General features: G+C 66.0%; 46 protein-coding genes and 11 tRNA genes (2 of these 57 running past the window's edge). 20 read left to right on the forward strand and 37 right to left on the reverse strand.

The annotated features are described in order from the left end of the window. Both gloB and VG543_RS03610 read left to right on the forward strand, forming a co-directional pair. Window positions 1–273: the final stretch of a hydroxyacylglutathione hydrolase gene (gene gloB / locus VG543_RS03605; protein WP_021204521.1), read on the forward strand. Its footprint begins 492 nt before the window's first position; 273 of the gene's 765 nt are visible here — the last part of the coding sequence; its start codon lies beyond the left edge, outside the window; its stop codon occupies window positions 271–273. After that, on the forward strand, window positions 270–1469 hold the full coding sequence (locus VG543_RS03610) for a lytic transglycosylase domain-containing protein (RefSeq protein ID WP_019659524.1): 1200 nt from the start codon (window positions 270–272) through the stop codon (window positions 1467–1469). Before gloB ends, VG543_RS03610 begins: the two co-directional genes overlap by 4 nt. A gap of 207 nt (window positions 1470–1676) precedes the next feature. Here the strand turns inward: VG543_RS03610 and VG543_RS03615 are convergent, their stop codons facing one another. The 18 genes from VG543_RS03615 to VG543_RS03700 form a co-directional block, all read right to left on the reverse strand. Continuing rightward, a complete protein-coding gene (locus VG543_RS03615; protein ID WP_423177746.1) occupies window positions 1677–3632 on the reverse strand; it encodes a peptidyl-prolyl cis-trans isomerase in 1956 nt (651 codons plus the stop codon). A 147-nt stretch (window positions 3633–3779) separates the two neighbouring features. Beyond that, window positions 3780–3856, reverse strand: a tRNA-Asp gene (locus VG543_RS03620). A gap of 105 nt (window positions 3857–3961) precedes the next feature. Then, window positions 3962–4038: transfer RNA gene (locus VG543_RS03625), tRNA-Asp, on the reverse strand. An 87-nt stretch (window positions 4039–4125) separates the two neighbouring features. Further along, window positions 4126–4202: transfer RNA gene (locus VG543_RS03630), tRNA-Asp, on the reverse strand. Window positions 4203–4285: 83 nt separating this feature from the next. After that, window positions 4286–4362: transfer RNA gene (locus VG543_RS03635), tRNA-Asp, on the reverse strand. A 25-nt stretch (window positions 4363–4387) separates the two neighbouring features. Continuing rightward, a tRNA-Val gene (locus VG543_RS03640) sits at window positions 4388–4462 on the reverse strand. Between the two features lie 11 nt (window positions 4463–4473). Continuing rightward, complete coding sequence (locus VG543_RS03645) at window positions 4474–4746, reverse strand: HU family DNA-binding protein (RefSeq protein WP_005408270.1); 273 nt, start codon at window positions 4744–4746, stop codon at window positions 4474–4476. A 217-nt stretch (window positions 4747–4963) separates the two neighbouring features. Continuing rightward, window positions 4964–7414 (reverse strand): endopeptidase La, encoded by a 2451-nt coding sequence (gene lon / locus VG543_RS03650; RefSeq protein WP_021202276.1) that lies wholly within the window; start codon window positions 7412–7414, stop codon window positions 4964–4966. Window positions 7415–7557: 143 nt separating this feature from the next. Beyond that, on the reverse strand, window positions 7558–8847 hold the full coding sequence (gene clpX, locus VG543_RS03655; protein WP_049466059.1) for an ATP-dependent Clp protease ATP-binding subunit ClpX: 1290 nt from the start codon (window positions 8845–8847) through the stop codon (window positions 7558–7560). A gap of 126 nt (window positions 8848–8973) precedes the next feature. Further along, on the reverse strand, window positions 8974–9600 hold the full coding sequence (clpP, locus tag VG543_RS03660) for an ATP-dependent Clp endopeptidase proteolytic subunit ClpP (RefSeq protein ID WP_019659528.1): 627 nt from the start codon (window positions 9598–9600) through the stop codon (window positions 8974–8976). A gap of 74 nt (window positions 9601–9674) precedes the next feature. Further along, window positions 9675–10970 (reverse strand): trigger factor, encoded by a 1296-nt coding sequence (gene tig, locus VG543_RS03665; RefSeq protein WP_019659529.1) that lies wholly within the window; start codon window positions 10968–10970, stop codon window positions 9675–9677. 188 nt (window positions 10971–11158) lie between these two features. Next, window positions 11159–11243 (reverse strand) — tRNA-Leu (locus VG543_RS03670). 134 nt (window positions 11244–11377) lie between these two features. Then, the gene (locus VG543_RS03675) at window positions 11378–11746 is read right to left on the reverse strand and encodes a hypothetical protein (protein WP_019659530.1); all 369 of its coding nucleotides are present in this window, start codon (window positions 11744–11746) and stop codon (window positions 11378–11380) included. Between the two features lie 248 nt (window positions 11747–11994). Beyond that, a tRNA-Lys gene (locus tag VG543_RS03680) sits at window positions 11995–12070 on the reverse strand. A 196-nt stretch (window positions 12071–12266) separates the two neighbouring features. Continuing rightward, window positions 12267–12342: transfer RNA gene (locus VG543_RS03685), tRNA-Lys, on the reverse strand. 79 nt (window positions 12343–12421) lie between these two features. Beyond that, window positions 12422–12498: transfer RNA gene (locus VG543_RS03690), tRNA-His, on the reverse strand. A gap of 171 nt (window positions 12499–12669) precedes the next feature. After that, window positions 12670–12746 (reverse strand) — tRNA-Arg (locus tag VG543_RS03695). Window positions 12747–12785: 39 nt separating this feature from the next. Next, window positions 12786–12862, reverse strand: a tRNA-Pro gene (locus VG543_RS03700). Between the two features lie 181 nt (window positions 12863–13043). Here VG543_RS03700 and VG543_RS03705 point away from each other — a divergent pair. Continuing rightward, entirely contained in the window at window positions 13044–13802 is a 759-nt protein-coding gene (locus VG543_RS03705; protein WP_021202979.1) for a Bax inhibitor-1/YccA family protein, read from the forward strand. A 78-nt stretch (window positions 13803–13880) separates the two neighbouring features. Here VG543_RS03705 and VG543_RS03710 read toward each other — a convergent pair whose 3' ends face one another. From VG543_RS03710 to grxC, 6 genes are all read right to left on the reverse strand, one after another. Beyond that, entirely contained in the window at window positions 13881–14789 is a 909-nt protein-coding gene (locus tag VG543_RS03710; protein ID WP_019659532.1) for a LysR family transcriptional regulator, read from the reverse strand. Between the two features lie 53 nt (window positions 14790–14842). Continuing rightward, window positions 14843–15586: a cysteine hydrolase family protein gene (locus VG543_RS03715; protein ID WP_171952406.1), complete on the reverse strand. Its 744-nt coding sequence runs from the start codon at window positions 15584–15586 to the stop codon at window positions 14843–14845. Between the two features lie 122 nt (window positions 15587–15708). After that, window positions 15709–16119 carry a hypothetical protein gene (locus VG543_RS03720; protein ID WP_251103209.1) on the reverse strand — a complete coding sequence of 137 codons (411 nt, stop codon included), beginning with the start codon at window positions 16117–16119 and terminating at the stop codon, window positions 15709–15711. Window positions 16120–16252: 133 nt separating this feature from the next. Then, window positions 16253–17257: an isocitrate dehydrogenase gene (locus tag VG543_RS03725; protein ID WP_058980324.1), complete on the reverse strand. Its 1005-nt coding sequence runs from the start codon at window positions 17255–17257 to the stop codon at window positions 16253–16255. 324 nt (window positions 17258–17581) lie between these two features. Continuing rightward, a complete protein-coding gene (locus VG543_RS03730; RefSeq protein ID WP_005408260.1) occupies window positions 17582–17974 on the reverse strand; it encodes a carboxymuconolactone decarboxylase family protein in 393 nt (130 codons plus the stop codon). Continuing rightward, the gene (grxC, locus tag VG543_RS03735) at window positions 17971–18261 is read right to left on the reverse strand and encodes a glutaredoxin 3 (protein WP_019659535.1); all 291 of its coding nucleotides are present in this window, start codon (window positions 18259–18261) and stop codon (window positions 17971–17973) included. The genes VG543_RS03730 and grxC overlap by 4 nt, the downstream gene beginning before the upstream one ends. An 88-nt stretch (window positions 18262–18349) precedes the next feature. On the opposite strand from grxC, the gene VG543_RS03740 reads away from it, so the two are divergent. The 10 genes from VG543_RS03740 (at window position 18350) to lpxH (ending at window position 35247) form a co-directional block, all read left to right on the forward strand. Continuing rightward, window positions 18350–20056, forward strand: coding sequence for a M48 family metalloprotease (locus VG543_RS03740; protein ID WP_193743837.1), 1707 nt, complete (start codon window positions 18350–18352; stop codon window positions 20054–20056). 117 nt (window positions 20057–20173) lie between these two features. Continuing rightward, window positions 20174–20863: a phosphate regulon transcriptional regulator PhoB gene (gene phoB, locus VG543_RS03745; protein ID WP_005408258.1), complete on the forward strand. Its 690-nt coding sequence runs from the start codon at window positions 20174–20176 to the stop codon at window positions 20861–20863. Window positions 20864–20969: 106 nt separating this feature from the next. Further along, window positions 20970–22301, forward strand: coding sequence for a phosphate regulon sensor histidine kinase PhoR (phoR, locus tag VG543_RS03750; RefSeq protein WP_019659537.1), 1332 nt, complete (start codon window positions 20970–20972; stop codon window positions 22299–22301). 4 nt (window positions 22302–22305) lie between these two features. Beyond that, window positions 22306–24393: a polyphosphate kinase 1 gene (ppk1, locus tag VG543_RS03755; protein ID WP_019659538.1), complete on the forward strand. Its 2088-nt coding sequence runs from the start codon at window positions 22306–22308 to the stop codon at window positions 24391–24393. Window positions 24394–24563: 170 nt separating this feature from the next. Further along, window positions 24564–26090, forward strand: a complete 1527-nt coding sequence (gene ppx / locus VG543_RS03760; protein ID WP_019659539.1) for an exopolyphosphatase — start codon at window positions 24564–24566, stop codon at window positions 26088–26090. Window positions 26091–26394: 304 nt separating this feature from the next. Next, a complete protein-coding gene (locus VG543_RS03765) occupies window positions 26395–29364 on the forward strand; it encodes a TonB-dependent receptor domain-containing protein (RefSeq protein ID WP_423177748.1) in 2970 nt (989 codons plus the stop codon). A 337-nt stretch (window positions 29365–29701) separates the two neighbouring features. After that, window positions 29702–32626 (forward strand): TonB-dependent receptor domain-containing protein, encoded by a 2925-nt coding sequence (locus VG543_RS03770; RefSeq protein ID WP_423177749.1) that lies wholly within the window; start codon window positions 29702–29704, stop codon window positions 32624–32626. 143 nt (window positions 32627–32769) lie between these two features. After that, window positions 32770–33915, forward strand: a complete 1146-nt coding sequence (locus tag VG543_RS03775; protein WP_010483926.1) for a glycosyltransferase family 4 protein — start codon at window positions 32770–32772, stop codon at window positions 33913–33915. Next, a complete protein-coding gene (locus tag VG543_RS03780; protein ID WP_010483928.1) occupies window positions 33896–34435 on the forward strand; it encodes a phosphatase PAP2 family protein in 540 nt (179 codons plus the stop codon). Before VG543_RS03775 ends, VG543_RS03780 begins: the two co-directional genes overlap by 20 nt. Window positions 34436–34500: 65 nt before the next feature. Further along, window positions 34501–35247 carry a UDP-2,3-diacylglucosamine diphosphatase gene (lpxH, locus tag VG543_RS03785; RefSeq protein ID WP_019659544.1) on the forward strand — a complete coding sequence of 249 codons (747 nt, stop codon included), beginning with the start codon at window positions 34501–34503 and terminating at the stop codon, window positions 35245–35247. Between the two features lie 87 nt (window positions 35248–35334). On the opposite strand, the gene VG543_RS03790 is transcribed toward lpxH, so the two are convergent. Further along, on the reverse strand, window positions 35335–36588 hold the full coding sequence (locus tag VG543_RS03790) for a M12 family metallo-peptidase (protein ID WP_423177750.1): 1254 nt from the start codon (window positions 36586–36588) through the stop codon (window positions 35335–35337). Between the two features lie 225 nt (window positions 36589–36813). On the opposite strand from VG543_RS03790, the gene VG543_RS03795 reads away from it, so the two are divergent. Then, complete coding sequence (locus tag VG543_RS03795; protein ID WP_423177751.1) at window positions 36814–38271, forward strand: DUF2235 domain-containing protein; 1458 nt, start codon at window positions 36814–36816, stop codon at window positions 38269–38271. Window positions 38272–38293: 22 nt separating this feature from the next. Here VG543_RS03795 and VG543_RS03800 read toward each other — a convergent pair whose 3' ends face one another. The 6 genes from VG543_RS03800 to VG543_RS03825 all read right to left on the reverse strand — a co-directional run bounded on the left by VG543_RS03800 (window position 38294) and on the right by VG543_RS03825 (window position 44526). After that, window positions 38294–39118, reverse strand: coding sequence for a ferritin-like domain-containing protein (locus tag VG543_RS03800; RefSeq protein WP_111104135.1), 825 nt, complete (start codon window positions 39116–39118; stop codon window positions 38294–38296). Between the two features lie 9 nt (window positions 39119–39127). Further along, entirely contained in the window at window positions 39128–40594 is a 1467-nt protein-coding gene (purF, locus tag VG543_RS03805) for an amidophosphoribosyltransferase (protein WP_019659548.1), read from the reverse strand. Between the two features lie 30 nt (window positions 40595–40624). Further along, window positions 40625–41404 carry a CvpA family protein gene (locus tag VG543_RS03810; RefSeq protein ID WP_019659549.1) on the reverse strand — a complete coding sequence of 260 codons (780 nt, stop codon included), beginning with the start codon at window positions 41402–41404 and terminating at the stop codon, window positions 40625–40627. 46 nt (window positions 41405–41450) lie between these two features. Further along, window positions 41451–42494: an SPOR domain-containing protein gene (locus tag VG543_RS03815; RefSeq protein ID WP_021202992.1), complete on the reverse strand. Its 1044-nt coding sequence runs from the start codon at window positions 42492–42494 to the stop codon at window positions 41451–41453. 80 nt (window positions 42495–42574) lie between these two features. Continuing rightward, window positions 42575–43846, reverse strand: coding sequence for a bifunctional tetrahydrofolate synthase/dihydrofolate synthase (folC, locus tag VG543_RS03820; protein ID WP_423177753.1), 1272 nt, complete (start codon window positions 43844–43846; stop codon window positions 42575–42577). A 35-nt stretch (window positions 43847–43881) separates the two neighbouring features. After that, window positions 43882–44526, reverse strand: coding sequence for a histidine phosphatase family protein (locus VG543_RS03825; RefSeq protein WP_010483945.1), 645 nt, complete (start codon window positions 44524–44526; stop codon window positions 43882–43884). Window positions 44527–44751: 225 nt separating this feature from the next. Between VG543_RS03825 and VG543_RS03830 the strand changes: the two genes are divergently transcribed. Beyond that, window positions 44752–45375, forward strand: a complete 624-nt coding sequence (locus tag VG543_RS03830; protein ID WP_111104139.1) for a hypothetical protein — start codon at window positions 44752–44754, stop codon at window positions 45373–45375. Window positions 45376–45471: 96 nt separating this feature from the next. On the opposite strand, the gene VG543_RS03835 is transcribed toward VG543_RS03830, so the two are convergent. After that, a complete protein-coding gene (locus VG543_RS03835; RefSeq protein WP_423177755.1) occupies window positions 45472–47634 on the reverse strand; it encodes a S46 family peptidase in 2163 nt (720 codons plus the stop codon). Between the two features lie 478 nt (window positions 47635–48112). Between VG543_RS03835 and tdh the strand changes: the two genes are divergently transcribed. Then, complete coding sequence (tdh, locus tag VG543_RS03840; protein WP_026346966.1) at window positions 48113–49135, forward strand: L-threonine 3-dehydrogenase; 1023 nt, start codon at window positions 48113–48115, stop codon at window positions 49133–49135. Between the two features lie 120 nt (window positions 49136–49255). On the opposite strand, the gene VG543_RS03845 is transcribed toward tdh, so the two are convergent. After that, window positions 49256–49951, reverse strand: a complete 696-nt coding sequence (locus VG543_RS03845; RefSeq protein WP_262213480.1) for a TorF family putative porin — start codon at window positions 49949–49951, stop codon at window positions 49256–49258. 200 nt (window positions 49952–50151) lie between these two features. Here VG543_RS03845 and kbl point away from each other — a divergent pair, with 200 nt between their 5' ends. Next, window positions 50152–51360, forward strand: coding sequence for a glycine C-acetyltransferase (gene kbl, locus VG543_RS03850; RefSeq protein WP_005415440.1), 1209 nt, complete (start codon window positions 50152–50154; stop codon window positions 51358–51360). Between the two features lie 118 nt (window positions 51361–51478). On the opposite strand, the gene VG543_RS03855 is transcribed toward kbl, so the two are convergent. The 4 genes from VG543_RS03855 to VG543_RS03870 all read right to left on the reverse strand — a co-directional run bounded on the left by VG543_RS03855 (window position 51479) and on the right by VG543_RS03870 (window position 54547). Beyond that, window positions 51479–51814: a hypothetical protein gene (locus VG543_RS03855; protein ID WP_019659556.1), complete on the reverse strand. Its 336-nt coding sequence runs from the start codon at window positions 51812–51814 to the stop codon at window positions 51479–51481. 84 nt (window positions 51815–51898) lie between these two features. Beyond that, window positions 51899–52708, reverse strand: a complete 810-nt coding sequence (locus tag VG543_RS03860) for a pseudouridine synthase (RefSeq protein WP_019659557.1) — start codon at window positions 52706–52708, stop codon at window positions 51899–51901. Window positions 52709–52728: 20 nt separating this feature from the next. Beyond that, the gene (locus VG543_RS03865) at window positions 52729–53235 is read right to left on the reverse strand and encodes a hypothetical protein (protein WP_423177757.1); all 507 of its coding nucleotides are present in this window, start codon (window positions 53233–53235) and stop codon (window positions 52729–52731) included. Between the two features lie 220 nt (window positions 53236–53455). Then, window positions 53456–54547, reverse strand: a complete 1092-nt coding sequence (locus VG543_RS03870; RefSeq protein ID WP_019659558.1) for an OmpA family protein — start codon at window positions 54545–54547, stop codon at window positions 53456–53458. 357 nt (window positions 54548–54904) lie between these two features. Between VG543_RS03870 and VG543_RS03875 the strand changes: the two genes are divergently transcribed. The 3 genes from VG543_RS03875 to VG543_RS03885 all read left to right on the forward strand — a co-directional run. Next, complete coding sequence (locus VG543_RS03875; RefSeq protein WP_423177759.1) at window positions 54905–55924, forward strand: zinc-binding alcohol dehydrogenase family protein; 1020 nt, start codon at window positions 54905–54907, stop codon at window positions 55922–55924. A 173-nt stretch (window positions 55925–56097) separates the two neighbouring features. Then, complete coding sequence (locus tag VG543_RS03880) at window positions 56098–56727, forward strand: YczE/YyaS/YitT family protein (protein WP_021202254.1); 630 nt, start codon at window positions 56098–56100, stop codon at window positions 56725–56727. 139 nt (window positions 56728–56866) lie between these two features. Next, a protein-coding gene (locus tag VG543_RS03885) for an FAD-dependent oxidoreductase (protein WP_423177760.1) crosses the window boundary here: on the forward strand, window positions 56867–57535 show its 5' end (the start). It continues 1362 nt past the right edge of the window; the window shows 669 of its 2031 coding nt (coding positions 1–669); it begins with the start codon at window positions 56867–56869; its stop codon lies beyond the right edge, outside the window.

Consider the following 57535-nt stretch of genomic DNA (forward strand, 5'->3'; position numbering starts at 1 on the left):
GAGTACACCGTGTCAAATGCCGTCTTCGCGCGGCATGTCGACCCCGCCAACGCTGCCCTGTGGCAGCGCCAAGAGGAGGCTTTGGCCATGCGCCGCGATGACCGTTCCACCCTGCCGGTAACCCTGGCCAGCGAATTCGACTGCAATCCCTTCCTGCGTGTGCACGCGGCGCCGATCCGTGCGTCGGTGGCGGCGCACCTGGGCCGTGACGTCGTGGACGACGTCGACGTGATGGCCGGTCTCCGGCACTGGAAAGACGGCTTCCGCGCATGATGCGCCGAAGTCTGCCGCTGGCCCTGGGCCTTGCGCTGGGGCTGGCAGGAACCGCAGGCGCACAGTCGCTGGGCGCAGGCATCAGCCAGAACCTGACCGCTGCCGCTGCGCTGCCGCTGGATCCATCGGCGCTGCCGGCCGCTTCGGTACGCAACGGCCAGGAGATCTTCACAAGCTTCCGCGACGGCCTGGCCGAGCCCAGCTGCGATGCCGAGGCCACCAGCCCGCGCTGGCAGAAGCAGTTCGCCCATGCTCCCTCACGCCTGGCCAACCAGGATGACGATGCGCTGGTGCTGTTCGGCTACGTGGTCGAAGAGCTGCGCAAGGCCAACCTGCCCACCGAATTCGCACTGATTCCGTTCGTGGAAAGTGGCTATCGGCCCAATGCACGCAATGGCAGCGGTCCGACGGGCCTGTGGCAGTTCATCGCCACCACCGCGCGCAACCATCGGGTGCCCATGTCCAACGGCTACGACGGCCGCCTGTCGGCGGTCGATTCCACCCAGGCCGCGGTACGTTACCTGAAGACCCTGCACGGCATGTTCGGCGGCGACTGGCGCCTGGCCACCATGGCCTACAACGCCGGCGAGTACCGGGTCCTGCAGTCCATGCGCAAGGCCGGCATGAACGCGCAGAACGCCAAGCCATCGGCGCTGCCCGGCCTGTCACCGGTCACCCATGCCTATGTCGAGAAGCTGCATGCCCTGGCCTGCGTGCTGGAGGACGTGGAAGACCAGCCCGGCGTGATGGCCTCGCTGGACCGCACCGTGCCAGTGCTGAAGGACCACACCCTGCCGGCCGGCACCAGCATCCAGCAGTGGGCCGCACAACGCGCCCTGGACCCTGCCAGGATCGCCCGCCTCAACCCGGCCCTGGCCGCCGGCAACCGTGCCTCGGGAACCACCCGGGTGCTGGCCCCGGTCTCGGCCGCCAATGCGACGGTGACGGAAACCGCGACCACGCTGGTGGCCAGCACCGCACCGGCTGCCACGACCACACCGACGCCGCAGGCGGCCAAGACCGTCGCCGCGATTGCCGATCGCCCGCGCAGCCGCCGCCACACCGTGCGCGATGGCGAGTCGGCATGGACCATCGCCCGTCGCTATGGCATGCCGGTGAAGGCGCTGCTGTCACTGAACGGCCTGAGTGGCAGCAGCGTGCTGAAGCCGGGCGCGGTGCTGCGCGTCGAGGACTGACGCGCCAGCCAGGCCCTCCTGTAGAGCCGAGCCCATGCTCGGCTTTTTCATGCCTGCGCGCAGCAGATGCAGTCGAGCACGGCTCGACTCTACAAAAGGCGGTCGAGCAAGCTCGACCACTGCCAAAGCGCAAGCGCGACACAAACGACGCGAAGACAAAAAAGGCCCGGCAATGCCGGGCCTTCTTCGATCTGCTCGCCGCGAGGCTTACAGGTTCGCTTCGGTGGTCTGGATCATGAACTTCTTGCGCATCGCATCCACGTAGGCCTTGGCTGCGGCCATGCCATCGATCTGGCTCAGCTGTTCCTTCAGCTGCTTCTGCTGCTCGGCGGTCACTTCCTTGATGTCGCCCGGGTTGACCTTGTTCACTGCAAACAGCAGCGCGTGACCGTTGACGTCGACCTTGCCGTAGCTCGGCTTGCCTTCGGCCGGCACAGGCGCGCTGAAGATGGCGCGGTTGATTTCCGGGGTCGGCACCGGCTGGCTGCGCGGCAGGCCCGGCATCGGGCTCAGCTGCAGCTTCTCGCTTGCGGCCAGCGACTGCAGGGTGGCGCCCGCCTTCAGCTTGGCCAGCACGGCGTCGGCGGCCTTGTCGCTGGCCTGGCGCTGGCGGTCAGCGCGGATCGCGGCGATCACCTGCTCGCGGGCCTTGTCCAGCGGCAGGGCCTGTTCCGGGGTATGGGCGGCCACTCGGATGACCACACTGTGGTTGGTCGCGCCGCCCAGCGCAATCGGGTCGCTGGCAGTGCCGTCCTGCACCAGCACTTCAGAGAAGGCGGCACGCAGCACGGCCGGGTCAGCGGCGATGCCACTGGCGGTTGCGCGGGTGATCGGCCCGAGGGTCTGCAGCGGCAGGTTGACTTCCTTGGCCGCAGCGGCCAGATCGCTCGGGCTCTTGTTGATGGCATCCACCAGACGACCGGCCAGCTCGTTGAAGCCGCGTTCGCCGTCGGCCTTCAGCTGCTCGGCGGCCAGTGTGTCACGTACTTCCTCGAACGACTTGCCTTCGCCGCCACGCACCGCGGCGACCTTGATGATGTGGTAGCCGAAGTCGGTCTTGACCGGGCCGATCACGTCACCGGCCTTGGCAGCGAACAGTGCGTCTTCGAACGGCTTGACCATCGCACCGCGCTCGACCCAGCCCAGGTCACCGCCCTGGTCCTTGGAGCCCGGATCTTCCGAATTGGCCTTGGCCAGCGCAGCGAAGTCGGCACCGGCCGCCTTGGCTTCGGCAGCGATCTTGTTCGCCTTGGCTTCGGCGCCGTCACCGGTGATCAGGATGTGCGAGGCCTGGCGCTGCTCCGGCGAGGTGAACTTCGCCTTCTCGTCTTCATAGCGCTTGCGCAGGGTCGCTTCATCGGCCGGAGTCGGTGCCGGCAGGTTCGCACCGTTGATCTCGACGTATTCCAGCGAGACGCTCTCGGCCTGGCGGAAATCCTTGCCGTGGCTGTCGTACCACTGCTTGATCTGCGCGTCAGTCACCGGCGCGGTGTCAGCCGGTACTTCCGGCAGCGCGGCCAGTTCGACGTCGCGGGTTTCACCCAGCAGCTTCAGCAGGCGCTCGGTTTCGGCCTGGGTGACAAAGCCCGAATTCTGCAGGCCCGACGGGATCACCGACTGCTGCAGGCTCTCGCGCACCAGTTCCTGGAACTGGGTCGGGGTACGCGGCGGATTGCCACCGGCCAGGGCCAGGCGATAGTTGTTTTCGTTGAACTTGCCGTTCGAATCGAGGAAGGCCGGGATGGTGGCGATGTACTCGCGCACCGCACCATCGCCAATGACAACGCCGGCTTGTTCACCGACCAGGCGCACGACCTGCTCATCGATCAGCTGGTCGAGCACGGCCAGCTTGTTTTCGGTGCTCTCGAAAGCGCGCGGGTCGAAGTTCTCGCCCTGCTGCTGGCGCTCACGCATGCGCTCCTGCTCGAAACGGGTGCGGAAATCCTGCGCGCTGATCTCATGGTGCTGCCACAGCATGCGCACCGGCCACCACGACGGTGCCGAACGCCACCAGGTCGGCGGGGCGGAAACCTTGGCCACGTTCTGAGCGCCAACGCCACCGAGGTAGCTGTTGTCGATCACGAACAGGAACGGAATCATCAGCAGCCCCAGGATCACGGTGACGATCCAGCCTGAGGTCTTGTCGCGGAGTTTCTGCAGCATGGTGAGGAATCACAAGGCCTGATTGGCGAGCCGGGCAGTGTAACCCGCTTCGCCGCAGGGACCAAAAGCAGCGGCGGCGCGGCCTGCGCATCACTTTGCGACGGGCTAAAGAAAAAGCCCCCGGCTTGCGCCGAGGGCTTTTAGAGTTGGCGGAGCGGACGGGACTCGAACCCGCGACCTCCGGCGTGACAGGCCAGCATTCTAACCAGCTGAACTACCGCTCCGCGCTGAAACTTTGCAGGCGCCCAGTATATCCGAAGACTCCCTGGAAACCCAGCCCGATGAACACTTTTTTCAAAGTTTTTTCACAGGGATTTAAGACTTTGCAATGGCGGAGCGGACGGGACTCGAACCCGCGACCTCCGGCGTGACAGGCCAGCATTCTAACCAGCTGAACTACCGCTCCGTTCTTGCAAGAACCTATTCGCCTTCTTCCCGAACCTTCCGGGGAGAAGACAAGGCCCCCAGCTTTAGGCCGGGGGCCTTGATGTAGTGGCGGAGCGGACGGGACTCGAACCCGCGACCTCCGGCGTGACAGGCCAGCATTCTAACCAGCTGAACTACCGCTCCGCATTGTTGCTTTTTTGTTTTCCCATCGGCCTGGACCTGGGAGAAAACAAAGCCTCCAGCTTTTGGCCGGAGGCCTCGTTGAATGGCGGAGCGGACGGGACTCGAACCCGCGACCTCCGGCGTGACAGGCCAGCATTCTAACCAGCTGAACTACCGCTCCACACTCAAACGTTACCGCGGTGCTGTGGTGGGTGCTGAGGGTTTCGAACCCCCGACCCTCTCCGTGTAAAGGAGACGCTCTACCGCTGAGCTAAGCACCCCAGCGAGCCGCTTAGTTTACAGCATCCTTCAGAGCCTTGCCAGCCTTGAACGACGGATTCTTCGAAGCAGCGATCTTGATGGTGTCGCCGGTCTTCGGGTTGCGGCCGGTGCGGGCAGCACGGTCGCGGACCTGGAAGGTACCGAAGCCAACCAGGGTGACCGCATCGCCGTCCTTCAGCGCCTTGGTGATGGCAGCAACGACGGCATCGACAGCGCGGCTGGACTCGGCCTTGGTCAGGTCCGCAGCTTCAGCAACGGCATCGATCAATTCGGTCTTGTTCATTCTCTACAACTCCTTTGGCGGTGGGTTCCGCTTATTCGACAGGGAAGCAACCGCACGCCTTCTGCATGCGGCCGCCATGTGGAAACGGTTCGCCGATTCAGTCATCGCTGACAGCGATCACTCATTCGCGAGTGCTGCTTTTATACCAGTGGCCCTACCCCCACGCAAGCTGGAAAGCCAGCAACGACGCGGGTTTCGGGCCATTGGACGGTGCGCGTCAATGCTTGACGCGCGCACTTCCACTCGGTTTGGCCTTGCTGCGCACCGTGACACGCTGCGCACTCTTGCGTGCCTTCTTCGGTGCCAACGGGCGCTCCAACGCCAGGTCCAGCACTTCCTCGATGTACTTCACCGGCACGATCTGCAGATCGCGGGTAACGTTTGCCGGAATGTCTGCAAGGTCCTTGCGGTTCTCTTCCGGAATGATGACCGTGCGGATGCCGCCCCGCAATGCGGCCAGCAGCTTTTCCTTCAAGCCGCCGATGGCGGTGACACGGCCACGCAGGGTGATCTCACCGGTCATCGCCACGTCGGCACGCACCGGCACCTTGGTCAGCATCGATACCAGCGAGGTGACCATCGCCGCGCCGGCACTCGGGCCGTCCTTCGGCGTAGCGCCATCGGGCACGTGCAGGTGCACGTCGTGCTTCTGCAGGAAGTCGCTGTCGATGCCGAAGCCCACGGCGCGCGAACGCACCACCGACAGCGCGGCCGACGCCGATTCCTTCATCACGTTGCCGAGCTGGCCGGTCAGGATCAGCTGGCCCTTGCCCGGCACCAGTGTCGATTCGATCTGCAGCAGATCGCCACCGACCTCGGTCCAGGCCAGGCCGGTGACCAGGCCGATCTCATTCTCTTCCTCGGCACGGCCGAAGTCGAAGCGACGCACGCCCAGGTACTTGTCCAGGTTCTTGCTGGACACATTGACCAGCGCCTTGGGCTTCTTCGCGCCCTTCTTCGCCTTCACCGGCTGCGGGCCGGCCAGCGCGATCTCCTTCACCACCTTGCGGCAGATCTTGGCGATCTCGCGTTCCAGGTTGCGCACGCCCGATTCGCGCGTGTAGTAGCGCACGATGTCCTGGATGGCGTCACTGCCGATCTCCAGTTCTTCCGGCTGCAGGCCGTTGGCCTTGACCTGCTTGGGCACCAGGTAACGGGTGGCGATGTTGAGCTTCTCGTCCTCGGTGTAGCCGGGGATGCGGATCACTTCCATGCGGTCCAGCAGCGGGCCGGGAATGTTGAGCGAGTTCGAGGTGGCCACGAACATCACTTCGGACAGGTCCAGGTCCACTTCCAGGTAGTGGTCGTTGAACGCGTTGTTCTGCTCCGGGTCGAGCACCTCCAGCAGCGCCGACGACGGATCGCCACGGAAGTCCATCGACATCTTGTCGATCTCGTCCAGCACGAACAGCGGGTTCTTGCTGCCAACCTTGTTGAGGTTCTGCACGATGCGGCCGGGCATCGAACCGACGTAGGTACGGCGGTGGCCACGGATCTCGGCCTCGTCACGCACGCCGCCCAGCGACATGCGCACGAACTTGCGGTTGGTGGCCTTGGCGATGGACTGGCCCAGCGAGGTCTTGCCCACGCCTGGCGGCCCGACCAGGCACAGGATGGGGCCCTTCATCTGCTTCACGCGCGACTGCACCGCCAGGTATTCAAGGATGCGCTCCTTGACCTTCTCCAGGCCGTAGTGATCGGCATCGAGGGTGTCCTGCGCCACCTTCAGGTCCTTGCGCACCTTGCTGCGCTTCTTCCACGGCACGCCCAGCAGCCACTCCAGGTAGTTGCGCACGACGGCGGCTTCAGCCGACATCGGCGACATCTGCTTGAGCTTGTTCAGTTCATTGCGCGCCTTGGCTTCAACCGCCTTAGGCATGCCGGCCTCGGCAATCTTGCGGGCCAGTTCTTCCAGCTCGCCCGGCGCGTCGTCCAGGTCACCCAGTTCCTTCTGGATGGCCTTCATCTGTTCGTTGAGGTAGTACTCGCGCTGGCTCTTCTCCATCTGCGACTTCACGCGGCCGCGGATGCGCTTCTCCATCTGCTGCACGTCGATCTCGCCGTCGACCAGGCCGACCAGCATCTCCAGGCGGTCACCGACGGCCAGCGTTTCCAGCAGGCGCTGCTTGTCGGCCAGGCGCACGCTGATGTGCGCAGCGATGGTGTCGGCCAGGCGCGCCGGCTCATCAATGCCCGACAGCGTCTGCAGCAGCTCCGGCGGCAGCTTGCGGTTGGTCTTCACGTACTGCTCGAACAGCGACATCAGCGAGCGGGCGATGGCCTCGACCTCGCGCGCTTCGCGCTCGTCAGTGGCCTCGATCTCCACCGCCTGGCCGTGCAGCGAGCCGTTGCGCTCGTCGACGTGGGTGACCTGCACGCGCGACAGGCCTTCGACCAGCACCTTGATGGTGCCGTCGGGCAGCTTCAGCAGTTGCAGCACCTGCGCCAGCGTGCCGACCTGGTAGAGGTCGGCCGCATGCGGGTCGTCGGTTTCGGCCGACTTCTGCGCCAGCAGCAGGATGCGCTTGTCCGCCTCCATTGCCTGTTCGAGCGCGTGCATGGACTTGTCACGGCCGACGAACAGCGGGATGACCATGTGCGGGAACACCACTACGTCGCGCAGCGGCAGGACCGGCAGGTCGAGGGTTTCACTTGGGGAACGGGCCATGGGGGCTCCAGGGAAGGGGGAAAACCGCCTCCGGGAGGGCATCTTCCGGAGACAAAAAAAGCCGATGGCCCCGTTATGGGGCCATCGGCTTTCAGATGCAAGGCATTCCTTTAAAATCCTTTCCAATCAACAACCTGGAAGGATCACTCGGCGCCTGCGGCCTTCTGTTCAGGGGCCGCCGGGGTCTGGTAGATCAGGTACGGCTCGGACTTGTGCTCGATCACCGATTCGTCCACCACCACCTTGCTGACGTTCTCCTGCGACGGCAGGTCATACATGGTGTCCAGCAGGACCGATTCGACGATGGTGCGCAGGCCACGGGCGCCGGTCTTGCGCTTGAGCGCCTTCCTGGCGATGGCCGACAACGCGTCCGGACGGAACTCCAGCTCGACATTCTCCATCTCGAACAGCTTCTTGAACTGCTTGGTGATGGCGTTCTTCGGCTCGGTCAGGATCTTGATCAGGGCCGGCTCGTCCAGCTCCTCCAGGGTCGCGACCACCGGCAGGCGGCCGACGAACTCGGGAATCAGGCCGAACTTGATCAGGTCTTCCGGCTCGACCTCAGCCAGCACCTTGCCCACTTCCTGCTTGCGCTCGCTGCTCTTCACCTTGGCACCGAAGCCGATGCTGCCGATGTCGGTGGAACGGGCCTGGATGACCTTGTCCAGCCCGGCGAACGCGCCGCCGCAGATGAACAGGATGTTCTTGGTGTCCACCTGCAGGAATTCCTGCTGCGGATGCTTGCGGCCGCCCTGCGGCGGGACGCTGGCCACGGTGCCTTCGATCAGCTTCAGCAGGGCCTGCTGCACGCCTTCGCCGGATACATCGCGGGTGATCGACGGGTTCTCGCTCTTGCGCGAGATCTTGTCGATTTCATCGATGTAGACGATGCCCTGCTGCGCCTTCTCGACATCGTAGTCGCACTTCTGCAGCAGCTTCTGGATGATGTTCTCCACATCCTCGCCCACGTAACCGGCTTCGGTCAGCGTGGTGGCGTCGGCCATGGTGAACGGCACGTTGAGCAGGCGGGCCAGGGTTTCGGCCAGCAGCGTCTTGCCCGAACCGGTCGGGCCGACCAGCAGGATGTTCGACTTCGCCAGTTCGACGTCGTCGTTCTTCTGCCGGCTCTCGATGCGCTTGTAGTGGTTGTAGACGGCCACGGCCAGGGTGCGCTTGGCGCGGTTCTGGCCGATCACGTACTGGTCGAGGACCTCGAGGATCTCGCGCGGCTTGGGCAGCGAACTGCGTGCCGACTGCGCCTTCTCCTCAAGCTCCTCACGGATGATGTCGTTGCACAGCTCCACGCACTCATCGCAGATGAATACGCTCGGACCCGCAATCAGCTTGCGCACTTCATGCTGGCTCTTGCCGCAGAAAGAGCAGTAGAGGATCTTGCCGGTGTCCGTGGAACGACCTTGGCGGTCTTCGCTCATGCTTCGCTTACCCAGTTACCCCACCCGCTGAACGGGGGTTCGATTCGAGAATAGCACAGGGCCGAGGGGACACCAGTCCCGCCCGACCCTGCAGGAACGGGGCCTCCATGGCCCCGTGAAGGCCGGTCAACCGGCCTGGATCGACTCATCCGGACGACGCTCCAGGACCTGGTCGACCAGACCGTAGGCCTGCGCCTCGAAGGCGCTCTTGAAGTTGTCGCGCTCGGTGTCGCGGGCGATCGTCTCCAGCGACTGGCCGGTGTGCTTGGCCAGGATCTCGTTCAGGCGCGAACGCAGGGTCAGGATCTCTCGCGCATGGATGTCGATGTCGGTGGCCTGCCCCTGGTAGCCACCCAGCGGCTGGTGGATCATCACGCGCGAGTTCGGCAGCGCGTAGCGCTTGCCGGCTTCGCCCGCGGCCAGCAGCAGGGCGCCCATGGAGGCGGCCTGGCCGATGCAGGTGGTGCTCACATTCGGCTTGATGTACTGCATGGTGTCGTAGATCGCCATGCCGGCGGTGACCACGCCACCCGGCGAGTTGATGTAGATGTTGATGTCCTTTTCCGGGTTTTCCGATTCCAGGAACAGCAACTGCGCCACCACCACGTTGGCCATGTGATCGTCGATCGGGCCCACGAGGAAGATCAGACGCTCCTTCAACAGGCGCGAATAGATGTCGTAGGCACGCTCGCCGCGGCTGGTCTGCTCGACCACCATCGGAACCAGGTTCAGGGCTTTGGTTCGGTTGTCCATTACGTGAGGTACCTATCTTGGGGGGCAACAACCCCGCGCCGGCAAAGGCGCGGGGCATCCGGTGATCCGCCGGCTTACTGGCGGATCGCGTCCTGGAACGAGAGCTTCTCTTCGGTGTGCTGGGCACGCTCGGCGATCCAGTCGATCACCTGCTCTTCCATCACACGGTTCTGCAGGCCAGACATCAGCTGGGGGTCGTTGCGGTACATCTCAATGACCTGCTCCGGCTCTTCGTAGGTCGAAGCGATCAGACGCATCGTTTCGTTCAGGCGCTTGGCTTCCAGGCGCAGGTCGTTGATGCGGGCCACTTCACCGACCAGCAGGCCGACCAGCACGCGCTTGGCGGCAGCGTCCTTGAAGCCTTCGTGGGCATCGGCCGGGATCTCGCCGACGTTCTGGCCGTTGCGGCGCAGCTGCTCGACCTGCTGGGCCAGCATGGCGCGGGCTTCGTTCTCGACCAGGCGCGGCGGCATTTCGACCGACGAGTAGGCCGCGATCAGCTGCTCGCCGACTTCACGGCGCAGGCGGTTCATCAGCGCGCCCTTCAGCTCACGCTCCAGGTTGGCGCGGATGTCGCTGCGGAACTGCGCGACGTCGCCACCCTTCACGCCGAAGCTCTTGATGAAGGCTTCGTCGACCGCCGGCACGACCGGCTCGGACACTTCGGCAACCTTGACGGTGACCTGCACGGTCTTGCCGGCCAGCACCGGCACGCGCCAATCAGCCGGGAACTCGACGTCCAGGGTCTTCTCTTCGCCCTTGGCCAGGCCGACCAGGCCCTTTTCGATGGTGTCGAACATCATGCCCTGGCCGAGAACGATCGAGCCCTTCTCGGTGCCCTCGGCCGGCAGGCGCTCTTCGCCGGCCTGCGACCAGGTTTCCACCGCGACCAGGTCGCCTTCCTGTGCACCACGGCTGACCGGGGCCCAGGTACGACGCTGGTTCTGCAGGTTCTCGATCATCTGGTCGATGTCGGCTTCGGTGATCTCGGCGGTGTGACGCACGACGGTCAGCTTGCTGACGTCGATGTCGCCGAAGTCCGGCACCACTTCCACGGTGGCCACGAAGGAGAATTCACCCTCGTCGCCCTTGTCGATGCGCGGGCTGCCGACGACGCGCAGGTCGTGCTCGCGCACGGCCGCGTCGAAGGTTTCGCGCAGCAGGCCGTCCAGCGCCTCGCCACGGACCTGCGCGCCGAAGCGCTGCTCGATCACCTTGGCCGGCACCTTGCCCGGACGGAACCCCTTGATGCGGGTGGTACGGGCGATTTCGCCCAAGCGGCCGGCGATGTGGCTCTGCAGACGCTCTTCCGGCAGCGAGAAGCTCAGGCGGCGTTCCAGGTTGCCGGTGGATTCGATCGAAGCTTGCATGTTGACTCCTGCCACCGGTGGCCCACGCCCCCGGCTCGATGATTGGGATGAAACGGTTGTAAGGACGCGACGTCTGGGACGCGCCTGCTTGCCGCAGCCCTTTAGTTTCGCCCAATTCGGCCTGCACTGCCAGCGCGTGCCGGTCAAGGGGCGCAGATGGCCCGATCAGGGCGGGGACAGGCCGGCACTGGTGCGAAAGGGGGGACTCGAACCCCCACGCCTTGCGGCACTGGAACCTAAATCCAGGGCGTCTACCAATTCCGCCACTTTCGCGTGGCCGGCTCAGGCGTTCATTGTCGCAGGCGATGGCAGGAATCGGAAGGCCTGCACAAAACTGAACATGGCGATCGCGCGGCGCGCGCGTTGGACCACCCCGGGGAGCGCAAGCTGATCCGGGGTGGCAGGGTTCACTGCTGCGGCCTGGCCTTGGCCGGCGCCGTATCGGACCCCGACTCGGCCGCAGGATCCACCTTGCGGATCTCCACGCCCCCGTCTTCGGTGCGCCGCAGTGCCGCCGACTCCGGCGTGGCCTTGCGCACGTCCACCGAACCATCCGCATTGCGCTGCACGTCCACCGCGTCGGGCAGGGCCTCCCCTTCCGCGGGCTGAGCCGGCTGCATCTGCATGGCCTCACCCACCGGGCGCGCCGGAGCGCTCTCGGTGCCAGCATCGCGTTCGACGGTCTGCGCGGGATCGTTGGCCGGCGTGCAGGCCGCCAGTGCCAGCAACGCGAAGGGAACCCACAGCGTGCGGTGCAATCGATTGATATCAGCCATCAACATCTTCCTTCGTGCATGCGCCACTGGCGCGGAAGATCCATTGGGTGCGATACAGGACGCGACGCGGTGAGAAGCAGCGCACAGCATTGAAAACACTGATGACGCGTATGCCCCTGATTTCAGCATCGCTTCAGTAGATCCACGCCATTCATGGATGACGTGCGACCGGGCGTGCAGGCATCCGCACGCTCAACCCGGCGCGCAGACAAGAAAAAAGCCACTTGGCGAACCAAGTGGCTTTCGTCTGGTGGGCTGTCAAGGATTCGAACCTTGGACCTATTGATTAAGAGTCAACTGCTCTACCAACTGAGCTAACAGCCCGAAATCGGGGCGCGAATTATGACCCGATCCGCTCGGTGGGTGCAAGCACTTTTTTCAACGCCGTTGAAACCAGCACTGCGATCCCGCTGCCGTTGCAGATCCGCGCCGAGCGGGGCCTGCAACGCGTGATCCATCCAAATGAAGGAGTCACACTTATAAGAAAAAAGCCACCTAGCGTACCAGGTGGCTTCTGTCTTGGTGGGCCGTCAAGGATTCGAACCTTGGACCTATTGATTAAGAGTCAACTGCTCTACCAACTGAGCTAACGGCCCGTGAAACTCAGACGCACATTGTAGCGTGCATTCTTCTTATTGCAATACCGTTTCGGCTGCGCCGGCACGGTTGAAACAGTGGGGTGGCTGAGGGGATTCGAACCCCCGACCACCGGAATCACAATCCGGTACTCTAACCAACTGAGCTACAGCCACCACTGAAACGCTTGTTCCTGCCGATGCGGCTGGCGACGGAACCTGAAACCTTTGCCTGGAGACTGTCACCGAAGTTCCGGTCCGCCGAAGCGAGTCCGATATTCTGGTGGAGTCTTTACGCTTTTGCAAGCACTTCTTCACATCGGCCGATGCGATCCCGTTACTCGCCGATGGCGCGCCCGACAGGAATCGAACCTGTAACCGCCGGCTTAGAAGGCCGGTGCTCTATCCAGTTGAGCTACGGGCGCCCGAACCGGAACGGTGTCCAATCCGACGTGACGTGGGATTGGTCGGGGTAGAGGGATTCGAACCCCCGACATCCTGCTCCCAAAGCAGGCGCGCTACCAGACTGCGCTATACCCCGGTCTTGCAATCCCCTCGGGCCAGGCCCGGGGAGTCGTTCATTGTGGCCAAGCACATCGTGAGCTGTCAACGCAGGCGAGACCAGCCATGAAACCGCCACGGCGCCATGCGTGGTCATCGGCTATGCTCGCAGACATCGGCCGGACGGCCGTCCCGACCTTTCATTCGCACGGAGAACACGCATGCGCAGCGGCAATCCGGCTCTTTCCGAGTCGACCTTCCTCGACCTCGCCAGCGGCTCGGTGGTGACCAGCCCCGACCAGGCAATGACCCTCAACGGCACCGTCAACAAGACCGGCTTCCTGTTGCTGTTGACCGTGCTGACGGCCGCTTTCGCCTGGAACCAGACCATCGATGACTACGGCCAGGTCATGGCCGGAGCCAAGCTGTATGCCATGGGCGGCGCCATCGGCGGCCTCGTGCTGGCGCTGATCACCGTCTTCAAGAAGGAATGGTCGCCGGTCACCGCGCCGATGTACGCGCTAGTGGAAGGCCTGTTCCTCGGCGCCATCTCGGCCGTGTTCAACGCCAAGTTCCCCGGCATCGTGTTCCAGGCCGTGCTGCTGACCTTCGGCACCCTGTTCGCGCTGCTGTTCGCGTACCGCAGCGGCCTGATCAAGGCCACCGAGAACTTCAAGCTGGGCGTGATCGCGGCCACTGGCGGCATCGCCCTGCTCTACCTGGCCTCGTTCGTGCTGGGCTTCTTCAACATCAACGTGCCGGTGATCCATGACTCCGGCTGGCTGGGCATCGCCTTCAGCCTGTTCGTGGTGGTCGTGGCCGCGCTGAATCTGGTGCTGGACTTCGACTTCATCGAGACCGGTGTCGCCCAGCGCGCGCCGAAGTATATGGAGTGGTATGGCGCATTCGGCCTGATGGTGACCCTGGTCTGGCTATATGTGGAGTTCCTGCGCCTGCTGTCGAAGATCCAGCAGCGCTGAACCGGATAGAGCCATAAACGACAAAGGGCGCCTTCTGGGCGCCCTTTTCTCTTTGTTACGCATCGCTGCATTTCCCGGCTAGCCAGTCGCGCCCACCTGTGCAGCGTAGTGCGCCGCAAGGTGCTCGACCAGCGCGCGCACTTTCGGCGCCAGCGCCCGCGCATGCGGATACAGCGCGAAGTAGCGCCGCTGCCCGGCGTGCCAGGCGGGCAGCACACGGATCAAACGACCGGCGCGCAGGTCTTCCTGCACGGTCAGTGCGGTGAACAGGCTGATGCCCATGCCCGCCAGCGCGGCGGCATACAGCGCCGGCGTTGCATCCACCCGCAGGCGTTGCCCGGCCTCGATGCTCGCGCTGGCGCCGCGCGGCCCCTGCAGCTGCCAGGGCGACATCGCCGCTGCAGGACTGAACCCCAGCAGCGCGTGCTGCGCAAGGTCCGACGGCTGACGCGGCAGGCCATGACGCGCCAGGTAGGCCGGTGCGGCGACCAGGATGCGCGGGCAGCTGGCCAGCTCGCGCGCGACCAGCTGGCTGTCCGGTAGCGAGGCTGCAATACGCAGCGCCAGGTCGAAGCCACCACCGACGACATCGACGAGCTGATCATCGGCCGACAGATCCAGCGCGACCTGCGGGTAGCGCTGCAGGAAGGACGGCAACCAATGCGGCAGCTCCTGGCTGGCCACCACCTGCGGCACGCTGATCCGCACCCTGCCACGGGGTTGCGCCTGCCCGGCGCGGGCACGATCGTCCGCCTCCTGAAGGCGGTCCAGCAGCGTTGCCGCCTCGCGATAGTAGTCGCGCCCGGCCTCGGTCAATGACAGCCGGCGGCTGTTGCGATCGAGCAAGCGAACCTGCAGATGTTCTTCCAGCTGGCGCAACTGCCGTGACATCGCCGAGTGGGTGGTTCCCAGGCGTTCAGCGGCCGCGGTGAAACTGCCCGCGTCAACGATGGCGCGCAGCGCACGCAGGGCGGCGAAGTGATCCATCGGCTAGTGGCTCCACGTTGCGGTGCCCACCGCATGCGGGCCCCGCCAGCTTATCAAGCGCCGTCGCCAGCCTTGCGCACCGGCAACGCCAGGATCGCGTCGGTACTCATGACATCCCCGAACGCGTCTTCGATCTGCGCCAGCGAGGCGTCATGCAGCGCGCGATGGCCGATGCGCTGGCCACCGGCCAGGTCCAGGTCGCGGCTGGCGCTGGCGTCGGACGAGACGATCACCCGGTAGCCACGTGGTGCGGCCGCTGCGTCGCGCGCAGCACCGGCGACGCAGGCATGGGTCTGCAGGCCGGTGACGATAAGGGTGTCGATACCGGCATGCTTCAGCACCGTGTCGAGCACCGCGGCCGAGCTGCCAGCGAACACGCTGACGTTGTCCTTCTGCACCACGGTCTCGCCCTTGCGCGGCTGCAGGTCGCGATGGAAGTCGGCATTGACGCTGCCCAGCGCGAACAGCGGTGCGCCGGCCGGCAACACATGCTGCACGTGGATCACGCGGATGCCGTGGGCATCGGCGAACGCGACCACCCGCTTGGCCTGGCGCAGTGCGGCCACGCCATCGGGAATGACCATGCGGCCACCGGCGAAGCCCGGCGCGGCGCTGGCGTCGAAGTACTCGTTCTGGAAGTCGATCACCAACACCGCAGTCTTCGCCGCATCCAGCGAGGCCGCGACCGGCGCGCCCGCCATATGGCGGATGGTGGGATGGGCCGGCTCGGCGGCGACGACCGGAGTGGTGGCGGCCATGCCGATCAGGCTGGCCAGGCCGAAGGCGGTGAGATTCATGGAGCGACTCCTGTGCAGTGGAAAGTGGGCACAGGATGCGGAGCGAATGGCGCACCAACCAGCCACGTATCGGTACATGATCTGTGCGATTTTTGCACAGACGGCTCATGTAGTGTCGAGCTCTACCAGGCCAGCTTGACCCCATTGAGTCGCACGATCATCGCGTGGTCACGACCCAGCACCACTTCGGCGGTATTGCTGCCCATACGCACGGCACGTGCAAGGCTCGCCGGATACTTCACTGGGACGCCGGCCAGCGTCTGCACATGCTGGGCCGGAGAGATCCTGCTCCTGATCACGAATGCCGCACAGCTGCCTTCGAGCAGATACACAGGCAATCCTGCCGGAAATTCGACCAACCGCAGGATGCGCGCCTCGCTCTCCCGCAGGCTGCGGAGGGGCACCCCATGCCTGCTCAAGCGGCGCAGCGCACGCTGGGCACGGGACCACGGCCAGTAGAAGGTGGCGTAGATCGCCACGCCGATGGCATAGACGGCAACGGCCGCCACGACCCACACGGCCGCCTCAGGCATCTGGAAACATCCTGTTGGTCAAATCCCGCGATTGAAAACGTAGACGGGCCGTACAAGGACGGCCCGTCTTCAACGCTCCGCGTCCCCGACTGGACGTCGCCCGAGGGCGATCTCCAGCCGGAATGCCAGCCGCTTACAGGCGGCTGGCGATGGCCCGGGCAAAGCTCATGGTGGTACCGGTACCGCCCAGGTCGCCGGTCAGCGAATCCTTGGCTTCCATGGTCGCCACGATGGCCTTGCGCAGGCGTTCGGCGTTTTCCGGCTGGCCAATGTGGTCCAGCATCTGCGCGGCTGCCAGCAGCAGCGCGCACGGATTGGCCTTGCCCTGGCCGGCGATGTCCGGCGCGGTGCCGTGCACGGCTTCGAAGATCGCCGCGTCCTTGCCGATGTTGGCACCCGGGGCCAGGCCCAGGCCGCCGACCAGGCCGGCGCACAGGTCGGAGATGATGTCGCCGAACAGGTTGGTGGTGACGATCACGTCGAACTGTTCCGGACGCATCACCAGCTGCATGCAGCAGTTGTCGACGATCATTTCCTGGAATTCGATGTCCGGGTACTGCGCGGCCACTTCACGGGCGACGTTCAGGAACAGGCCCGAGGTCGACTTGATGATGTTGGCCTTGTGCACGGCGGTGACCTTCTTGCGGCCGGTGCTCTTGGCCAGCTCGAAGGCGTAGCGCACGATGCGCTCGGAGCCCTTGCGGGTGATGCGGGTGCCGGAGAACGCGGTCTCGCCGTCGGCAGACACTTCCTGGCCTTCGGCCAGGTAGGCACCTTCGGTGTTCTCACGAACGGTGATCAGGTCGACGTTGTCGAAACGCGACTTGGTGTTCGGGAAGGTGTGGGCCGGACGCACGTTGGCGTACAGATCGAAATGGCGGCGCAGGCTGACGTTGATCGAGGTGAAGCCACCACCGACCGGGGTGGTCAGCGGGCTCTTCAGCGCGACCTTGTTGCGCGCGATCGATTCCAGGGTCACCGCCGGCATCAGGTCGCCGTGCTTTTCCAGGGCCACCAGGCCGGCGTCAGCGTCTTCGTACTCCAGGCCAGTCTTGAGCTGGTCGAGCACGAACAGGGTGGCGTCCATGATTTCCGGGCCAATGCCGTCGCCGCGGATGACCGTAATTTTCTGCGTCATTGATCGATGTTCCGAACAGGGGGAAAAACGCCGTCCGGACGTGCCCGGAAACGCCGGCGCAAAGGAAGTTTCACCGGCAATTATGCCTGAGCCGGGGCCGAGGTCCCAAATAGACCATGGTCCCAGTCCCCGGCTCAGGCAGAATTGCCCGCGCATCCCGCCTTAACCCTGCGCCTGTCGGCGCGCCCCCTTGAACAACAAGGGGGCTCCTGGACTGTTGGATTGCGGGGAAGGCCCCCTTGCAGGTCCGGTAGTGCCGGCCGCTGGCCGGCAACCCCGGCCATGCCGGATTCAGGCGATGCCGGCCCGCGGCCAGCACGCCCCTCAGTGCTCGTGCGCGGCTGGCGCGGCGGCGCCGCCTTCGAGCTGGTCGAGGAAGTCGACCGCGCGGCGCAGGTGCGGGATCACGATGGAACCGCCGACCACCAGGCCGACCGAGAAGGTCTCGAAGAACTCTTCGCGGGTCACCCCGGCGTCCTTGCACTGGGCCACGTGGTAGCTGATGCAGTCGTCGCAGCGCAGCACCATCGAAGCCACCAGGCCCAGCAGTTCCTTGGTCTTCACGTCCAGCGCGCCGGCCTGGTAGGTCTGCGTGTCCAGCGCGAAGAAGCGCCGCACCACCTGGTTCGGTTCGCCCAGGATGCGTTCGTTCATGCGCTTGCGGAAGTCGGTGAACTCGGCGATGCGGTCCTTGCTGCCGTCGTCGGCCGCGCTCATGCCTGACCCTGCCCGGCCAGCAGCGGCTCGAGCTTGCCTTCACGGTGCAGGGCCATCATGTCGTCGTAGCCGCCGACATGGACGTCGCCGACGAAAATCTGCGGCACGCTGGTACGGCGGGTCTTGGCCACCATCTTCTCCCGCTCGGCCGGGTCCAGGTCGATGCGGACCTCGGTCCACTGCTGGCCCTTGCTCTTCAGGAAGTTCTTGGCGGCCACGCAGTACGGGCAGACGGCGGTGGAATAGATGGTGATGGCGGGGGCACCGCCGGCGGTCTGGGCTGTCACGGGAAACTCCACGATGGATCGACGGTCTACATATGGTACCGGTGCGCTGGAATTTCCACGCCACGGCCGCAACACTGTGGATTAACGAATGGTTGCCCCCTGCCCTGCCACGCTTGGCGCGCCCCGCCCGAGGACCCCCTGCTTGCGAGCCCTGCTGCTGACTACCGCCGTCACCCTGGCCCTGGCCGTGCCGCTGGCCCAGGCCCAGGCCCAGGAGAAGCTGCCCGACATCGGCTCCTCGGCCGGTGAGCTGCTGACCCCGGCCCGCCAGGCCGAGTACGGCGCGATGATGCTGCGCGAGCTGCGCAACTATGGCTACCTGCTGGACGACCCGCTGGTGAACGACTGGCTGCAGACCATGGGTACCCGGCTCGGCTCCAACAGTGACCAGCCACGGCAGCCCTATACCTTCTTCGTGATGAAGGACCGGCAGATCAACGCCTTCGCCACCCTCGGCGGCTACATCGGGGTCAATGCCGGCCTGGTGCTGACCGCCGAGCGCGAGGACGAGGTGGCCGCGGTGCTGTCCCACGAAATCGCCCACGTTACCCAGCAGCACGTGCTGCGCGGGGTAGAGCGCGCCCAGCGCGACCAGATCCCGATCCTGCTGGGCATGCTGGCAGCGGTGGTGGCCGCGCAGGCCAGCAACAGCACGTCCTCCGGCAACGCGACCATGGCCGCGATCAGTTCCGGCATGGGCCTGATGCAGCAGCGGCAGATCAACTACACCCGTTCCAACGAGTCCGAGGCCGACCGCCTCGGCATCCGCACGCTGTCGCGCAGCGGCTACGACGTGGATGCCATGGCCGGCTTCTTCGAACGGATGGCATCGGCGATGCGCGGCAACGAAGGCGGCTACAGCGTGCCCGAGTTCCTGCGCACCCACCCGGTCAACATCACCCGCATCAGCGAGGCCAAGGCCCGCGCCGAGCAGATGAAGAAGGACACGGTGCTGCTGACCACCACCACCCCCAGCGGCGAGCGCAGGGAGCGCGTGGACCCGGCCGACCCCAGCCTGGCCGAGCCCCTGCTGCGCGGAAACAACCCGCTGCTGCCCAGCAACGTGCTGCGCATCCCGATGGGCCAGCTCAGCCGCGGCGCCAGTGGCGACTTCGACTGGGCGCGCGAGCGCCTGCGCGTGCTCAGCGCGGACTCCGCGCCCGAGCTGGAACGCGAGTATGCCGACCTGGCCAAGCGCCAGGAGGACGGCCTCAACGATGCCCAGCGCTATGGCCAGGCGCTGGCTGTGATGCGCGGCGGTCGCGCCGGCGCCACCCAGGCCCGGCAGACCCTGGCCGGCCTGCTGCAGGCCCGGCCGGACAACCTGTGGCTGGCGCTGGCGCTGGGCGAAGCGGAGTCACGGGCCGGCCAGGCCGCCCAGGCCAACAGCCGCTTCGAGCAGTTGCTGCGCCAGCACCCCAACAGCCGCCCGGTGGCACTGACCTATGCCGAGATCCTGAACGAACAGGGTACCCGCGAGGCCGGCCAGCGCGCGCAGGCCATGCTGCGGCCCCTGCTGTCGCAAAGCGGTAACGATCCGGTCTTCCAGCAGCGATATGCCCGCGCCAGCGAGCTGGCCGGCGACAGCGTGCGTGCCAGCGAGGCCTATGCCGAGGCGGCCTTCCTCAGCGGACGGCCGGAGCAGGCGCTGCTGCAGTTGCAGGCGCTCAAGCGCAACCCGGCACTGGATTACATCGGCCGTGCGCGGGTTGACGCGCGCATCGAATCGATCACCCCGACCGTGCTGGAGCTGCGCCGCCAGGGTGTGCAGGATCCGGACCTGGACCGGCGCTGAGCGCTGCATGACCGGCCGATGGCAGTCCCAGCCGGTTCCAGGCCGGGTAGTCACAAACATGTCATCAAACCGTAGTCTACTGGCACCACTCCAGTAACCGAGCCCTACGGTGTCCTCGTGCAGAAACGCATCCTGATCGTCGATGACGAGCCCGCGATCCGTGAAATGGTCGCCTTCGCCCTTCGCAAGGGCGATTACGAACCGGTCCACGCCGGCGATGCCCGGGAGGCCCAGACTGCGATCGCCGACCGCGTCCCCGACCTGATCCTGCTGGACTGGATGCTGCCCGGTACGAGTGGCCTGGACCTGGCCCGTCGCTGGCGCAAGGAAACGCTGACCCGCGAAGTGCCGATCATCATGCTGACCGCGCGCGGTGAAGAGAACGACCGCGTTGGCGGCCTTGAAGCCGGCGTCGACGACTATGTGGTCAAGCCGTTCTCGGCGCGCGAACTGCTGGCCCGCATCCGCGCGGTGATGCGCCGCGCCCGCGAGGACGACGAGGACGGCAGCGTGGCGGTCGGCCCGATCCGCATCGATGGCGCGGCGCATCGCGTATTCGCCAATGACCAGCCGGTGCCGATCGGCCCGACCGAATACCGCCTGCTGCACTTCTTCATGACCCACCCGGAGCGCGTCTATACCCGCGCCCAGCTGCTGGACCATGTGTGGGGCGGCAGCGTGTACGTGGAGGAGCGCACCATCGACGTGCACATCCGCCGCCTGCGCAAGACGCTGGAACCGTTCAACGCCGAGAACATGGTGCAGACCGTGCGCGGCGCCGGCTACCGTTTCTCCACTGCCACCTGAGTCTCGTCGTGCCGGCGCCAAGCACCTGCGGGTGCCGGCGCCGGCAACTCTGCTATAACCCTCGGTTCACCCCAGTGAACCGCCGCACCTCAACGACGAGATCGCAATGCCCCGCCACATCCGCTCTGCCTGGTTGAAGACCCTGGCCACCGTTGCCGCGGTGCTGCTGTTCGCCGGACTGGTGGGGTGGCTCTCGGGGCATCTGTGGCTGTGCATCGCACTGGGCGCGCTGGCCACCCTGGCCTGGCACTACTGGCGGCTGCGCAGCGTGCTGCGGCGGCTGACCGCGCGCCAGCGCTGGGACACCGCCGAGGAAGGCAGCGGCGTCTGGAACGAGCTGGACCGCCTGCTGTACCGCAACCAGGTGGAAATGCGCGTACGCAAGCGCCGCCTGCTGGACATGCTGCGCAGCTACCGCGCCGCTGCCGCCGCGCTTCCCGATGCGGTGGTGGTGCTGGACCGCAACAGCCAGCGCGTGCAGTGGTTCAACGAAGCGGCTACCGCCCTGCTCGGCCTGCACCATCCCGGCGACCTTGGCGAGGCCCTGGTCGAACGCCTGCAGCCAATGCCGCTGGCGCACTGGCTGGCCGGTGGCCGCAACGCCGAGCCGATCCTGGACGTGCCCTCGCCGGTCGACCCGGCGATCCGCCTGAACCTGCGCCTGATTCCCTATTCGTCGGATTACTGGCTGCTGATCGCGCGTGACGTCAGCAAGCTGCTTCGCCTGGAACAGGTGCGCCGCGACTTCGTGGCCAATGTTTCACACGAACTGCGCACGCCGCTCACCGTGGTCCACGGCTACCTGGACATGATGGACCCGGAGGATTTCCCGGGAACCGGACCGATGCTGGAGGAAATGCGCAAGCAGAGCCAGCGCATGGCCCAGCTGGTGGAAGACCTGCTGACGCTGTCGCGCCTGGAATCGCAGGAACACAGCGAGGAAGAGACCGTGGCCATGCAGCCGATGCTGGCAACCCTGCGCCGCGAGGCCGAAGCGCACAGCCAGGGCCGCCACCAGATCAGCATCGACGATCTGGCCGGCGTAGACCTGCAGGGCTCGACCAAGGAGCTGCACAGCGCCTTCTCCAACCTGGTCACCAACGCGGTGCGCTACACCCCGGCCGGTGGCCGCATCGCGGTGGAGTTCCGCCGCGAGGGCGACGGCGCCGTGCTGGCCGTGCGCGATTCCGGCTACGGCATTCCCGCCACGCACCTGCCGCGCCTGACCGAACGCTTCTACCGGGTTTCCAGCAGCCGCTCACGCGAGAGTGGCGGTACCGGACTGGGCCTGTCGATCGTCAAGCACATCCTCGGCCTGCACCACGCACGGCTGGAGATCGAAAGCGAAGTCGGCAAGGGCTCGGTGTTCTCCTGCCATTTCGATGCCGACCACGTGCGCCCGCGCGAGTCCGCCCCCCTGACCTCCATCGAAGAATGACGCCATGAGCAGCCTCGGATCCCTCCCCCTCCCCGTGAGCCCGGACAACGATCCGTTGCGCGACCCGGCGCTGTACATCAACCGTGAGCTGTCGCAGCTGGATTTCAACTTCCGCGTGCTGGCCCAGGCGATGGACCCGCAGGTGCCGCTGCTGGAGCGCCTGCGCTTCATGTGCATCTCCTGCACCAACCTCGACGAGTTCTTCGAGATCCGCGCCGCCGCCGTGCGCCACGCGCAGGAGTTCGGCCTGCCGCCGGCACCGGACGGGATGAGCCCGCAGGCCATCCTCAGCGCCATTCATGACCGCGCCGCCGAACTGGTGGACCAGCAGTACCGCTGCTGGAACGAGACGCTGCGCCCGGCGCTGATGGACGCCGGCATCGGCGTGCTCGGCCGCCATTCCTGGACCGATAGGCAGAGGCGCTGGCTGCGCGCCTATTTCCGCAACGAGATCATGCCGGTGCTGTCGCCGCTGGGCCTGGACCCGGTGCATCCGTTCCCGAAGATCCTCAACAAGTCGCTGAATATCGTGGTGGTGCTCAAAGGCACCGACGCGTTCGGCCGCGCCGGCCACCTGGCCATCGTGCGTGCGCCGCGCTCACTGCCGCGCATCATCCAGCTGCCGGAAAAGCTGGGCGGATCACAGAATTTCGTGTTCCTGTCGTCGGTGCTGTCCACCTTCGTCGATGAGCTGTTCCCGGGCATGGAAGTCCAGGGCGCCTACCAGTTCCGCGTTACCCGCAACTCCGAGCTGGTGGTGGATGAGGAGGAAGTGGAAAACCTGGCGCTGGCGCTGCGCGACGAGCTGGTGGACCGCGGCTACCGGCCGGCGGTGCGCCTGGAGATCGCCCACGACATGCCGCGTGAGATCGTGCGCACCCTGCTGCAGAATTTCGGCCTGACCGAGAACGCGGTCTACCGCATTGATGGCCCGGTCAACCTCAACCGCATCATCCAGCTGTACGACCTGATCGCGCAGCCGGACCTGAAGTACCCGCCGATGACCCCGCGCACCCTGCGCGACAGCGACGGCATCTTCGAGACAGTGACACGCCAGGACCTGCTGCTGCACCATCCGTTCGATGCCTTCACCGCGGTGCTGGACCTGATCCGGCAGGCGGCGATCGATCCGAACGTGCTGGCGATCAAGCAGACCCTGTACCGCACCGGCAAGGATTCGCTGATCGTCGATGCACTGATCCAGGCCGCGCGCAACGGCAAGGACGTGACCGTGGTGGTTGAACTGCGCGCGCGCTTCGACGAGGAAGCCAACCTGGGCCTGGCCGATCGCCTGCAGGAGGCCGGCGTGCAGGTGGTGTACGGCGTGGTCGGCTACAAGACCCACGCCAAGATGCTGCTGATCGTGCGCCGCGAAGGCCGCAAACTGCGCCGCTATGTACACCTGGGCACCGGCAACTACCACAGCGGTACCGCCCGCGCGTACACCGACATCAGCCTGATCACGGCTGACCCGGACATCGGCAACGACGTGCACCTGCTGTTCCAGCAGCTGTCCGGCCTCGCCTCGAAGATGAAGCTCAAGCGCCTGCTGCAGTCGCCCTTCACTCTGCATACCGGCATCCTCGGCCGCATCGAGCGCGAGACGCGCATCGCCGCCGCCGGCCGCCCGGCGCGGATCATCGCCAAGATGAACGCGTTGAACGAACCGCAGGTGGTGCGCGCCCTGTACGCGGCCTCGCAGGCCGGCGTGCAGATCGACCTGATCATCCGCGGCGCCTGCACCCTGCGCCCGGGTGTGCCGGGCATCTCGGACAACATCCGCGTGCGCTCGATCGTCGGCCGCTTCCTGGAACACAGCCGCGTCTACTGGTTCGGCAACGACGGCGCTCCGGAAATGTACTGCGCCAGCGCCGACTGGCTGGAGCGCAACCTGCTGCGCCGGGTCGAGACCTGCTTCCCGATCCTCGACCCGGAGCTGGCCAAGCGGGTCTATCGCGAAGTGCTGCAGAACTACCTGGACGACAATCTCAACGCCTGGGAACTGGATGCCGACGGCATCTACCACAAGCGCGCGCCGGCGCACGACGAAGCGCCGCATTCCGCGCAGATGGCATTGATGCAGGGGCTGTAGTCCTGCCCCGGTGGATCCCGACCGATTGTCGGGATTCGATCAGTGCCGACCAACGGTCGGCACCCACCCACAGCGGGATCTGACCCCTTGCCATCGTGCTGCACGCCTCCTTCCAAAATGTGAAGGCCGCGCGGTGACGAGCACACCGCCCCTTCGGCTAACATTCGTCCATGCCGCATACCACCACGACTCCGCCCGCATTGCAGGATGGCGACCTGCTGGCCGCCATCGACCTTGGCTCCAACAGTTTCCACATGGTCATCGCGCGCTACACGCTCGGTCAGCTGCGGGTGATCGACCGCCTGCGCGAGACGGTGCGCATGGCCGATGGCCTGGATGGCAAGGGTGGTCTCTCTTCCGCTGCACGCCAACGTGCACTGGAATGCCTGGCCCGCTTCGGCCAGCGCATCCGCAATGTGCCGCCGCACCGGGTGCGTGCGCTGGCCACCAACACCGTGCGCCAGCTGCGCTCGCCGCAGTCGTTCCTGGTTCCCGCCGAAACCGCGCTCGGGCATGCCATCGAAGTGGTCAGCGGTCGCGAAGAAGCGCGCCTGATCTACCTGGGCGTGGCCCATGCGCAACCACCCAAGCCCGGCCAGCGCCGGCTGGTGATCGATATCGGCGGCGGCTCCACGGAATTCATCATCGGCATGGGCATGCAGACCCTGGAACGCGAAAGCCTGCAGGCCGGCTGCATCGCCAGCACACGGCGTTTCTTCCCTGGCGGCAAGCTGAGCAAGAAGCGCTGGAAGGATGCGCTGGCCGAGATCGGCCGTGAGTTCCAGCCCTTCGCCAGCAAGTACCGTGCGCTGGGCTGGCAGGAAGCCCTGGGTTCTTCAGGCACGCACAAGGCGATCAGCGAGATCTGCGCAACGATGAAGCTGAGCAAGGGCGCGATCACCGCCGAGGCCCTGCCGCAGCTGCGCGATGAACTGCTGAAGGCGAAGAAGATCGACGACATCCAGCTGCCCGGGTTGTCCAGCGACCGCCGCCCGATCATCGCCGGCGGGATCCTGGTACTGGAAGCCGCGTTCCAGGCGCTGGGCCTGCAAAAGCTGCTGGTGAGCAAGGCCGCGATGCGCGAAGGCATCCTGTATGACATCGTCGGCCGCGCCGGCGAGAACGACCTGCGTGATGAATCGGTGGCCGCACTCAGCCAGCGCTACGGCATCGATACCGTGCAGGCCGAGCGGGTGCAGGAGACCGCGCTGTCGCTGCTGGAACAGGTGCAGGATCGCTGGAGGCTCGATGCCGACGATGCGCGCATGCTCGGCTGGGCCGCGCGCCTGCACGAGCTGGGCCTGATGATCGCGCACAGCGGCTATCACGTGCACGGCAGCTATGTGCTGGAGCACTCGGATATCGCCGGCTTCTCGCGCCAGGAGCAGCAGATGCTGGCCGCGCTGGTGCGCAGCCACCGCCGCAGCGTGACCAAGACCGCCTTCGACGCCCTGCCCGAGCGCCTGCTGCTGACCGCACGCCGGCTGGCCGCCCTGCTGCGCCTGGCGGTGCTGCTCAACCGTGCCCATGAGGACGATCCGCTGCCGGCACTGGAACTGACCGCCGACGACAACCGCCTGTCGCTGATCGTGCCGCAGGCCTTCATCGATGCCCGGCCGCTGCTGCGCGCGGACCTGATCGGCGAGACCGATGGCATCGCCGGGCTGGGCATCCAGTTCCGGCCGTTCGTGGCCTGAGCGCCGCGCCCCCACGAGGGGAGTAGGTCACACACCGTTACAGTTCGCGCAAGTGCCCCGCATAGATCTGCTGCGATGCAGCAGATCATGTCGAGCAAGCGCATTCAGCGTGACCGCTAAGCGACTGCTTTTGTTGAGCTTTCGTGAAATCTGATGAAGAAAGCTGGTACAAACCGACATATCCTCTTTACAGAGACTTAACCAACGAGACTACTATCGGGTCATCGGTCCGCTTGTCGGCGGCCGATTTCTTCGACGCCCTTTTTTGGCGTCCCTGCACGACCTTAGAGAGAGAGAGCTCGTCATGACTTCACGTACTACCCCCCTGGGGCAGGCCATCCGCTACGCCCTGGCAACCACGGCGGCGCTGGCCGCCCTGCCTGCGTTCGCCCAGAGTGGCGGCACCGCCGCGCCGACCACCCTGGATCGCATCGAGATCACTGGCTCGCGCATCCGCCAGGTGGACGTGGAGACCGCTCAGCCGGTCCTGGCACTGAGCCGGCTGGACATCGAGCGCCAGGGCTTCAGCTCGGTGGCCGACATCCTGCAGAACGTCACCGCGATGGGCAGCCCGGCGATCAGCCGTGCCAACGCGCTGAGCGCTGGCGAGAACACCGGCGGCACCTATATCGACATGCGCAACCTGGGCGCGCAGCGCACCCTGGTGCTGGTCAATGGCAAGCGTCTGGGCATCAGCACCTCCGGCTACCAGGACGTGTCCTCGCTGCCGGTGTCTGCGGTGGAGCGCATTGAAGTGCTGAAGGACGGCGCCTCGGCCATCTACGGTTCCGACGCGATGGCGGGCGTGATCAACATCATTACCCGCTCCAACGTCAACGGCGTGACCGCCAATGTCTACCACGGCCAGTACAGCGAAGGCGACGGTGCCCGTGACCGCTTCGATGTGGTCGGCGGCTGGAGCAACGATCGCGTGTCGCTGACCTTGGCACTGGAGCACTCCGAAGAAAAGAGCGTCTGGGCAAAGGACCGCTGGTTCAGCAAGTACGGCGTGAGCGACCGCCACCCGAACGACGCCTCCAACTGGACCACGCTGAGCCAGTGGGGCCAGGTTACCGGCCTGAAGGGCGGCCCGGGCTGCACCAACGCCACCCAGGGGTGTGGCTACTCGCTCAACCGCGGCGCTGACCCGACCAACCCGGCCAACTACCACCTGACCGACGCAACCCCGTTCACCGGCGACGTCAGCAACGCCAACGAACAGATGCACGTCATGTATCCGCTCAAGCGTGATTCGGTGTACTTGGACGGTCGCTTCAAGATCACCGATCAGGTCAACCTGCGCACCGAATTCGGCTACAACAAGCGTTCGGCCGAGCGCCAGATTGCAGGCTACCCGCTGCAGTCCAGCTCGGTGTCCATCTCCGGTGACCCGACCGCCACCGGCCTGATGTCCAAGGACAGCTACTTCAACCCGTTCGGCACCCAGCACGGCTATGCCAGGCCAACCGACGTGGCCTGGAACCGCCGCACCTGGGAAATCCCGCGCGTGAGCACCAGCGAACTGAAGACCTACCATGCGGTAGTGTCGCTGGATGGCAGCTTCGAGATCGGCCAGCGCTACTTCGACTGGGACGTGGGCTACCAGTACAACCGCAACGAGCTGACCGCCACCGCCACCGGCAACCTGCACAAGAAGCGCGTGCGTGACGCCGTGGGCCCGTCGTTCCTGGATCCGGCCACCGGCAAGGTGATGTGTGGCCGTCCGGGCGCGGTGATCAGCGGCTGCACGCCGTGGAACCCGCTGGTGCCCTACGGCAGAAACGATCCGAACGGACTGACCGGCAATGAAGAGCTGATGGCCTGGCTGTTCCCGGCGGAGCACACCACCGGCCGGACCACCACCAAGAACGCGTTCGCCAATCTGTCCGGCAGCATCCTGACCCTGCCGGCCGGCGACCTGGGCTTCGCCTTCGGTGTGGAAAGCCGAAAGGAAGATGGCCGCTACACCCCCGACGCTCTCGCCCAGACCGGTGCCACCACCAACCTGGCCGCTGGCCCGACCGGTGGCAGCTACAACGTGAAGGAAGCCTACCTGGAACTCAATGTGCCGGTGCTGGCCGACCTGCCCGGCGCACGCGAGCTGAGCTTCAATGCCGCTACCCGCTATTCCAAGTACAACACCTTCGGCAACACGCTCAACAGCAAGTTCGGCTTCAAGTGGAAGCCGATCGACCAGCTGCTGGTCCGTGGTACCTGGGCCGAGGGCTTCCGCGCACCGACCATCAACGATCTGTACGGTGGTGGTTCGGAAACCTTCGCGCAGTTCAGCGACCCGTGCGACACCGTGTTCGGCTCGGCCAAAGGCAGTGCCGAAGTCCGCGCACGGTGCGCACGTGACATCGCCGATGCAGCCAACTTCCGCCAGCTGAAGCAGGGCAACACGCCGGTAACCACGGCGCAGGATGCCACCCCGACGCCGTTCGTGTCCGGCTCCAACCCGCTGCTGGTTCCGGAGACCTCGACCAGCAAAACGCTGGGCCTGGTGTGGAGCCCGACCTTCCTCAGCAACTTCAACGTGGCGCTGGACTGGTGGAAGATCCGCATCGACAACACCATCGTCGGTGACAGCCCCAACCAGATCCTGAAGGATTGCTATGAGCAGGGCATCGAATCGCGCTGCAGCCGCTTCACCCGCGATCCGTCCAACGGCATCGTCACCGGCCTGAAGTTCGGCAACCGCAATGCCGGTTTCGCCGAGACCGAGGGCTACGACCTGGATGTCAGCTATCGCGTCGACACCGGCTACGGCAAGCTGAGCGCAGGTTGGACCAGTACCTATGTGAGCAAGAACGTCTACCGCTCCACCAATGATGTCCGCGATGCGATCACGCCGATCAACGGCGTTGCCAACACCATCGGCACCGCTACCAGCCTTGCGTTCCGCGTGCGCTCGAACCTGGTGCTGGGCTGGGATGTGGGTGACTTCGGCGTCAGCTGGACCGCACGCTACTACTCCGGCGTGAAGGAGCGCTGCCTCAACGCCTCGCGGTATGCCGACGAATGCTCCGATCCGACCTTCCTGGCCCCGTGGCTGAAGTCGCCGACCGCCTACAACGAGCGGGGCGCGGTGACCTTCCACGACGTGCAGTTCCGCTACAACCTGCCGTGGGATGCAACCGTGTCGGTGGGTGCCAACAATGTGTTCGGCAAGGAAGCGCCGGTGATGTACAGCAAGCCGAACTCGTCGTTCTCCTACTACGGTGGCTACGACATCGGTCGTTTCATGTACATGAAGTACCAGCAGCGCTTCTGATCCATCCACGCTGTTGAAGCTCGACGACCACGGCCCTTCGGGGCCGTGGTTTTTTTCTGCCTCCGCGCAGACTGTCGCTTTCCACATTGACCTTGATGCGTTCAATCAGGGGCACGGTCCTCTGATCTGCTTCCGCCGCACGGCCATTGTTTGCAGCAATCGATTGATTTACTTCTGCTTTGTGCAGAAGCGTCACGACTGTCTACGGTGCTTTCGTCGTTTGCCCATACGTCTCCACGCCCGTCTTCACTAGGTTCGAACGTCCACCACTGCGGTGGCATTTACGCAGCCCCGCTTGGCTGTGTTCCGAAGACTTCGAAGACCGAGAGAGAGACCCATGACCATCCGTATTCCCGAACTGGGGTTGGCGATCCGTCGTGCACTGACGATGACGGCCACCACCGCACTGGCCGCCCCCGCATTCGCCCAGCATGCACCGGAAGCCACCACGCTGGACCGTATCGAGATCACCGGTTCGCGCATCCGCCAGGTCGACCTGGAAACCGCACAGCCGGTGCTGACCATCAGCCGCGCCGACATCGAGCGGCAGGGCTTCAATTCCGTCGCGGACATCCTGCAGAACCTGACCGCGACCGGCAGCCCCGCGCTCAGCCGCGCCAGCCCGCTCAGCAGTGGCGAAGCCTCCGGCGGCAGCTACGTGGACATGCGCGGGCTGGGGGCGCAGCGCACGCTGGTGCTGGTCAACGGCAAGCGCCTGGGCATGACCACTTCGGGTTACCAGGACATTTCCAGCATTCCCGCCGCTGCCGTGGAGCGCATGGAAGTGCTGAAGGACGGCGCTTCGGCCATCTACGGTTCCGACGCGATGGCCGGCGTGGTCAACATCATCACCCGGCGCAACGTCCAGGGCGTGGCGGCCAACGTCTACCACGGGCAGTTCAGCGAAGGTGACGGTGCGCGCACCCAGTACGACGTGGTTGCCGGCTGGTCGAACGACCGCGCCTCGATCAGCGTCGCCGCCGAGCATGTCGAAGAGAAGGGCGTATGGGCCAAGGACCGCGGCTTCAGCGTCTACAGCTACACCGATCGTCATCCGGACGATGGCTGGACCACGGTCGGGCAGTGGGGGCGCATCGTCGGCTTCAAGGGCCCGGGCTGCAGCAGCAGCCGTGGCTGCAGCTATTCCCTCGACCGCGGCAGCCAGCCGGGCGGGCCGGACAGTTTCCACCTCAGTGACAACACACCGTTCACCGGTGATGTCAGCAACAGCAACGAGCAGATGCACGTGCAGACACCGATCAAGCGCGATTCGCTCTTTGTCGACGCACGCATGGATATGAACGACCAGGTCCGCTTCAGTACGCAGCTGGCCTACAACCGGCGTACCACCACGCGCCAGGTCGCCGGCTATCCGTTCCAGTCCGCTGCGGCCGGCATCACGCCGATGTCCGCCGACAGCTGGTTCAACCCGTTCGGCAGCCACCACGGCTATGAACACCCAAGCGACGTGCACTGGAACCGCCGCACCTGGGAGATTCCGCGGGTCAGCATCAGCGAACTGACCACCTGGCAGGGTGTGGCCGCGTTTGAAGGCAGCTTCCAGTTCGTCGGTCGCGAGTTCGATTGGGAAGCCGGCTACCAGTACAACCGCAGCGAACTGGAGCAGCGTGCCACCGGCAACCTGCACAAGCAGCGCGTCGCCGATTCCACCGGCCCTTCGTTCTACAACCCGGCCACCGGCAAGGTGGAATGCGGTACACCGGAGGCACCGATTGCCGGCTGCAAGCCCTGGAATCCGCTGGTGCCGTATGGCCAGGATGACCCTTACGGCCTGACCGGCAACAGCGAACTGCAGGACTGGCTGTTCCCCGAGGAAATCACCCGTGGCAGAAACACCACCCGCAACCTGTTCGCCAGCCTCAGTGGAGGCCTTGCCACGCTGCCTGCGGGGGAACTGGGCTTCGCCCTGGGCGTGGAGAGCCGCCGCGAGGAGGGGCGCTTCATTCCCGACGCGCTGGCCCAGACCGGGGCCACCACCAACCTGGCGGCGGGCCCCACTGGAGGGGGTTACCGCGTCGACGAGGCCTACCTGGAGCTGAGCGTGCCGTTGCTGCACGACCTCCCCGGTGCACGCCAGCTGACCCTCGACGCGGCAACGCGCTACTCGGACTACACCACCTTCGGCGGAACCCTCAACAGCAAGTTCGGCGTGTCGTGGAAGCCGATCGACCAGCTGCTGGTCCGTGGCACCTGGGCGCAGGGCTTCCGTGCACCGACCATCGCGAATCTGTACGGTGGGGGTTCGCAGACCTTCACCACCGGCTTCCGTGACCCCTGCGATACGGTGTATGGCGCGGCCGCCAGCAGCCCGGAGGTGCGTGCACGCTGCGCCGCCGACATCGCCAATGCAGACAGCTACCGCCAGCTCGGCCAGGGCAATGAGCCGATCACCGGCAGCAGCGGGCAGACACCGCTGCCCTTCACCAACGGTTCCAATCCCGACCTGAAGCCGGAAACCTCTACCAGCCGCACCCTGGGCCTGGTGTGGAGCCCGACGTTTGCCGAAGGGCTGAACATCGCGCTGGACTGGTGGAAGATCCGCATCGACAACACCATTGTCGCCGACCACCCCAACGACATCCTCCGCGACTGCTACGAACTGGGCATCGCCGAGCGCTGCGGCAGCTTTACCCGCGACCCGGAGCTGGGCATCGTCAACACGCTCAGCTATGGCAGCCGCAACAGCGGTTTCCGCCAGGCCGAAGGCTATGACCTGGAGATCGGCCACAAGATCGAAACCTCCTGGGGCACGTTGAGCGCCGACTGGAAGACCACCTATGTGGTCGCTGCGGAGCAACGGACCACCAACGAGGCGGATGTACCGCCGATTCCCAGCAATGGCATCGCCACCGACGGTGGCATCGGCTTCCGCGTGCGCTCCAACACATCGCTTGGCTGGGAACGCGGCAACCTCGGCCTGACCTGGGGCCTGCGCTACTTCTCTGCGGTCAAGGAGCGCTGCCTGGGCGTTGATGAGTATCCGAACGAGTGTTCGCACCCCGACCAGCGCGCACCATGGTTCAGCGGCAGCCGTGACTACAACCGTCGCGGATCGGTCACCTTCCACGACGTGCAGGCACGCTACAACCTGCCATGGGATGCGACCGTCTCGATCGGTGCCAACAATGTGTTCGGCCGCCAGGGTCCGGTCATGTACAGCCAGCCGAGCGCCAATTTCTCCTACTACGGTGGCTTCGACATTGGTCGTTTCATCTACATGAAATACCAGCAGCGCTTCTGATCCGCCGCGCTTGCTGCGGCACCGCCACGGCCCTTCGGGGCCGTGGCTCCACGGCAACCGGACGGCCGTCATCCCGTGGTCGCAAAGCGGTCATATCCGCTACATCGCCAGGCCCGAGCATGCCGGAAACCCGGAGGCCCGCCATGCGCTATGCCATCGTCACCGAGACCTACCCGCCGGAAGTGAACGGCGTTGCCCTCACCGTGCAGGGCCTGGAGCAGGGACTGCGCACTTCCGGCCATGACATCGACCTGATCCGGCCACGCCAGACCAGCGAAGCGCTGGACTCGGCGCCAGGCACGCTGCTGGTTCCGGGTGCCGCACTGCCGCGCTACCCCGGCCTGCGCTTCGGCCTGCCTGCACCGATCCGGCTCAACCGCCACTGGCAGCAGCAGCGTCCCGATGCGGTCTACATCGCCACCGAAGGCCCGCTGGGCTGGTCGGCGCTGCGCACCGCGCGCCGCCTTGGCATTCCGGTCGCCAGTGGTTTCCACACCCGCTTCGACGAGTACCTGCCCGACTACGGCGTCGCCTGGCTGCAGGCCGCTGCGATGCGCTGGATGCGCCGGTTCCACAACCAGGCCGACGCAACGCTGGTACCCACCCGCGAACTGCAGCAGTTCCTCGGCGAACAGGGTTTCGAACGTGTACGCCTGCTGGCACGTGCGGTCGACAGCCAGCAGTTCGATCCGGGCCGGCGCGACCCGGGGCTGCGCGAGGAATGGGGCGTGGACGGCAATGGCCTGGTCGCGATCCATGTCGGCCGCATCGCCGCGGAAAAGAACCTTGGCCTGGCGGTGAAAGCCTTCCGGCGCCTGCAGCAGATCCGGCCCAAAGCCCGCTTCGTCTGGGTAGGTGATGGTCCGGCCCGCGAAAAACTGGCACATGAAAACCCGGATTTCATCTTCTGCGGCATCCAGCGCGGCGAGGCCCTGGCGCGGCATTTCGCCAGCGGTGACCTGTTCCTGTTCCCCAGCCGCAGCGAGACCTTTGGCAACGTGACCCTGGAAAGCATGGCCAGCGGCCTGGCCACCGTCGCATTCGACTACGGTGCGGCCCGCGAATACCTGCGTAATGGCGAGAACGGCGCGGCCGTGGAAAACGATGAGCAGTTCATCGAGGCAGCCGTGCAGCTGGCCGCCGATGATGCACGGCGCCGCGAATTCGGCAGCAGCGCCGCGCGTGCGATGAAGCGGCTGCATCCACAGCAGGTGGTTGCCGAGTTCGATGCGCTGCTGTCCGAGCTGGCCCAGTCGCGGAGGAGCGGCCATGCGCACCACGCCGCTTGAGCTGTTGGCCGGCCGCGAGGCGCGGCTGTGCCGCCGGGCCAACCACTACTGCCGGCGTCGCCGCGTGCGTCGCCTGTTCTCGGTCATCAGCCGTCTCGGCGATGGCGTGTTCTGGTACGTGCTGATGGGCGCGCTGGTGCTGCTCGACGGCTTCGACGGACTGCGCGCCTCCGTGCACATGGCCGCCACCGGGCTGGCCGCGCTGCTGCTCTACAAAGGCCTCAAGCGCTGGACCCGGCGTCCCCGCCCGTATGCGGCCGATCTGCGCATCCGTGCCTGGGTGGCACCGCTGGACGAGTTCAGCTTCCCCTCCGGGCACACCCTGCACGCGGTGTCGTTCACCATCGTCGCGTTGGCCTACTACCCGTGGCTGGCACCGCTGCTGGTTCCCTTCACCTTCGGCGTCGCGCTGTCGCGGGTGGTACTGGGCCTGCACTACCCGTCCGATGTACTGGCCGCCACCGGCATCGCCATCCTGCTGGCATCGGCCAGCCTGGCCTGGCTGCCTCTGCCGGTGTGATGGCCGCTGCACCGGCCGCGCGTGGCCCGGCGCTACCGTCATCGTTGATGGCCTAGAATGCAGGCATGACCACGCTGTTCATTTCCGACCTGCATCTGGACCCCAGCCGTCCGGAGATCACCGACCTGTTCCTGCGCTTCCTGCGCGACCAGGCGCCCGGCGCCGATGCGCTGTACATCCTGGGCGACCTGTTCGAGGCCTGGATCGGCGACGACACGCCCTCACCCGCCGCCGATGCGGTGGCCGACGCACTGAAGGCACTCTTCGACAGCGGCGTGCCGGTGTACTTCATCCGCGGCAACCGCGATTTCCTGCTCGGCGAGGACTATGCCCGCCGCGCCGGCCTGCGCATCCTGCCCGACCCCTGCGTGATCGAACTGTACGGCCGCCCGGTGCTGCTGCAGCACGGCGACCTGTTGTGCACCGACGACATTCCCTACCAGCAGTTCCGCGCGCAGACGCGCGACCCGGCATTCCAGGCGCAGTTCCTGTCGCAGCCGCTGGCCGCGCGCATCGCCTTCGCGCAGAAGGCGCGTGATGCCAGCCAGGCACGCCAGGCGGAAATGAAGCAGGGTGACCGCGCACAGTTCGAGACCGTCACCGACGTGGCCCCGGCCGAAGTCGATGCCACCTTCGTGCGCCACGGCGTGGATACGATGATCCATGGCCACACCCATCGCCCGGCGGTGCACACGCTGCAGGCCGGTGGACGCACCTGCACCCGCATCGTACTGGGCGACTGGTACGAACAGGGATCGGTGCTGCGCGTGGATGCCGGCGGCTGGTCGCTGGATACGCTCGCGCGCGAATGATGGATCGCAGGGTGCCAACCAGGGTTGGCATCTACCCGGGCAGGTGCACGCACCCGGGCAGACACCGCCCCTGGCCGGCGCCTGGCCTCAGCGGAAGCCCGCGATGGTGGCCTTGGTATTGACCAGCACGCGCTGGTTGTCGGCGGTACTGGCGTTGCCCATCGGGATGCCGTTGTAGCTGATGTTCGGGTTGGACCAGTAGTTCAGGCGCGGGCAGCTGCGGGTGCAGTTGTAGGCCATGATCGTGCGCCAGCCGGTGCCGCTGGACGGCTCATAGCGATAACCATGGCCATAGGCGTACGGCGAGGTGCTCGGGTCGGTGGCGATATCATGCCGTGCACTCTGCAGGTGGCCGATCTCGTGCGCGAACGAGTAATAGCCTGTCGCGCAATCCCAGTACACCGCCGCGAAGGCGGTGGAAGCCGTCGAGCCTATGCCCGAGGCCAGGCCACAGTACGCACTGTTGTTGATCAGCAGCACGCCCACGTCCGCCGTGTAGGTGTTCCGGCTGGTGTGGATGCTGTCCATGTAGCCGTCGCTGGTGCCACGGAAGCGGGCCAGATCAGTATCGAAGCTGCCCGATTCGGTGTAGTTGGTGGTCTCGTAGCGGGCCAGCTGCATGGTGATGCCCACGTTGCTGTTGACATACCCCTGGTTGGACTCGGCCACGGCCAGCTGCACCAGCGACTGCATGTTGCCGCCATAGGCCGCCACGGCCGCATTGGTCGCCACCACCAGCACGCGGATGGTGGCCGGGGTGCCGGACGACGCCTGTGCGGTACCGATGCGATCGTTGGCGCCCATCGGGATTTTCGGCAGCTGGTTGTAGTCGGCCGGATGGTCGGCCGGCATCCGCGATTCGTCCACTTCCACCAGCACGTGGCGGTTGCCCAGCGGGCGCAGGCGATAGAGCTTGCCGTCCTTGCGGATCGACCCAGTGATGGTGTCGCCCGAGCGCACCAGGATCAGCGAATTGCCCGGATCGTCCTGGCCATTGGACGTGGCAGCGGTCAGCTTGTCCGAAGGGGAGCGGAACTGGCCGTACCAGATGCTGCCGCCATCGGGCAGCGCCTCCACCTTGCTGCGCACCGCCTGCACGCGCCGGCCGAGCAGTTCGAACTCGAGCTGCGGCTGCGCGGTGGCAGCTGCATCGACACGCACTTCCTGTACCGTCGCGGTGGACGGGGTGGCCAGCAGCTTGTCCAGCGCGGGCTCACTGTTTGCCGATGCACGGCTGATGACCGTCACTGGCTCGAACAACGGTGCCGCCTGCGCGGCCGCTGCCACCGACAAACCCAATACCAGGCCACCTGCCGCTTTGCCAATCGATCTGGACAACATTGCGTCGCTCCTTGAATGATGTGAACAGCGTTGATGCAGCACGCCCGGGTTTGCCGGGTTTGGCCATATGGCCTGCGTGGGCCGTGTGAATTCAATAGAAGACGGAGATGAAAATCAGGAAATGTGATCCACCGCATCTACGTTAATTAAGGTCAAAAGCGTCACTACACTTCGCCAATACACCGCTTTCGCGCTACCGTGACGTAGCCACGACGGGACATGCACATGGCTCCATCGCAGGACACGGACGAAGATGTCGGCTTGCTGCGGATAGGCCTGTTCTTTGATGGCACCCGCAACAACGCACACAACCTGGCACGCGGTCGCCCCCGGGTTCCGCAGCCACGTCCGGCGCAGCTGCGTGCGAATGACGATTCGACCTACCAGAGCCGGCTGACCAGCAGCTACGACAACGGCCTGACCAACATCGCACGCCTGCAGCAGCTGTATCCGGACAGCCGCCGCGATGCGATGGCCACACCTTCGCTGTCGATCTACGTGGAAGGCGTGGGCACCCGCGACGATGCCGACGACGACCTGATCGGACTGGCGTTCGGCATCGGCGCCAGTGGTGTGCGCGCGAAAGTGCAGCGCGCGCTGCAGGTGCTGCTTCCGGCCGCACTGTCGGGACTATCCGCACGCTGGCAGCGACCGCTGCATGGCGTGCAGCTGGACCTGTTCGGTTATTCACGCGGCGCTGCTGCCGCACGTGACATCGCCAACCAACTTCAGGGCTGGGACGGCGTGCGCTGGCGCCAGCTGCTACAGGCCGCCGGCCTGTCCTGCACTACGAACTTCGCCCCGGCCACGCCGGTACTGCGCTTCATCGGGCTGTTCGACACCGTGGTCGCGGTCAATGGCGGCCGCGCCGAGGAACAGCCGCAACTGGCGCTGCGCAGTGGCATCGCACGCCACGTCGTGCAGCTCACCGCGCGTGATGAACATCGCCAGCACTATGCACTGACCAGCGTGGCGCCGCCGTTCACCGAGATTGCCCTGCCCGGCGTGCACGCCAACATCGGTGGCGGCTACAACCAGCTCGACGAAGGGCCCAAGCTGCTCAGTCGCCCGCGCCGGCAGTTGCTGCGCCGCCCCGCGGTTGCCGACTACCAGATTCCTCCATTGGCGATGCTGCAGGCCACCACGGCCTATGCTGAAACACAGGCCGATGCCGAACGCTGGCGACAGCAGCTGGGCGTGGACGAGAAGGAAATCTGGGTGGATGTCTGGCACCAGTGGCAGCAGCAGCGACGCGCCGGCAGCCGCAGCGTGCTGTTGTCACCGGTGCTGTATGTGACCGCCGCTGTGGTACTGCGCCGGCCCATCGACTGGCGTTACCAGCTGATCGCACTGCAGGTGATGCAGCAGCAGGCCATCGATGCCGGCGTGCAATGGACTGCAAATGCCGCCGAGGTTCCCGGCTGGGAACTGCCGTCCGCCCTGCGGCCTATCGCACGGCGCCTGGTGGCCGGACAGCCACTGACGGCGACACAGGAGGCGCTGCTGCGTCGGCGCTACCTGATGCAGTCGGCGCACTGGAACTTCGATGCGCTGGGCGACACCGCACTGACCTACGCCGCCGATGCCGGCGTCAGCGAACTGCCGTATCGACCAGGCCCTGGCTTGTTCTATATCAACCGGCCAACCGTGGATGGCAAGCGCGTGGTGTTGCCGAACGCATAAGAAAAGGGGACCTCCCCTGTTCTCAGCCGGCCTGCTCGACAAGGTTGGCCAGCTCATCCGCATCGAACCCGGCCAGCAGGCGCGCTTCCATGTTGAACGGCCCGTGCAGGTAGCCGCCGGCATACTCCACAAGCAGTTCCTTGAAACGTGCGCGCGGCTCGACACCGGCGCGGTCGCAGTACCAGCGGTACCAGCGCGAACCGGCGGCAACATGCGCCACTTCCTCACGCAGGATCACCTCCAGCACATCGGCGGTTTCGCCATCACCGACATTGCGCAGTTTCTCGATCATGCCGGGCGTCACGTCCAGGCCGCGCGCTTCCAGCACGCGCGGCACCAGCGCCATGCGTGCCAGGCCATCGTGCGCGGTCTTTTCGCACATTTCCCACAGGCCGTTGTGCGCGGGGAAGTCGGCGTAGTCGTGGCCATGCACCTGCAGGCGCTCGCGCAGCAGCATGAAATGCCGCGATTCGTCGTCGGCACAGCTGACCCAGTCGGCATGAAACGCCGACGGCAGGCCACGGAAGCGGTACACCGCGTCCCAGGCCAGGTCGATCGCGTTGAGTTCGATATGGGCGATGGCGTGGATGAAGGCAGCCCGACCTTCCACGCCACCCAGTCCGCGCCGCGGAACTTCGCGCGGATGCACCAGCATCAGCTGCGCTGGCCGGCCCGGCATGCGGATCGGTTCCGGCGGTGGCGCATCGGCCGCCACCTTCAGGCGACCGGCACGGAACGCGGCCGCATACGCCTGGGTCAGCGCAACCTTGCGCAGCGGGTCGGCTTCGGCCAGGCACTGCTGCGCTGCGCGCAGCAGGTCGCCACCAACGTCGGGTACATCGACCACGCCTGGTCCTCAGGCGCGGCGCTTGTGCTTGGCGTCGTCCGACCGCAGCTGCTGGATGCGCTCGAAGTAGCCCGGTTCAATGCCGGTCGGGTAGTGGCCGTTGAAGCAGGACGAATCGAAGCTGCGCAGCGCCGGGTTGCCCTCGCTCACTGCCGCTTCCATGTCTTCCAGGTCCTGGTAGATCAGCCAGTCGCAGCCCAGGTGGGCTTCGATCTCTTCCACGGTGCGGTTGTGCGCGACCAGTTCCTCGGCCGCCGGCATGTCGATGCCGTAGATGTTCGGGTAGCGCACCGGCGGCGCGGCGCTGGCCAGATAGACCTTGCGCGCGCCCGCGTCACGGGCCATCTGCACGATCTGCTGGCTGGTGGTGCCACGCACGATCGAATCGTCCACCAGCAGCACCACGCGGTTGCGGAACTCAAGGTGGATCGGGTTGAGCTTGCGACGCACCGACTTCACGCGTTCGCCCTGCCCCGGCATGATGAAGGTACGGCCGATGTAGCGGTTCTTGATGAAGCCTTCGCGGTACTTCACCCCAAGTACGTTGGAGATTTCCAGCGCCGCGTCGCGCGAGGTGTCCGGGATCGGGATGATGGTGTCGATGTCATGATCCGGGCGCAGGCGCAGGATCTTCTCGCCCAGCTTGATGCCCATGCGCATGCGCGCCTTGTGCACCGAGACGTTGTCGATCATCGAGTCCGGGCGCGCGAAGTACACGTATTCGAAGATGCACGGGGTGTGCTCGGCCGGCTCGGCGCAGATCTCCGAGAACAGCTCGCCACGCGCGGTGATCACCAGCGCTTCGCCCGGCTGCACATCGCGCACGCGCTGGAAGCCCAGCACGTCCAGCGCGGCCGACTCGGACGCCACGATGTACTCGTCGCCCTCGGCATGGCTGCGCTTGCCCAGCACCAGCGGACGGATGCCATGCGGGTCGCGGAAGGCGACCAGGCCCAGGCCCAGCACCACGCTGACCACCGCATAGCCGCCCTTGCAACGGCGGTGCACGCCGGCCACCGCGCGGATGGCCGCTTCCGGGCTGAGCTGGCGCTGCTGTTCCAGTTCGTAGGCGAACACGTTCAGCAGCACTTCGCTGTCCGAATCGGTGTTGACGTTGCGGCGGTCCTGTTCGAACACCTGCTGGCGCAGCACCTCGGTGTTGATCAGGTTGCCGTTGTGGGCCAGCGCGATGCCGTACGGCGAATTGACGTAGAACGGCTGCGCCTCGTCCATGCCTTCCGAACCGGCGGTCGGGTAGCGCACGTGGGCAATGCCCACGCTGCCTTCCAGGGTGGACATGGTGCGGGCATCGAACACATCGCGGACCAGGCCGGTGGCCTTCTGCACGCGCAGGCGGCTGCCGCTGGCGGTGGCGATGCCCGCCGCATCCTGGCCACGGTGCTGGAGGACGGTCAAGCCGTCATACAACTGCCCGGCGACGTTCTGGTTGCCGACGATTCCGACGATGCCACACATGATGCGAGGTCTCCGCTGGGCTGTGCCCAGTTACAAGGAAGGTGGCCGTACCTGGCCGCGGTGGTCGCCGCGCACGCGGTCGACGTTGGCCGGATCGCCCGGCTCGATACTGTCCGGCAGTGCAGGAGCATCCGGGCGCACTTCCGCCGGATCGTAGGAATCGCCCTGTTCCGCTTTCGCAGGCCGCAGCCATCCGCTGCCTGCCACTACCTGGTTGAGGATGCCATTATCGCCTGCCGCGCCCGGCTTTCCCAACCCGGCGCCAGCGTTCTTGCCCAACTCCATCAATGCAGATGGGGACAGCGCGTCGGTCGGCAAGGCCTTGGGCAGCAGATCGGCCCCGGGAACCTCCCAGTGCGGCAGCTTGCTGTTCATCCAGGCAACGGTGGGATTCAGCAGTGGCCGCACCGCCGAGCGCTGCCAGGAGGGCTCGGCAGTCAACGGGGTGAAACTGCCCAGCAGCAGCAGGATCGCGGCGATCAGGCCGCCCCGCACGGCCCCCAGCACCCCGCCCAGCAGGCGGTCCAGGCTGGTCAGCATGCTGCGGTGGACCAGAGCCTTGATGACCATGCCGATCACCGCAACCACGATCATCACGCCGATGCCGACGCCCAGGTAGCCGCCGACGAAGTGTTCGCCACCGGGGGCCGCCGGGGCAGCCCACCAATGGGCGGCATCATTGCCGAAGGCGAAGGCCGCCCACGCGGCCAGCAGCCACGACAGGGTGCCAATGACGATGCCGACGAAGCCGCGCAGCATCCCCAGCAGGGTGGAGGCGGCGATCACGATCAGCAGCACCACGTCGATCATGGCGCCCCGCTCCTTCGGCGGCGCTGGCAACGCGGCTGCGCGTGGGTCATGGGTGCGGCCGGACCATGCCGGCGACGCCGACCTTGGCGGCGACCTGCGCCTTCAGCTGCTCGGCATCGCCACGGTTGGCCACCGGCCCGACGCGGACGCGATGCAGGGTGCCCTTTTCGGTGCGCACCTGCTCGACAAAAGCACTGAAGCCGGCGGCGCGGACCTTGTCGCGCAGGGCGTTGGCATCGTTGGCCTGGCCGAACGCGCCCAGCTGCACGGCAAAGCCGACGCCGCTGGCGGCCGGTGCTGCCGGCGTGGCCGGGGCCGTTGCCGGCTTGCTCGCGGTGGCCTCCGGCTTCGGCTCGGGCTTCGGGGTTTCGGGCTTCGGCGCCGGCTTCGGCGGCTCGGGCTTGGCCGCCGGAGTGGTCGTTGCAGTCGGCGTACTCGGCGGCAGGCTTTCACTGCGCACCGGGTTGCTGCTGGCCGACGGCGCGGTGGCGGCGGATGGGGTACTGGCGCTCGGCGTAGCCGGTGCCGGGGTGGCTGCCACCGGGGCGCTGCTGTCCGCTGCGGCATCCAGGGTGATCACTTCGGCCTTCACATCGGCACGGATCTTCACCGCCTGCAGGCGGGCGGCCTCGGCCTGTGCACGGTCGGCGTACGGCCCCACGCGCACACGCCATGCCTGACGGCCGTTGATGGTGGTCGCTTCTGCGAAGCCCGGCAGCTGCGAGCGCTGCAGGTAGGCAATCACGGCATCGGCGTCGGCCTTGCTGCCGTAGGCGCCGAAGGTGACGGCGTAGTTGCCGGCAGCAACCGCCGGGGAGGTGTCCACGGTCGGCGGCGTGGCCGGCGTGGCGGCGTCCTGCAGCGGCTTGGCCTGCCCGGTCTGCAGGCCGGTGGCACCACCGGCCGGAGCCACCAGCGGTAGTTCACGGGTTTCGAACTGGCCATCGGCCGGCGCGTCCGGCGCGGCGATCGGCACCGAGGCCACACCGCTGTCCGGTGCAGGTCCCTTGACCAGCATCGGCAGGAAAATCACGGCCAGTGCGACCAGCACGATGGCACCAATCAGACGCTGTTTCAGAGGCGTATCCACGTGAGGCGGCAACTGTCCGGAGGTTGCGGTCGATTATACGGGTGCCGGACCGGACGGCGTCGGGATTGGCTGAACGTGGCTCAGGCGTTGCGCTGCAGCCACTGCAACGCGGCGGCGGCGGTATGGAAGGAGCCAAACACCAGTACGCGGTCACCGCGCTCGGCCCGGTCCAGTACCTGCGCCAGCGCCTGCTCGACCGAAGCGGCCAGCTGCGCGCTGCCAGCATCGGTCTCGGCCAGGCGCGCCTGCAACTGGGCGGCACTCTGGCCGCGCGGGCCGTCCAGGCCGGCAAGGGTCCACTCGCCAACCACGCCCTGCAATGCCCGCACCACACCCACCGCGTCCTTGTCCTGCAATGCGGCATACACCGCCAAGGTGCGCCCGGCCGACGCTTCGGCCTTCAGCGCGCGGGCCAGCTGGCCCGCCGCCTGCGGGTTGTGCCCGACGTCGACGCGGATCTGCACGCCATCTCGCTCGAACGCCTGCAGCCGACCCGGGATACGCGCCGCCGCGATACCAGCGGCCCACGCCGCGCGCGGCACCGGCTTGTCCAGCGCGCGCAGCGCAGCAATGGCGGCACCCGCATTGGCCAGCTGGATCGGCCCGGCCAGCGCCGGGGTTGGCAGTTCCATGCGCAGGCCAACGTCCCGCCAGCGCCAGCGATGGGCATCGATCGGCTCGTAGAAATAGTCGCTGCCGCCGCGGATCGCGTTGGCACCCACCAGGTAGGCCCGTGCGAGCACGCTCGACGGCGGGTCGGTCTCACCCAGGATCACCGGCTTCCAGCCACGGATGATGCCGGCCTTCTCGGTGCCGATTGCTTCGCGGTCTTCGCCCAGCCATTCGGCATGGTCGATGTCCACAGTGGTGATCACGGCCACATCGGCGTCGACGATGTTGACCGCATCCAGGCGACCGCCCAGACCCACTTCCAGAACCGCCAGGTCCAGCCCGGCGTCGGCGAACAGCTGCAGCGCGGCCAGCGTGCCGTACTCGAAATAGGTCAGCGTGGTCTCGCCGCGTGCGGCCTCGACGGCGTTGAACGCAGCAACCAGCGCCGCATCGTCCACGTCCTGGCCGTCGATGCGCACGCGCTCGTTGTAGCGCAGCAGATGCGGCGAGGTGTATGCGCCAACCTTCCAGCCGGCGGCACGTGCAATGGCTTCGATGAAGGCGACGGTCGAGCCCTTGCCGTTGGTGCCACCAACCACGATGGTGCGCTTGCCCGGCGCCCCCAGGCCCATCGCGGTGGCCACGGCGCGCACGCGCTCCAGGCCCATGTCGATGGTCGCCGGGTGCTGGCGTTCAATGTAGTCCAGCCAGTCGGCCAGGGTGGTCGGGGTGTTCGTCACGGCAGGGGTTCCAGCAGAAGCAGGTGGTTCGGGGATCAGAGGGCGCGGTGCTTGGCTTCGCCGAAGAACGGCGTGTGGTGGGCGCAGTCGTTCAGGCGCACCACTTCCAGGCTGTCCAGGTCGGCGCCCTCGAGCAGGTTGAGCGTGGTCGGTGCCTGGCGGAAGGTCCACAGGCGGGAGATCGGCAGGCCCAGCACCTTGCACAGGATCACGCGGTTGACCGCGTCATGCGCGACCACCAGCAGGGTGTCGTGCTCGCCGAGGCCTTCGGTGGCACGGGCCAGGCCACGCCAGCTGCGTTCCAGCACCAGGCGCAGCGATTCGCCGCCGGGCATCAGCACGGTATCCGGTTCCTCGCGCCAGGCCTGCAGGCGCGACGGATCCTTTTCGTTGATTTCGCTGGCCAGCAGGCCTTCCCATTCGCCGTGGGCGATTTCCTGCAGCTCCGGCTCGGTCAGCAGCATGTCGGCGCGGGCGGCGCCAAGCGCCAGCTGCGCGGTGCGCTGCGCGCGCGACAGCGGCGAGGCAACGGCACGGGTGATGTCCACCGAGGCCAAGCGGGCGCCAAGCGCCTGGGCCTGGGCTTCGCCGATCGGCGAAAGCGGAATATCGATCTGGCCCTGGTAGCGGCCTTCGGCGTTCCACGGCGTTTCGCCGTGGCGGGCAAGCAGGATGCGCATGCGTGCAAGGGTCCTGGGGGGAGGAGGTTTCCGCGTTTCGTTCACATCCTGTGAAGTGCGCGGAACAGGGATGATACCTGTTCGGCGCACCCGGCCGGGCAGCTAGGGATGGAGTGCAACCAACGACGTCGAAGCGGACAGGCACGTTCACTTTGCAATATGCAACTAATCTGATGGTATTGCTGGCACCGGACGTCCACGCTTGGAGCCTTTGCGGGCCGATCAATGTCCAATCGATCCTATCTGTGCTGCAGCCCCCTGCCGGGCATCTATCCCAGCTTCTCCGTCGACTACGATTCCGACGTGCAGACACTGGCAAACGATGTCTACTGCATACCGCTGCTGTGGCCGGCGCTTTTCACACCCGAGGATTTCCAGCGGGCTGATTTCGAAGTCGATGGCGAAGTTGTGATCGGACAGGCACCTTCGGCACCCAAACAGAAAGTGCTCGAAACCCTTCGGCGCCGCCGCACAGGCGTCGTCCAGGCATTCAAGGGTATCGGTGATCTTGCTCCGTACGTGAACATGCTCGAACGGGTGATTGAAGACGCACCGTATGAGTTCATTTCAATCGAAATGGACGAAATTGCCGCCCTGAACGATCCCGAGGAAGATTTCTATGAAGCGTTCGAGCGCTTGTTGTCCGGATTGGATGCACCGGACGAAGACGTTTGCGAACAGCTGATCGCGCTGGCTGCAATGGAACACAGCTGGCCTATCCCATCCGTCCGCCTGCATCTCGACGGCCTTGAGGGCTCGGAAGATGACTACTGGAATCACTGTCGGGTGCTCGGAGCGGGCAGCGATGTGTCGGGAATGGGGCGCCCGGTTCCCTGGGAAACCGCTTAGGGCTGCTGACAAAAAACCCCGCGACAGACGTCGCGGGGTTTCAGGATTGCAGTAGATCCACGCCATGCGTGGATGCACCGCCAGGGACCGCGAACCTTACTTAACCAGGTTCAGCTCCTTCAGCAGCTGCGGCGCCGGCGCCACTTCCTGCATGATCCACTGCATGTAGCGGCTGTCGACGGCGATCATGCGGGTCATCACCGGATCGAACACCCAGTTGGAGCTGACCGATTCCCAGTTGCCATCGAAGGCCAGGCCGACCAGCTTGCCGTTGGCGTCCAGCACCGGCGAACCCGAGTTGCCGCCGGTGATGTCCAGGTTGGACAGGAAGTTCACCGGCACCGAACCGATGCGCTTGTCTTCCAGGCCGCCGTAACGCTTGGCCTTGACCGCATCGAGCAGCGCCTTCGGCGAATCGAACGGATCTTCACCGGTCTCCTTCGCCGCCACGCCTTCCAGGGTGGTGAACGGGGTGTACGTCACGCCGTCCTTGCCATAGCCCATGACGTTGCCGAAGGTGATGCGCAGCGACAGGTTGGCGTCCGGGTAGACAAACTCACCCTGGCTCTTCTTGTAGTCGGCCACGGCCTGCAGGTACAGCGGGCGCGCGGTCAGCGATTCGCCTTCGCGGATCTTCTTCTGCTCTTCCTGCTTCAGCAGTGCCGGCATGACAGCCACGGCGTACTGGATGGCCGGATCGCTGCTGGCTTCAAACGCGGCACGGTCGGCCTTGAACCACTTCAGGCGTGCATCCAGGCTGCCCAGCTCGGTGCCCGACAGCTTGGCCACCACCGACTTCACCGCAGCGGCATCGCTGCCGGCCAGCCACTTGTTCAGCACGTCATTGTCGCGCTGCGCGGCCGGCAGGGCCACGTACTGCTCCAGCCAGTAGGCCTGCAGCTGCTGGTCCATCTTCGCCACGTAGCGACGATCCATCTGCTTCAGGCCACCTTCGATGGTGGTCAGGTCGCGTTCCTGGTAACCGGCTTCGCGTTCGGCATCCGGCTTGCTGCGCTCGATCGACAGGCGGTACAGGGTGATCGCCGCGCCAACGGCCGAGGTGTTGTTGAACTGGCCGACGAACAGGTCGCGTTCGCGGGTGGCCTTGCTGGTATCCAGATGCTTGAGCAGCTGCGCGTGTGCGGCCAGGGCCGGCTTGCCGGCAGCGCCCTGCTTCTTCAGCCACGCCAGCACGGCGGCTTCTTCAGCCTGCTTCTGGCCAGCGGCGTCGATGCGCTTGAAGCCTTCCAGCTGGCCCAGGTAGTTCTTGGCCACGTTGTTCATGCTGGCGGCGGTGGCGGCGTACTTCACCTTGACGTCGGCGTCGGCCTTGCCGGCGTCGGCGATCAGCTTCAGCACCGCGTTGTAGTGCTTGGCGATGGTCGGGTAGGTGAAGCTGGCGGTTTCGTTGAACTCACCGGCCAGCGCGTAGCGGTTGGTGCGGCCCGGGTAGCCGGCCACCATCACGAAGTCGTCGGCGCCCAGCGGCTGGTCGGCGAACTTCAGGAAGTGCTTGGGCTGGTACGGCACGTTGTCGGCGGCGAAGGCGACCGGCTTGCCGTCCTTGCCGACGTAGGCGCGGTAGAACGAGAAATCGCCGGTGTGGCGTGGCCACATCCAGTTGTCGACGTCGCCGCCGAACTTGCCGACGCTGCCCGGGGGCGCGTAGACCAGGCGCACATCCTTGATTTCCATGTTGCGGAACAGGCGGTAGGTGTTGCCGCCGGAGAAACTGTACAGGCGGCAGCGGAAACCGGCATCGGCCTCACAGGCGGCAACCTGGGCCTTGTCGAAGGCGTCCAGCGCGCGGCTGCGGGCCAACGGGTCATTGCCGGCGGCGGCGATGGCGGCCTTGGCCTGGGCGGTGACGTCGGTGATCTGGTCGAGCACGAACACGCGGGCGTTCGGGCCGGCGCTCAGTTCGTCCTTCAGGGTCGGCGCGTTGAAGCCGTCCTTGATCAGGTTCTTCTGCGCGGTCGAATTCAGCTGGATGGCGCCATACGCGCAATGGTGGTTGGTGACCACCAGACCCTGCGGCGAGACGAAGCTGGCGGTGCAGCCGCCGAGGGCGACGACCGCGCCCATCGGGTCGCCGGTCAGGTTGGACAGCTGCTGCGGGGACAGCTTCAGGCCGGCCTTCTGCAGCGGGCCGGCGATTTCCGGCAGCTGCTGCGGCACCCACATGCCTTCAGCGGCATGGGCGACCTGGGCCAGCCCGAGGCTGGCGACGATGGAAAATGCAAGCAGGTTCGAGCGCATGGAGCGGCCCCTGGTAGTGGAACCTTCGATTGTAGCCCGCCGCCCTGCCCCGGCCCGAACCCCGGAAGTCATGGGCCTGCTTCTTGCTCTGCCACGCGCACGTCGGCCGCGCACACGGAAATCGTCCAGAGGGGGCGTGGTCACCCTGGACGGGACCGTTGGCGCCATGGGCCGGGCGCATGCGACTGGCGGGTTGGGCAGGACGCCCAACCCCGGTCTTGCCGTGTGCGCAGGATAGCGCGCACGAGCAAGGCGCCATCGAGCACCATGGATGGGCTTTTGCGTGTCCCGGCCAGGGTGACCACGCCCCCTTTCCCGGATCAGGGAGGCGCCGCTGTTCGCAGCACGTTCGAAACGCCCGTCGGCGCATGCCTTTCGTTCCGCCAAAGCACCCGCAGCGCAACATGGGAATTCCGTCCGGCACCCTATAATCCGCGCTTTCCCCCTGATGAGTTCCACCCCGATGGCGCAGCAAACGATGAAGGCCCTGGTCAAGCGCGAAGCAGCCAAGGGCATCTGGCTGGAAGAAGTTCCGGTGCCGACCCCCGGCCCGAACGAGGTCCTGATCAAGCTGGAGAAGACCGCGATCTGCGGCACCGACCTGCACATCTACCTGTGGGACGAGTGGAGCCAGCGCACCATCAAGCCGGGCCTGACCATCGGCCACGAATTCGTCGGCCGCGTCGCCGCGCTGGGCTCGGCAGTGACCGGCTATGAGATCGGCCAGCGCGTCTCGGCCGAAGGCCACATCGTCTGCGGTCATTGCCGCAACTGCCGGGGCGGCCGCCCGCACCTGTGTCCGAACACCGTCGGCATCGGCGTCAACGTCAACGGCGCGTTCGCCGAATACATGGTGATGCCGGCCAGCAACCTGTGGCCGATCCCGGACCAGATTCCGTCGGAGCTGGCCGCGTTCTTCGATCCTTACGGCAACGCCGCGCACTGTGCGCTGGAATTCGATGTGATCGGGGAGGACGTGCTGATCACCGGTGCCGGCCCGATCGGCATCATCGCCGCCGGCATCTGCAAGCACATCGGCGCGCGTAACGTAGTGGTGACCGACGTCAACGACTTCCGCCTGAAGCTGGCCGCCGACATGGGCGCTACCCGCGTGGTCAACGTGGCCAACCAGTCGCTGAAGGACGTGATGAAGGAACTGCACATGGAAGGCTTCGACGTGGGCCTGGAAATGAGCGGCAACCCGCGCGCTTTCAATGACATGCTCGACTGCATGTACCACGGCGGCAAGATCGCCATGCTGGGCATCATGCCCAAGGGCGCCGGCTGCGACTGGGACAAGATCATCTTCAAGGGCCTGACCGTGCAGGGCATCTACGGCCGCAAGATGTACGAGACCTGGTACAAGATGACCCAGCTGGTGCTGTCCGGCTTCCCGCTCGGCAAGGTGATGACCCACCAGCTGCCGATTGACGATTTCCAGAAGGGCTTCGACCTGATGGAAGAAGGCAAGGCCGGCAAAGTGGTATTGAGCTGGAACTGATCCGCCCCACGGTAGCGCCGGGCCATGCCCGGCGTCACCGGAATTAAAAAGGCGCCCGATGGGCGCCTTTTTCGCAATGCGTGCCAGGCAAGCCTGGCACCTACCGTAACGCCTGCGGCGTTACTTGCCGACGGCCACGCTCAGCATCACCCGGCTGTGGGCCAGCTTGCCGGAGTTGTCGCGGCCGTTGCCGTCGGTGCCGTAGTAGCCGAGGCCGACGTTGAACAGGCCGAACTGGCGTTCGACGCCGACGTTCCAGTCGGTATAGTCCTTGGCGATGCCGTCCTCGAAGGTGCTGCGGCCGACGTTGGCATTCAGGGTGAAGTCCTTCGGCAGGCCCCAGCTGCCGCCCAGGCCGAAGTACCAGCCATCGGTGCTGCTGTTCCAGACATCGTTGGTGTAGGCCACCGTCAGCTTGTAGGTCTCATCCAGCGTGGTGGTGGTGATCAGCTCGTTGTAGTTCAGCTCGCTGGCACCGAGGTAGGTGTAGCGATTCAGCAGCGCGTCGAAATTGACGCGGGGCGTGACGTCAACGCCGTAGCCGATCTGGTAGTCGACCTCGGTGCTCGGGTCGCCCGGACCGAAGTCGACGCCCGAACCCCAGACACCGGCATACAGGCCGACCGGCGAGGTGTAGGTGAAACCGGCCTGCAGGGTCGGCTTTTCGTCGGTCTGCGACACACCACGGAACAGGTAATCGGAAACGGCGGTGACGTTCCAGCTGTACGGCGATTCGTTTTCCTGAGCACTGGCCGCGAACGGGGCAGCCAGGGTCAAGGCAGCGGCAATGGCGAGGCAGGCACGGGCGTGCTTCATGAGCGTCTCCGGTGGGGGCGGTGGCGTGGCGCGGAAGGCGGGAGCGGCCGGAGCGGGACAGCGCCGGTTCACGAATTTTTAACCCGTTTGCTATTGCGATGCAACATGTGCCGGCCGTGGCGATGCCCCGCCCGGGCCGGTTGGCAAGCGGCGATGCCCGGTAGAATCGACGGTTTCCCGTTCAGAGCCGTGCCCACGCCATGACCGACGCCTCCTCCGCCCTGACCCGCCACTACGCCGAGGAACTGGACGCCATCCGCGCCCAGGGCCTGTTCAAGTCCGAGCGGATCATCACCAGCCCGCAGTCGGCCGAGATCACCCTCGACGACGGCCGCAAGGTGCTGAATTTCTGTGCCAACAACTACCTGGGCCTGGCCGACCATCCGGACCTGATCCAGGCCGCCAAGGACGCACTCGATACCCACGGCTTCGGCATGGCCTCGGTGCGCTTCATCTGCGGCACGCAAGACCTGCACAAGCAGCTGGAAAAGCAGATCGCCGACTTCTTCGGCAAGCAGGACACCATCCTGTACGCGGCCTGCTTCGATGCCAACGGCGGCCTGTTCGAGCCGCTGCTTGGCGAGAACGACGCGATCATTTCCGATGCACTGAACCATGCTTCGATCATCGACGGCGTGCGTCTGTGCAAGGCCAAGCGCTTCCGCTACGCCAACTGTGACATGGCCGATCTGGAAGCCCAGCTGCAGGCCGCCGATGCCGCCGGCTGCAAGACCAAGCTGATCACCACCGACGGCGTGTTCTCGATGGACGGCTTCATCGCGCCGCTGGACGAGATCACCGCGCTGGCAAAGAAGTACAACGCCCTGGTGCACATCGATGAATGCCACGCCACCGGCTTCCTCGGTGCCACCGGCCGCGGCTCGGCCGAGGTCAAGGGCGTGCTGGAGAAGATCGACATCATCACCGGCACTCTGGGCAAGGCCATGGGTGGCGCACTGGGCGGCTTCACCTGCGCCAGCGCCGAGGTGATCGAACTGCTGCGCCAGCGCTCGCGCCCGTACCTGTTCTCCAACTCGCTGCCGCCGCACGTGGTGGCCGCCGGCATCAAGGCGTTCGAAATGCTGGCTGCCGCTGACGACCTGCGCAGCACGCTGGCCGAGAACACCGCCTACTTCCGCGAAAAAATGACCGCGGCCGGTTTCGACGTGAAGCCGGGCGTACATCCGATCAGCCCGGTGATGCTGTACGACGCGCCGCTGGCACAGAAGTTCGCCGAGCGCCTGCTCGAAGAAGGCATCTACGCGATCGGTTTCTTCTTCCCGGTGGTACCCAAGGGCCAGGCGCGCATCCGCACCCAGATCAGCGCCGCGCACAGCCGCGAGCATCTGGACCGCGCGATCGATGCATTCACGCGCATCGGCGTCGAACTGGGCGTGGTCAAGGGCTGACCGCACCGGGGTCGGATCCCCAGGGGTAGCGCCGGGCCATGCCCGGCGATTTCCCGAAAGCCGCGCCATGCGCTCGCCGTGCACGGCCCGGCGCTACCGAAATGACGCGCGACGCGCGTCACTTCTTTTTCTTCTTGCCCTTCGGCTCGTCCTTGCTGGCCACCACCACCGGCTTGGCGGCGGCATCCTGGCCATTGCCCTTGGCTACGCGGATACCGTTGGCCTTCATCCAGGCATCGAACTCATCGGCGGTCATCTTCTTGTCGCCGTTGCTCATCAGGAAGCGGTAACTGCCGCGACCATCCAGCTCCGGGGTCTTCACTTCCACCACCGGGGTCTCGGCCGGCGTTTCCGCCTTGGCCACCTTCTTGTGGCCACCACAGGCGCTCAGCAGCACCATCGGCAGAAGCAGGCCTGCGCAGCGCAGGGTTTGATTGAGGGTCAGGTGGTACATGGCAGGCTCCGTTCGGGATATTCGACAGCCAGGCGCCCCCTACGCCTGGAACGGCGGCCGGCAAACGCCGGCCACGGGCGATGATCAGCCCGGTGCAGCGGCCCCCAGCCGCTGCTGGTCGCTGACCTGCAGGACCCGCCACTGGCCCTTGCCGAGATCGCCGAGCTGCAGCCCGCCGATCGCGACCCGGACCAGGCGCAGCACCTGCAGGTCGAAGGCCGCCAACAGGCGGCGGATATGGCGATTGCGGCCCTCGTCGAGGACCACCTCCAGCCATGCGGTCTTGTCGCCACTGCGCAGTACGCGCACGGCACGGGCGGCGAGGAACTCGCCCTCGTCCTCCACGCCGGCCCGCAGTGCCGCCAGCGTGGCGTCATCGGGCAGGCCATCAACCTGCACGTGGTAGGTCTTGTCCGGCCCGGTCTGCGGGTCGGTCAGGCGCGCCGCCCACTGCGGATCGTTGCTGAACAGCAACAGCCCTTCACTGGCCTTGTCCAGGCGCCCGACCGGCGCGATCCACGGCAGCCCCGCGCCATCGAAACAGCGGTAGACGGTGTCGCGGCCGCGCTCGTCCTGCGCGGTGGTCACTACCCCGCGCGGTTTGTTGAGCATCAGGTACAGGCGCTGTGGCGCGCCCATGGGCTGGCCATCGACCTCGATCGGCGGCACCGGCTGGCCAATCGGAAATTCCGGGTCGCGCACGATCCGGCCGGACACGCGTACGCGGCCTTCGGCAATCCAGCGCGCGGCCTCGCTGCGCGAGCACACGCCGGCCTTGGACAGTACGCGCGCCAGGCCATGGCGGACACCGGCGGAAGCGGCAGCGGAAGTCGCACGCCCACGCGGTGCGTGGGAGCGGGCAGCGGGGGCAGCAGGTGGGCGGCGCGTGCGCAAGCCTCTGCTCCCCGCGGTGCTTATTTCTTGTCGACCGGCTTGGTCTCAGCCGGTGCTTCAGCCGCCGCCGGCGTGGCGGCCGGGGCCGGACGCGCCTTGACCACGCGCACACCGCGCGCCTTCATCCAGGCGTCGAACTCTTCGGCGGTCATGCGCTTGCCGTTCTGGCTCATGTCGAAGCGCCAGGGCGTGTTGTCGAATTCGGTCTGCGGCTTGTAGGCCGTCGGATCGTTCGGCTTCACCGCCGGTGCGCTAGGGATGGCCTTGGCGATGTTCTGGCAGCCGTCGATGCGCAGGCGCTGCAGCACCTGGTCCAGCGACTGCGACGGATCGTAGTTGCTGCTCAGCACACCGGCCGGCATGCCCAGCTGGTTGCCACGGATGTACAGCTCGTCGGCAACCGGCGCGATGGTCGTGGCCGGCAACGGCAGCGGCGAGGCGCTGGTGTTGACCGAGCAATCGACCGCAGCGTGGGCGGCGGGAACCAGGGCCAGCGCCAGGAAGGCGGCCGATGCAGAGCGCAGCATGAGGGGCATCCAGGAAAGGAAGGGACGCGGCGAGTTTAGCAATGCCGCGACAGCTTTCAAGCGCCACTTTCAATGAATACGGCAACTCATTGGTTTTAAGGATAAAAACCCGACGAACGGTTACTTGCAGACCACCAGATGCCTGGATTGAGTGCCGCAGAAACAACAAGACCCGGCCGAAGCCGGGTCCTGCTGTGTCCTACTGGCAGAGCGTCAGAACTTAGTTCTGGACGTTCAGCTCGGTACGACGGTTCTTGGCGCGACCTTCCGGGTTGTCCGAACCATCCGGGTTGGTGTTCGGAGCAATCGGACGGCTCTCGCCGTAGCCGATCGGGCCGACCAGGCGACCGGCGTCAACGCCGTTCTTGGTCAGGTAGTTGTACACGGCGGTGGCGCGACGCTCCGACAGCTTCTGGTTGTAAGCGTCGGTACCCTTCGAGTCGGTGTGACCGGCAACTTCAACGCGCAGATCCGGGTAACGCTTCAGGATCTCGGTGGCTTCGCTCAGGATCGCCACGGCGTCCGGACGCAGGTTCGACTTGTCGAAGTCGAAGTTGACGCCCTTCAGGTCGATGGAGACCGGCACCGGGCAACCGTCCGGACCGATGGTCTGACCCGGCTGCGAGTTCGGGCACTTGTCGTCGCAGTTGTTGACGCCGTCACCGTCGTCGTCCAGATCGGCGCAGCTCGGGGCAACCGGAGCCGGAGCCGGAGCAGCCGCGACCGGAGCCGGGCCCAGCGGGATCACGACGCCGACCGAAGCCAGCACGTCACCGAACCAGTCTTCGTTCGGAGCGGCAACGCTCTGGTCGTCGAAGTCAGCGCGGTAAGCCACTTCGGCGCGGACAGCAACGCGCTTTTCGAAGGTGGTCTGCAGGCCGACGCCCAGCTTGGCGGCAACGTTGCCGTCCTTACGCTGGCGCGGACCGTTGGCATTCAGCGCCGGGTACTCTTCTTCCGACTTCTGGTAGCCCAGGCCACCGACGATGTACGGGTTCCAGCCGCGGCCTTCCTTGATGAAGTGGCGACGCAGGTCCAGCGAGACGCCGTACTGCGACCAGTTCAGGTCCTTGTTCGAATCGAAGTTCGGGTTCTGATAGTTCAGCTCACCGTCCAGCGACCAGTTCGGGCTGATGAACTTGCCCAGGCCCAGGGTCACGAACGGAGCATCATTGGTCAGACGGTCGCTGTCCTGGAAGTTGAAGCCGGCCGAACCGGTCAGGTACCAGCGGTCATCGAACTCCTGCGCCGAAGCTGCCTGGGCGAAAGCCAGGCCGCCCAGCAGCGCGGCAGTAAGGATCTTCTTGTTCATTGAGTACAGCTCCTATTTCGGGGGTATGAAACCGGTAGAGGCATGGGCCAGCACAAGTGCGTCGATGTACGACAGCCGATTCAGCACGCCACCGCCGCGAACATTATGCTCAGGCGGGTGAAGGCCATGTTAACAGTCCCGTAACATGTGAAGTGTTGCGCCCGACCGTCCATCGGTCCGACGTTGAAACCCTATACAGGATGATGAAAATCCGCAAGACCCTCACGCTGCAAGGGTTTGACGGGGTTTAGGCGTTGGAAACGACACATTGCGCAGCGCGCTGCGATGAGCAGTTCAGCGTCTCTGCGAAAAGGTGAGGAACCTTATGATGGAACCACGAACCCAGCCGGAGCCGTGATGAAAGCCGTCGCCCTGAGTCGTGAGTCCGCCCCCGCGTTGTGCGATATCCGCCTTCCTCCGCCGCTGCCTCCACGGGGGCGCGACCTGCTGGTGCGGGTCGAGGCGATTTCGGTCAACCCGGTCGACGGCAAGCAGCGCGCCAGCACGGATCCAGCCACGCTCCAGGCACCTCGCATCCTTGGCTGGGACGCGGCCGGCGTAGTGGAGGCGATCGGCGACGAGGCCAGCCTGTTCGCGTCCGGTGATGAGGTCTATTACGCCGGTGATGTCACCCGCCCGGGGTGCAACGCGCAGTACCAATGGGTGGACGAACGTCTGGTCGCGCGCAAACCCACGACGCTGGATTTCGCCGAGGCCGCGGCACTGCCGCTGACCACGCTCACTGCCTGGGAACTGCTGTTCGAGCGCATGCCCCTGCGGCTGGATGATTGCCGCCACGCCGGCCAGAACCTGCTGGTGATCGGCGGTGCGGGCGGCGTCGGCTCGATGGCGATCCAGCTGGCCCGCCATGCGGGTTTCGAGGTGATCGCCACTGCGTCGCGCGAAGCCTCGGCCGACTGGTGCCGGCAGATGGGTGCCCGGCACGTGATTGATCACCGGCAGCCGCTCCAGGCCCAGCTGCATGCGCTCGGCATCGACGCGGTGCAGGTCGCACTCAACCTGGCCGACACCGACCAGTACTGGGATGAGCTGGGCCAGCTGCTGGCGCCGCAGGGACATGTCGGGCTGATCGTCGAGCCACGTGGCCCGCTGCGCATCGGCGATCCCTACAAGGCCAAGTGCATCGGCATCCACTGGGAATTCATGTTCGCGCGCTCGCGCTTTGCCACCGCCGACCGCATCGAACAGCACCGCATCCTCAGCCGCGCCGCCAGCATGATCGATGCTGGCCAGCTGCGCGGCACGCTCGGTGAGTCACTGGGCACGATCAATGCGGCAAATCTGGACATTGCGCATCAGCGCCTGGCCAGCGGACGCACGGTGGGCAAGCTGGCACTGGTGGGCTGGGACGACTGAAGCGTCATGTAGAGCCGAGCCCATGCTCGGCTGGTGGTGCCAGGCAAAGCAGCCGAGCATGGGCTCGGCTCTACAGATTCCGCCTGTAGCGGCGGATTGGTCGGCATCTGTATCTATTGAAGTGACTGGATCGGGATTACGGTGGAAACAGATTCCTCTCCCCCGAGCCCACCGTGCCCACCGCCCTGCCCCTGCGCCTGCTGCAACTGATCACCGGCCTGTTCCTGTACGGCTTTGGTGCTTCGCTGATGATCCGTGCCGCCATCGGCGTGGCGCCGTGGGATGTGCTGTCACAGGGCATCGCCGCGCAGACCCCGCTCTCGTTTGGCCTGGCCACCAATGTGATTGGCGCACTGGTGCTGCTGCTGTGGTGGCCGCTGCGGCAGAAGCCGGGCGTCGGCACCGTGCTCAACGTGATGCTGATCGGTCCCTCCGCGCAGTTCGGGCTGTGGCTGCTGCCGCCGGCCGTCGGCCTTGGCTGGCAACTGACGATGTTCTGCGCGGGCATGCTGCTGGTGGCATTGGCCACCGGCCTGTACATCGGCGCCCGCCTCGGCCCGGGTCCACGCGATGGCCTCATGACCGGCCTGCATGCCCGCACCGGCTGGGCGATCTGGAAGGTGCGCAGCCTCATCGAAGGCAGCGTGCTGCTGCTGGGCTGGTGGCTGGGCGGCAACGTCGGCCTCGGCACCCTCGCCTTCGCCCTGCTGATCGGCCCGCTGTGCGGCGTCACCCTGGGCTGGTTCGGGATCGGCCGCCGCCCGGTCGTGCCGACCGCAGGCCGACAACCACAATCGCCCTGAGTTGACCCGAATGCCGGCCAGCGGCCGGCACTACCGCCCCCCGAGTTCGGGGGCAGCGCTGCAGGCGCGATCCAGCGGCCCTTGCCCCGGCCGCCATTTCGCGGCACGCTTCGCGCTTCCGTACGCAAGCGTATCGACTATGTCGCCAGCCAACGAAAGCGCCTATCCCCATCTGTTCGCCCCGCTGGATCTGGGCTTCACCCAGCTGCGCAACCGCGTCCTGATGGGCTCGATGCACACCGGACTGGAAGATCGCGCCCGCGACTTCCCAAGGTTGGCGGCCTACTTCGCCGAACGCGCCGAGGGCGGCGTTGGCCTGATCGTCACCGGCGGCTTTGCACCGAACGTGGTGGGCTGGCTGAAGCCCTTTGGCGGCAAGTTGTCCTGGCCCTGGGAGGTACGCCCGCACCGGCAGCTCACCGCCGCCGCGCACCAGCACGGCGCGAAGATCTGCCTGCAGCTGCTGCACGCCGGCCGCTATGCCTATCACCCGCTGTCGGTGGCACCGTCGAAGCTGAAGGCGCCGATCAACCCGTTCACCCCGCGCGCGCTGTCGGCCAGTGGCGTCGAGCGGCATATCGCCGACTACGCGCGCAGCGCGAAGCTGGCCCGCGAGGCCGGCTACAACGGGGTGGAGGTGATGGGCTCGGAGGGCTACCTCATCAACGAGTTCATTGCCCCGCGCACCAACAAGCGCTCCGACCGCTGGGGTGGCGACGCCAACCAACGCATGCGCTTTGCAGTGGAGATCGTGCGCCGCATCCGCGAGGCCTGCGGCCCGGACTTCATCATCATCTACCGCCTGTCG

It is taken from the genome of Stenotrophomonas sp. CASM101 (assembly GCF_049384845.1).
Lineage (GTDB): Bacteria > Pseudomonadota > Gammaproteobacteria > Xanthomonadales > Xanthomonadaceae > Stenotrophomonas > Stenotrophomonas hibiscicola.

What these genes read in the sequence shown, in the direction of transcription:
- VG543_RS03610 (WP_019659524.1), top strand. Translation starts at nt 270, where the DNA reads ATGATGCGCCGAAGTCTGCCGCTGGCCCTGGGCCTTGCGCTGGGGCTG.
- VG543_RS03615 (WP_423177746.1), bottom strand. Translation starts at nt 3,632, where the DNA reads ATGCTGCAGAAACTCCGCGACAAGACCTCAGGCTGGATCGTCACCGTG.
- VG543_RS03645 (WP_005408270.1), bottom strand. Translation starts at nt 4,746, where the DNA reads ATGAACAAGACCGAATTGATCGATGCCGTTGCTGAAGCTGCGGACCTG.
- lon (WP_021202276.1), bottom strand. Translation starts at nt 7,414, where the DNA reads ATGGCCCGTTCCCCAAGTGAAACCCTCGACCTGCCGGTCCTGCCGCTG.
- clpX (WP_049466059.1), bottom strand. Translation starts at nt 8,847, where the DNA reads ATGAGCGAAGACCGCCAAGGTCGTTCCACGGACACCGGCAAGATCCTC.
- clpP (WP_019659528.1), bottom strand. Translation starts at nt 9,600, where the DNA reads ATGGACAACCGAACCAAAGCCCTGAACCTGGTTCCGATGGTGGTCGAG.
- tig (WP_019659529.1), bottom strand. Translation starts at nt 10,970, where the DNA reads ATGCAAGCTTCGATCGAATCCACCGGCAACCTGGAACGCCGCCTGAGC.
- VG543_RS03675 (WP_019659530.1), bottom strand. Translation starts at nt 11,746, where the DNA reads ATGGCTGATATCAATCGATTGCACCGCACGCTGTGGGTTCCCTTCGCG.
- VG543_RS03705 (WP_021202979.1), top strand. Translation starts at nt 13,044, where the DNA reads ATGCGCAGCGGCAATCCGGCTCTTTCCGAGTCGACCTTCCTCGACCTC.
- VG543_RS03710 (WP_019659532.1), bottom strand. Translation starts at nt 14,789, where the DNA reads ATGGATCACTTCGCCGCCCTGCGTGCGCTGCGCGCCATCGTTGACGCG.
- VG543_RS03715 (WP_171952406.1), bottom strand. Translation starts at nt 15,586, where the DNA reads ATGAATCTCACCGCCTTCGGCCTGGCCAGCCTGATCGGCATGGCCGCC.
- VG543_RS03720 (WP_251103209.1), bottom strand. Translation starts at nt 16,119, where the DNA reads ATGCCTGAGGCGGCCGTGTGGGTCGTGGCGGCCGTTGCCGTCTATGCC.
- VG543_RS03725 (WP_058980324.1), bottom strand. Translation starts at nt 17,257, where the DNA reads ATGACGCAGAAAATTACGGTCATCCGCGGCGACGGCATTGGCCCGGAA.
- VG543_RS03730 (WP_005408260.1), bottom strand. Translation starts at nt 17,974, where the DNA reads ATGAGCGCGGCCGACGACGGCAGCAAGGACCGCATCGCCGAGTTCACC.
- VG543_RS03740 (WP_193743837.1), top strand. Translation starts at nt 18,350, where the DNA reads ATGGTTGCCCCCTGCCCTGCCACGCTTGGCGCGCCCCGCCCGAGGACC.
- phoR (WP_019659537.1), top strand. Translation starts at nt 20,970, where the DNA reads ATGCCCCGCCACATCCGCTCTGCCTGGTTGAAGACCCTGGCCACCGTT.
- ppk1 (WP_019659538.1), top strand. Translation starts at nt 22,306, where the DNA reads ATGAGCAGCCTCGGATCCCTCCCCCTCCCCGTGAGCCCGGACAACGAT.
- ppx (WP_019659539.1), top strand. Translation starts at nt 24,564, where the DNA reads ATGCCGCATACCACCACGACTCCGCCCGCATTGCAGGATGGCGACCTG.
- VG543_RS03765 (WP_423177748.1), top strand. Translation starts at nt 26,395, where the DNA reads ATGACTTCACGTACTACCCCCCTGGGGCAGGCCATCCGCTACGCCCTG.
- VG543_RS03770 (WP_423177749.1), top strand. Translation starts at nt 29,702, where the DNA reads ATGACCATCCGTATTCCCGAACTGGGGTTGGCGATCCGTCGTGCACTG.
- VG543_RS03775 (WP_010483926.1), top strand. Translation starts at nt 32,770, where the DNA reads ATGCGCTATGCCATCGTCACCGAGACCTACCCGCCGGAAGTGAACGGC.
- VG543_RS03780 (WP_010483928.1), top strand. Translation starts at nt 33,896, where the DNA reads ATGCGCACCACGCCGCTTGAGCTGTTGGCCGGCCGCGAGGCGCGGCTG.
- lpxH (WP_019659544.1), top strand. Translation starts at nt 34,501, where the DNA reads ATGACCACGCTGTTCATTTCCGACCTGCATCTGGACCCCAGCCGTCCG.
- VG543_RS03790 (WP_423177750.1), bottom strand. Translation starts at nt 36,588, where the DNA reads ATGTTGTCCAGATCGATTGGCAAAGCGGCAGGTGGCCTGGTATTGGGT.
- VG543_RS03795 (WP_423177751.1), top strand. Translation starts at nt 36,814, where the DNA reads ATGGCTCCATCGCAGGACACGGACGAAGATGTCGGCTTGCTGCGGATA.
- purF (WP_019659548.1), bottom strand. Translation starts at nt 40,594, where the DNA reads ATGTGTGGCATCGTCGGAATCGTCGGCAACCAGAACGTCGCCGGGCAG.
- VG543_RS03810 (WP_019659549.1), bottom strand. Translation starts at nt 41,404, where the DNA reads ATGATCGACGTGGTGCTGCTGATCGTGATCGCCGCCTCCACCCTGCTG.
- VG543_RS03825 (WP_010483945.1), bottom strand. Translation starts at nt 44,526, where the DNA reads ATGCGCATCCTGCTTGCCCGCCACGGCGAAACGCCGTGGAACGCCGAA.
- VG543_RS03830 (WP_111104139.1), top strand. Translation starts at nt 44,752, where the DNA reads ATGTCCAATCGATCCTATCTGTGCTGCAGCCCCCTGCCGGGCATCTAT.
- VG543_RS03835 (WP_423177755.1), bottom strand. Translation starts at nt 47,634, where the DNA reads ATGCGCTCGAACCTGCTTGCATTTTCCATCGTCGCCAGCCTCGGGCTG.
- tdh (WP_026346966.1), top strand. Translation starts at nt 48,113, where the DNA reads ATGAAGGCCCTGGTCAAGCGCGAAGCAGCCAAGGGCATCTGGCTGGAA.
- VG543_RS03845 (WP_262213480.1), bottom strand. Translation starts at nt 49,951, where the DNA reads ATGAAGCACGCCCGTGCCTGCCTCGCCATTGCCGCTGCCTTGACCCTG.
- kbl (WP_005415440.1), top strand. Translation starts at nt 50,152, where the DNA reads ATGACCGACGCCTCCTCCGCCCTGACCCGCCACTACGCCGAGGAACTG.
- VG543_RS03855 (WP_019659556.1), bottom strand. Translation starts at nt 51,814, where the DNA reads ATGTACCACCTGACCCTCAATCAAACCCTGCGCTGCGCAGGCCTGCTT.
- VG543_RS03865 (WP_423177757.1), bottom strand. Translation starts at nt 53,235, where the DNA reads ATGCTGCGCTCTGCATCGGCCGCCTTCCTGGCGCTGGCCCTGGTTCCC.
- VG543_RS03870 (WP_019659558.1), bottom strand. Translation starts at nt 54,547, where the DNA reads ATGAACAAGAAGATCCTTACTGCCGCGCTGCTGGGCGGCCTGGCTTTC.
- VG543_RS03875 (WP_423177759.1), top strand. Translation starts at nt 54,905, where the DNA reads ATGAAAGCCGTCGCCCTGAGTCGTGAGTCCGCCCCCGCGTTGTGCGAT.